This window comes from Candidatus Parakkermansia intestinigallinarum (assembly GCF_944389695.1).
Lineage (GTDB): Bacteria > Verrucomicrobiota > Verrucomicrobiia > Verrucomicrobiales > Akkermansiaceae > Akkermansia > Akkermansia intestinigallinarum.
Genome location: NZ_CALXNG010000012.1, coordinates 1 through 57,671, shown reverse-complemented (window position 1 = coordinate 57,671; position 57,671 = coordinate 1). Strand labels below are relative to the sequence as shown.

The window sequence follows — 57,671 nt, the reverse complement described above, 5'->3', positions numbered from 1 at the left end:
ATACGCCGCGCTCATCGCGGCGGTGCTGGCTTACAGCGCCGCTCAAAACGGCGATAAGGTGGGGCTGCTGCGCTTCGGCCACCAACCCCACTTCTACCTGCCCCCGGCCAAGGGCATGAAGCAGTGCCTGCGCATTGTGCGCGAGATTGTCTCGGCTCCGGCGCAGGGAAGTGACGACACGGTGGAGGCGGTGGCCGATGAGATTCTCGGCACGCAGCGCAAGAGTGCGATGGTGTTTCTCATCAGCGATTTTTTCGCTCAGCCCGACAAGCGAGCCATCGGCAAACTCAGCTTCCGCCACGAGCTGATTCCCGTGCGCGTGAATGATCCCGCCGAGCTGGAGATGCCCGAAGCGGGGCGCGTCTTTTTGCGCGATCCCGAGACGGGGGAGATTCTCGCAGCCAACCTCAATGCTGCTCTGCGAGCCAAGCATGCCGCCGCCGTGGAAGAGCATCGGCGCAGCTGGAGCCGCGTGTTTGCCCAGTTGGGCATCGACAGCCTCGATTTGCTCACGACGCAGGATTTCATCCCGGCGCTGCGCCGCCTCTTCGCCCAACGCAGTCGCCTCTTTGCCCGCTGATTGCTGATGACCATGCCCGCCTCCGCTACCGACATTCTGGACGCCATCCCCGAGCTGCAGGCCGACCTGCCGCCGGAGACCTTTGAGGTAAGCCACTTCTGGCTTCAGGTCGGCCTCGGTTCCGCCCTTGCCGTCGCTCTGGCTGCTCTCGCTCTTTTCTTTTGGCAGCGACGGCGAAGTCGGCAAACGCAAGCGGCGCCGACGCCGGAGGAGCTTGCCCTGCGCGCTCTCGATGCACTGGGGCAGAAGCGGCTTTCTCTGCGCGACTTCAGCATCGAGCTCTCGATGCTGTTGCGCGAGTATCTAACCGGAGAGACGCAGGACCCGGCTCTCTTTGAGACGCACGAGGAGTTCAGCCTGCGCTTCAACGCCTTGGAGAGCATCCCCGCCGCCTGCCGCCGCGACCTTTTCTCCCTGCTGGAGGAGCTTGCGGCCGTCAAGTACGCCCCCGGTCAGGCTGAAGACAACGAACAATGCGTACAAATGCTCGCTCGTGCGCGAGAAATCATCGTCCGCATCGCGGCGGCGCAGCACGCCGCCTCAACGGCCGCCGCGCCCCAACACCACTCATGACTGCATCTTCTCACCTTCTGTTCGCCGTCATCACGCCGCCTGACGCCGTGCGGGAGTTCTCCTTCGCGCACCCGGAGCTTCTCTTTCTGCTGCTCCTCGTCCCGCTGCTGCTTCTGCTGCGCCGCCGCAGCGGCAGCGCCACCTGCGTCATCCACCCCAGCATCCGCTTTGCGGCGGGTGAACTCAGCCGCCCCGCCACTCTGGCCGGGCGCCTCGGCCCGATTCTGATGTCTCTTGCGGCGGCCTGCCTCATTGTGGCTCTGGCACAACCTCGCTGGCTCAACCATTTTGAAGAAAAGACCGTCAAGTGCATCGACATCATGGTCGCCTGCGACCTCTCGGGCTCGATGGGGGAGGAAGACATGCTCATCACGGCTCAGGACTCCTACGGGCGTCGCATCCGCCGAACGGTCGATCGCCTCACGGCCGCCAAGTTCGTCATCAACAACTTCATTGACGGCCGACCCCATGACCGCATCGGCCTCGTCGCCTTTGCCGGCAAGGCCAAGTCCTGCAGCCCCCTGACACTCGACCACACGCTCGTGCGCTACATTCTCGAGCATTTTTACCTCGGCGACAGATTCCGCCCGGGCTACATCCGCGAGCAGGGCACGGCCATCGGCACGGCCATTGTCTCTGCGGCTCTGAGGCTCCGAGATCCGGAAGACGTCGGAGAAAAAGGCGACCAAGGGCTGCCCGAGAATGAGCGCGCCAAATCCAAGGTCATCATTCTGGTGACGGACGGCGTGAGCAACATGGGCAGCATCTCTCCGCAGGATGCCGCCCGCGAGGCCGCGAAGCTCGGCATCAAGATTTTCCCCATCGGCATCGGTCAGGATCGCAGGCTCTCTCAGTACACGGCCAACATCAACAGCATCGACGAAGAATCGCTCAAGGAGATTGCCGCCATCACCGGCGGGCAGTATTACCGCGCCAGCAGCGGCAATGAGCTGATGAAGGCTTTTTCCGATATCGATCGGCTCGAGAAGTCGGATATCAAACAGCGAGCCGTCACCACGGTTCGCGAGCTCTTTTACTGGCCGCTGGCTCTGGGCTGTCTGCTTCTGGCTCTGAGTATCCTTCTGCGCAGCCTGCGCCCCGCACCCGCTCCCTGACTTTTTTCTCTCCGCGACTGACCCCCGCCACCTTCGGATATGTCTTTTCTCTACCCCTACGTGCTGCTTGCTCTTGCGCTGCCGCTGATTCTGGCGGCGGTGATTGTCACGGCTCACCTGCGCCGAGGCAACGGATGGCGCCGCTTGGTGTCCGAGGCCCATGAACAGGAACTGGTGCGGCGCCGCGCCCCGTGGCGCGTCCTGCTGCCCTCCGTTCTGGCTCTCTCCGCTCTGGTCTGCGGCATCATCGCGACGGCGCGCCCGATCAACGGCTACACGGCAGGCCGCAGCAGCACGGGCGGTCGCAACCTGCTCATCGCCCTCGACATTTCTCGCTCGATGGAGACGCCCGACGTCAAACCCTCTCGCCTCGAAGCCGCCCGCGCCGCCGCATACGAGCTGGTCGACGCGCTGCCGCAGGACAAAATCGGCCTCATCCTCTTCTCCGGCGAGGCCGACCTCATCATTCCGCTGACCTACGACCACACGGCTCTGCGCGACACGCTCGCCCAAGTCAACCGCGAGTGGGCGGGCTACGGCGGCACGAACTTCGGCAATGTGATCAAGTGCGCCCTGAGTGTGTTCAAACGCAGCGCTCCCACAAGCTCCAACGCGCTGATCATCTTCAGCGACGGCGAAGACACCGTCGGCAGCTCTCTCGCCATGGCTCGCGAGGCCAAGCAGAACAACTTGCTCATCATCACCGTGGGCGTCGGCACCGAGGCCGGCGGCGCGATTCCCGATGCACGCAACAGCAACGGACTCTACACCGACGGACGCGGCCGACACGTCATCAGCCGACTCGATTCTCAAGCGCTCCGCCAATTCTCGGATGCAACGGAGGGCAGCTTCCTGAAGCTGGAAAACGGATCCGACCTCGCCGGCTTCATCCGCGAGGCGATCGCCGACATTGACCGACACGAAGAGCAAACCGACGACAGCAAGGTGCCCCGCGAGCTTTTCGGTTATTTTGCCGCGCTTTCGCTGCTGCTGCTTGTGGCCGCCATCATTCTGGGGACGGAGTGGAAGCGCGCCCGGCCCATGCAGAGCCTCAGCAGCTTGGCGATTCTGCTCGGCGCAACGCTCATGGCAGCAGCCCCGGCGCAAGCGGCGCCGAGCGCCGATGCCGTCGACGCCTTTCATCGGGGGCTGAGCCTGATCGGCGACAAGCCGGACGAAGCGGCCGAAGCCTTCTCCGAAGCCCTGCTCGATGAGGATACGGACATGCAGGCAGCCGCGCTCTACCAGCTCGCACAGATCGACGCCCGAGCCGTTCTGAAGTCGCTGCGCAGCCTCTACGGTGCGGAAGAAGACTCCGCGCAGGCGGCTAACGCCGACAAGCCCGACACCAAGACGCCGACGGCCGACGAGCTCCGCGCCGTCGTCAGCGATCTCGACAAGGCCATGAACGGCTACAGACAGGCAGACAAGCTCCATCCTCAGCGTCAGGAGGCTCGGAAGAACCTCGAAAAGCTTGAAAAACTCCGACGCGTCCTCGAAGAAGAAATCGAAAAACTCGAGCAGCAGGAGCAACAGCAACAGCAACAGCAACAGCAACAGCAACAGCAACAGCAGCAGCAGGATCAGCAGGATCAGCAGAATCAGCAGAATCAGCAGAATCAGCAGAATCAACAGGATCAACAGGATCAACAGGATCAACAGGATCAACAGAATCAGCAGAATCAACAGGATCAGCAGAATCAACAGGATCAACAGGATCAACAGGATCAGCAGGATCAGCAGGATCAGCAGAATCAACAGGATCAGCAGAATCAACAGAATCAACAGAATCAACAGAATCAGCAGAATCAGCAGAATCAGCAGAATCAACAGAATCAGCAGAACCAACAGAATCAGCAGAACCAACAGAATCAGCAGGATCAGCAGAATGACCAACAAAGCTCTGATCGCTCCGATAAGGATCAAAAGTCCCGAGCCGAAGAGCAGGCGGAGAAAGAGCAGAAGGCTCGCGAACGCGAACAGCAGCAGCAAAAGCAGCAACAAAAGCCATCTACTGAGCCCAAGGACGAACAAGCCGAGCCGCAGCAACGTGAGGGAGCAGCGGATCAGGCCGACGAGAAGCGCAAGGAGCGCCGACGCGCCTCGGGCGTGCTCGAAATGCACGCCGATGAAGAGTCCGGCTCGCCGATTCCGCACAGCAACGATTTCAATGCCGCTCCCGACAAAGACTATTGAGTTTTTTGACCCCTGTTCACCACCCCCTCCCCTTTTCCCGTCATGAAAGCCGTCATCACCTTCCTCACGACCCTCCTCGTGCTGCTTGCCCCTCGGGCAGCTGCCGATCTTCAAGCGAAATGGTCCACCGAAGCGGCGCTGCCCGGCGAAGGCGTCTACCTTCTCCTGATCAGCGAGTCACCGACGCCCGACGCCTTTCGGCTGAAACAAAGATTGTCCTTGCCGAACGCTCGCGTCGACAACAGCTTCAACGAGCAGAGATCGAGCATCGACATCAGCAACCGCCGCTGCATCAACGTCCGCGGCATCCGCGTCATTCCCGACAAACCCGGCACCGTTGAGCCGCAGGAAGTCGAGGTGCAGTTCGACAGCGGGCGCAGTGAGAAAGTCCGCATTCCGGCGTTGACGGTTCTGTCGACGGCCGACATTCAGTGGATGAGCCGGAAGCTTCCCGGCGGAGGTCTGCCGCTCGGCGGCGGCCGGGTTCTCAAGGAGGTGCGCTACGGTTGCCTCTGGTATGTGCCGGAGAAGGAGTATTACGCCAATCAGCCGGTTGAAGCGCGGCTCAAGCTGCTTTTGCCCTTACAACCGGTTGACTTTGTTGCGCCGGCCGTTCCCCAGATGCAGTCCGTCGACGTCCGCGTGGCCTCTTTCGGCCCGGCATCGCTCAACAGCCGGCCATCAGTCGCGTATGCGGACGGGCAGGACTGGTGGAGCATGGACTACAAGGGTGAGTTCATCCCCACCGGCAAGGGCTCTCAGGTGGTTCAGGGTGAGACGATCATCTGCCACCGCCGAGGCATTGCGGAGATGACGATTCCGCTCGCTTCGCTGAAACTCAGCGTTCTGCCGCTTCCCCCCGGCGCTCCGGCGGACTTCAACGACATTGTCGGCCAGTTCTCCGTCAAGAGCAAGAGCGACGCGACTTATCTGGCCATGCACGAGCCGGTTGAAGTCGAAATCACCGTTACGGGCGACAGCGGGCTGTCATACCTGCCCTGCCCCAAGCCCGACGACGCTTCGGCCTGGAAGCTCATGACGCCCAAGCCGACGCGCCGGGAAATCCGCAACGCCGCAGGCGAGCTCACCGGCGTCACCTTCTCGGTTCTCATGCGCCCGACGGCCGAAGTCAGGGGCATCCCTTCCTTTGGCTTCAGCTACTTCGATCCCCAACTCCAAGAGTACCGCAACGCTGCCAGCGCTCCCATTCCGCTGCCGTGGAAGCAGACGGAAAACGCCGGCAGCGCGTCCGCCGGGCAGCAGGCTGCCGCACCGCCCGCCAAAGAGGCAACCGTCGTTGAGATGACGGATATTTACGGATACATGCCCGAGGGAACTTTCTCTTTCATGGCCATGCCGCGTTGGGTCTGGCTACTGTTGTATCTGCCGGGACTGGGAATTTTTGCGGGCTTGGGCCTCAACGCGCTGTATCGTTTTGTTTCAGCTCGCGCGGCAAAGGGCGCGGGCGAGCGCGACTTGCGCGAGTTGGCAGCCAAGGATAATGACCTCGACTTTCTGCGCAGTGCCGGCAGTCTGATTGAAAGCCGCATTCCGTCGGCAAGAATAACCCCCGAGTTGCAGGATATTCTGGCTCGCCGCGATGAGCTGGCCTTCCGACCGGATTCGGGGCAAACGCGCATTAGCCCCGATGAGCGCAACCGCATCCTGCGCCTTCTCCGCAAAGCCATCAGCGCAACGGCGACTCTCGCCTTGGCCATAGGTCTCGCACTGAGCACGCCCTCCTCGGCCGAGGAGTCCGCCCAGGCGCCGTCGGCGGCACAGGCTCCGGCACAGGCTCCGGCACAAGCTCAGGCAAACCCGGCCGCGCCTGCGGCTCCGGCTGTCGGCAAGGAGATAGCGGCGGCGGAAATCACGATGCAGGAGGCGCAGAAAGCCTACGAAGGCGGGCAATTCAGCCGAGCCAAAGACATCCTGCAGCAGATTCTAGACGGCAAATCCGCGCAGAGCGAGCAGGCGGATCCCGCCCTGCTCTACTACAACATCGGCAACTGCGAGTACCGGCTCAAGCGCCCCGGCTATGCGGCGCTGGCCTACGCGCGAGCGCTGCACCTCGACCCGGGCTTCGTCGAGGCGGAGAAAAATCTCGCCTTCGTGCAGCGCCTGCAAGGTGTTCCGATTCGGCCGCGCAGCACGGGTGATGAGGTCTTCACCTTCCTCAATCGCTCGCAGCTTTACGCGGCGACCATCATCGTCACGGCGGCCTTCCTCTTCTGCGCTGCTCTGCTGGCGGTGCCCGGCAGGCGCCCCCGCCCGTGGCGCAACTTCCTCACGGGGCTCTTTTTGGTGCTCTCCGTGCTCTGCGTGATCAATCAGGTCTACTACGCGACGCGCAAGACCCCGGACTACGTTGCCGATCCGCCGGACAACCTCGTCTACCTCGTCCGCGACAGTCGCCTGAGCAACTCCGCCACGGAATCGACCGCCGACAGCCAGACGCTCCCGGCCTCCACCCCGCTGCAACGGCTTGCCGTGCGCGGTGACTGGAGCTACGTGGAAGATGCCGCCGGCAACCGTGGCTGGATTCACAGCAGAGACGCCGAGCCGCTCAACCCGGAGGGCTCGGAGGCGCGCATGCCTCTGTCGCTGCGCTTCTGATGCGCACAGGTCATTGTTTTCCCGGCGCTGACGCCTCCCCTGCTTCTCGCGTTCTCTCCGTTTTGTCCCAAGCTCTCGCCGCATTTGCCGACCATGAATGAAACAGCGCCGGTCACCTCACCCGAAGCAGTCTGCGACCCGACCCAGGACGAACAGGCAAGCAGCAGTCGGCGTCCGCGACTGCTGAGCCTGCTGAGCCGCACGCTGCACCTGCTCAACCTGCTGTTGCTTGTTCCGGCGCTGCTGTGGCTGCTCGGGCTGGCCGTCTGGCAAACGCTGAGCCTCTGCGTCACACTGCCGCTTCTGGCCATCGTTTGGCTGCAACGCAGCCGCTATCGCCTCGGCCGCCTTCTCTGGCTGCCGGTGGCGGGCGGAGCGGTCTACTTCATGCTCCTGCCGCCGCCGCATCCCGCAGCTTGGCAAAAGCCTTGGGGACGCGAGCCCGGGCTGAGTCTCGAAGGCTCGGAGCTGGTGGTGGAGAACTTGCGCGATTTCCGCTACCGCAGCACGGAGGACTACGATGTACGCTACCGCCGCGCGGTGTATGATCTGAGCAAACTCACCGGGGTGGACTTTGCGCCCTGCCATTGGGACGGGCACGAGTTTTTCTGCCACACGATGCTGGTGTTCAATTTCAGCGACGGGCAGCACCTCGTTGTTTCACCCGAAACGCGGCTGCCGGAGGGCGAAGAGCAAAACGGATTGGCGGGGCTCTACAAGCGCTACGGCATTCTCTACGTTTTCGGCAGCGAAGATGACATCTTCGCCCTGCGCAGCAACTACCGCCATGAGGATCTCTATCTCTTCCCGATGAACGTGACGCCCGAGCAGGCTCAGGCGCTGCTGCGGCACATCGTCGCCATCGCCCGACAGAGCAGTGAGCGGCACGAAGCCTACAACACCCTCACCGACAACTGCTCGACGGCCATCGTCAAAATCTTTAGCCCGATGCGCAAGCTCATCCCGCTGCAATACCGCCTCCTGCCGATCAACAACGGGCGCATTGCCGAGCTGCTCTACCGCTTCGGTGGCCTCAAGGCTCGCGAGGGAGAGAGCTGGCAGCAGCTGCGCGAGCGCTGCCGCGTCGGTTACGACATCACCCCGGCGCCGGGGCAAAGCTACTCACAGGCGCTGAGGCTCCGCACCGGGCACCCGGACGCCGAGACCGCGGCCCGGCCCTGAGCCGCGCCGCCCCCGGCTGACGGCGGAGGGCGGCACCTGCACCCGTTCCGCAGCCTCCTGCGCACGTCCCGCAGTGGCCTGCTGCCCGGCCTACAGCCTTCTGCTCCACGTCCCGCAGCCTCCTGCATTTCGTCCCGCAGCCTCCTGCTGCACGTCCCGCAGCGGCCTCGCCCCGTCCGCGGCGGCTCCGCCTGCGCGGCGCCGCGAGCGAAAACTGTTGCCTTTTGTCGCTTTTGCTGTATACTCCCCCGCGCATGCTGACCATCAAGAACCTGACCAAGGCCCACGCCGGGCGCACCCTCTTCTACGAGACCGAGCTCGTCGTCAACTGGGGCGAACGCATCGCCCTCGTCGGCCCGAACGGCGCGGGCAAATCCACCCTCTTCCGCATGATTCGGGGCGAAGACAGCCCCGATGAGGGACAAATCGTGATGGATGACTACGCCGTTGTCGGCTACCTGCCGCAAGAGGCGGGGGACCCGAGCGACCGCACGGTTCTCGAAATCGCCATGAGCGTAACGCCCGACATGGGTGAAGCCATCCGCACCCTGCGGGAATGCGAAGCCAAGGGCGACAACAGCAGCGACAGCTACGCCCACGCAACCGATACCTTCATCTCGCACAACGGCTACCAACTCGAACCCAAGGCAAAGAAGATCCTCAAGGGGCTCGCCTTCCGCGACGAAGATTTCAACCGACCGGCGCGCGAGATGAGCGGCGGCTGGGTCATGCGCGCGCATCTCGCCCAGCTGCTGGTGGCCGAGCCCGATCTGCTGATGCTCGACGAGCCGACCAACCACCTCGATCTCATGAGCCTGCTGTGGCTGCGGCGCTACCTGCTCAATTACCCCGGAGCCATCTTCATGATTTCGCACGACCGCGATTTCATGGACGAGCTGGTGGAGACGGTCTACGATATCGAAAACGCGGAGTTGGTGCGCTACTCGGGCAACTACACGCGCTTCCTCGAACTCAAGGAGCAGCGCTACGAGCTCCAACTCGCGGCTTGGCGCAACCAGCAGCGCGAAATCGCGCACTTCGAGGCCTTCATCGAGCGCTTCCGCTCCGTCGCTTCCAAGGCGGCTCAGGTGCAGAGCCGCATCAAGCAGCTGGAGAAGATGCGCCGCATCGAAAAGCCGCGTCAGGCCCGCAAGATATTCAAGTTCATCTTCCCGCAGCCGCCGCGCAGCATGCAGCGCGTGCTCGAGCTGGAGAAGGTGGGGCAGAGCTACGGCGAGCGGCGCATCTACAAAAACCTCGATCTGCTCATCGAACGCGGCGATCGCATCGTGCTCGTCGGCCCGAACGGCGCGGGCAAATCCACCCTGCTGAAGGTTCTGGCGGGCGTCGTTCCCATCGACGCAGGCAAGCGCATCGTCGGCACCACCACGCGCATCGGCTACTTCTCACAGATGCGCTCGGAGAACCTCACGCCCAACTTCACGGTGCTGGAGGAAATCATGAAGGCGGATCCCGAACTGCGCGAGGAGGAAGCGCGCGCGGTGCTCGGCTCCTTCATGTTCCGCCGTCAGGATGTCGACAAGCGCGTCGAGGTGCTCTCAGGCGGCGAAAAGTCGCGCCTCAGCCTCGTGAAATTCCTCGTCAACCCGCCCAATCTGCTGCTGATGGACGAGCCGACGACGCACCTCGACCTGATGAGCGTCGAGGCGCTCTGCCAGGCGCTCAAGAACTACCAAGGGACGCTCGTGTTCATCTCGCACGACGTGCACTTCATCCGCTCGCTGGCCGAAAAGACCCTGCACATCAACCACGGCACCGTCACGCCCTACGCCGGAGGCTACGACTACTACCTCGAGAAGTCGGGCATCCTCAATGACCAGACGGCGATGGACGTCTGAGTCCGCCTCCGCCGCGCTCAGGCCTCGGCCGGAGGCAGCAGCTCGCTGAGCCCGGCGCGCGTCAGGATGTCGCGCAGCTGCTCGATGGGGCGCTGCGGCCAGAGCTTGTTGGCGACGGGGCTTGCCGGGCTGGGGTGCAGCAGGGTGCCGAGCGTGAAGTCGCGCTCGGGCAATGACGCTGCCGCCGTTTCAAGCTGTTTGAGGGCGTAGGCGCCGATGCCGATGAGGCAGCGGGGCTGCAGGATCTCGATGAGGCGCACGAGGTGGCGTTGGCAGGCGGCGTCGATCTGCTCGACCTGTTCGCGGGGCAGCTGCGCCGGCGTGATGTTGGAGCCCGTCTCGCTCATCCAGATCAGCGGGCAGTAGTTCGCCACGTAGGCGTGGGCAAAAAAGTTTTCGGCGCTGCCGTAGAGCTTGGCAAAAAGCCCCCAGAGGCGGCGTCCGCTCACCTCGGAGCGCGGGCAGGCAAAGCCGAGAATCGGGCGTTTCGGGTGCATGGCGGCGGGTTGCCCGATGAGCGCCATGAGCCCCATCCACTGCGTCACCGCGGCGATTTCGCCGAAGGGGACGCCCGTTTGCGCCATGCCGAAGGGGCCGGGGTTCATCCCGAGGTAGAGCACCTCCTTCCGCCCCCCGCCGCCGAAGGCGCGGATGTATGCCTCGTGCCCCGCGCGCGCGTACTCCAGCGGGTTGTAGGTGAAGGCGACGGGGGGGCCGAAGCTCAGTTTCTCCATCTCTCGGCTCAGCTCGCGGGCCGCCGCCGTCAGCTCGTCTGTCTGCATGAGGCGATTGTAACACAGAGAGCCTCCGTTGACAACAATATCAGCTTGAAAAGCGCTCGAGCTTCGAGTAGAATCAGCCCGTGAAAGTCATCGCGATAGCAAACCAAAAGGGCGGCGTCGGCAAGACCACCACGGCCGTCAACCTCTCTGCGGCTCTGGCGGCCAAGGGCAAACGCGTTCTGCTCATCGACATGGACTCACAGGCCAACGCCAGCTCGGCGCTGGGCTTTGAAGTCAGCAGTGACCGCAGCCTCTACCCGGCTCTCATCGGCGAATGCCTGCTGGAAGATCTCATCATACCCGCCAAACGCCGCAACCTCTCGCTGGTTCCGGCCCACATGGATCTCTCGGGCGTCGAGGTCGAGCTGGCCTCGGAAGGCAACCACCTCACCTGCATGCGCGACGCCATGACGGGGCTGCGCGAGCGCACGGATTTCGACTACGTTTTTCTCGACACGCCGCCCTCGCTGGGCGTGCTGATGACGGCCTCGCTCTGCGCCTGCGACGAGGTTCTCACGCCCATGCAGTGCGAGTTCCTCAGCCTCGACGGGCTCTCGAAAATCCTCTACATCATCGAGCAGATTCGCGAGAGCGGCGCCAACCCGGGCATCATCCACGAGGGTGTTCTCATGACGATGTTCAACAACACAAACCTCGCCAATCAGGTCGTCGCCCAAGTGCGGGATAACCTGCCCGACCAACTCTACCGCACCATCATTCCGCGCTCCGTCCGCGTCGCGGAGGCTCCCAGTTTCGGCAAAACCATCATGGAGCACGATCGCTACGGCTCCGCCGCTCTGGCCTACCGAAACGCCGCTCAGGAATTTCTGACCCGCCACACCAACTGACCGCGCCGCACCCGGCGACGGCCGCTTGAGGCGAGCCACGCGAGGCCATGCTCGACTGGATTTACCCCGTCACCTGCGAGCTCTGCGGCGAGCGCAGCAAGCTACCCATCTGCGACGCCTGCCTCAACAGCCTGCCCGCCGTTCCCAAACCCATCTGTCTCTACTGCGGCGCGCCCGTTGTCGGCGGACAGGACGACGCTTGGCACTGCCGCCAGTGTCAGGCACGCCCGCGCAGCTTCCACTTTGCCCGCTCGGCACTCGTGAATGACGCCACCGTGATGAAGCTCGTGCACGACTTCAAATACCACGGCGCGGCCTACCTCGCCCGCGCCTTCGCCGAGCTTCTCAGCAGACTTTGGGAGGAGACGCCGGAACTTGAGGCGCACAAGGACTGGGTGCTCGTGCCGATTCCCGCCAGCGGAGAACACCTCAGGCAGCGAGGCTACAACCAAGCCGAGCTACTGGCCACCTGCTTGGCCAAGCTCCGCGGGCTGAACGTCCTCTACCCCATCAAACACGTACCGACGGGCGTCAGCAGCCAGACGCGACTCGCCTCAAACGCGCGGCAGCGCAATGCCCTGCGCTCCTATCAGGCCGCCCGCAAGCGCGCATTGCCGCCGCACCTGCTGCTCATCGACGACGTCTACACCACGGGCTCGACGATTCGCGCCTGCGCCAAGGTGTTGCGCCGCATCGGCGGGGCCAAGGTCATCGGCGCGCTGACCTTGCTGCGCATCGTTCGAACGAGCGGCTCACTCCTCTGAGCCCCCGGCGCGGCGGGGAGGCGGGCACCCGACCACCGCCGCTGCCGCGGGGCGTGTCGCGGCCTGCAGCGCCCTTCTCACGGCGCATCGCCGGGGCGGTGGCGGCCTCGGGGATGGAAACGGCGGTGCAGTTGCTCCAGTCTCTTCTGCTCGACGTGGGTGTAGATCTGCGTCGTTGCGAGATCGGCATGGCCCAGCATGTCCTGAATCACGCGCAAATCAGCCCCGTTCTCGAGCAAATGCGTTGCAAATGAATGCCGCATGATATGCGGGAACACGTGCTCGGAAAGCCCGGCATCGCGCGCGCGCTGACAAATCACCTGCCGCACGCGCTCGCGCGTCAGCGGCCTGCCGAGTCGCGAGAGAAAGACGGCATCCGACCTCACCCCCTCGCGCACCAGCAGCGGACGCCCCGCCTCCATGTAGCGGACCAGCGCCTTGGCGGCCACCCCGCCCAGAGGCACGTAGCGCGTCTTAGAACCCTTGCCCAGCACGCGCAGAAAGCCCGACTCGCGATCAATCCGGTCGGTGCTCAGCTGCACCAGCTCACTGACGCGAAGACCGCTGCCGTAGAGCATCTCCAGCATCGCGCGGTCGCGTGCGCCGTAGGGCAGATCCATCGGGTCGACACTCTCAAGCAGGCGCTGCACGGCCGCGGCCGAAAGCGTCTCGGGCACCTGCTGCGTCACCCTTCCCCCGTGCAAGAGAGCAGCGGGATCCGTCGGCAGCACACCCCGCGCCGCCAGAAAGCGAAAAAAAAGCCGCAAATGCACCGTCGCCACCCGGCAGGATGAATCCGCCAGCCCCTCACCGCGCAGAGCCGCCAGATACTCGCCGAGCATCGCGAGATCCACCGACGCCAGCCCCGCCCCGCGAGCCTCGAGCCAGCGGCCGAAGCGCTCGAGACTCTGCCGAAGGGAGCGGCGATAATTGGTGCTCTGCCGCCTCTCTGCCGCCACGGCAAGCAGGAAGCGTTCAATCTGCCCGGCAATGGCGAGGGGCGGCATGCGGCGTCAATTCTGCGAACTGCCCGAAGGCTCCGGAAGCGGCTCAAAGTCGACATCGCCACCCTCGGCGGCGGACGGTTGTCCCGCGGCCTCGCGGCGGCGCTGCTCATAGGCAGCCGCGCGATCCGAGCCGTTGCTGCGAAGAATCACCGCACGCCCCGTCGAACTGACCGTCACGCGATCCGTGGGCTGCACGGCCGAGGCATTGGACTCGGGATTCGGCAGCTGAGCCTCTCCGCCGGGCGTCAACGGCAGGCCCGTCGCGGGATCCGTCAGGCTGTTGGACACGAGCGTCACCGGATCCTCCAGATCGCTCTCGCGCACAAAGCCGCGCTCGCCTTCCTGCGTCTCGACAAAATAATACGTTCCCTCACAGGCAATCACCTTCACACTGGGCGTCCTGACAAGCTTACCGTCGGTCGACTCATCGCGGTCGGGGTTGCGCTCCAGCAAAAACACCTTGCCCTCGCGCACGGGAGCCTCCGCATCGGCCGGGTACTTGCCCTCCTTGAGGATCTCCGCGCGCATCGCGGCGCGAGCGGCCGACGTGCCGGGAGGATCAAGAGGGGAGTCGGGCTTCAGGTACTCGGGGACATAGGTACCGCGGTCGGTCAGACCGCACGAAACGAGCATCAGCGGAAGAGAAAGCAGAAAGGCGGAGCGCAACATCATCATGTCGGCATTCTAGCATGCTCATCTTCAAATTCAAGAAGAAAGACGCCGTCCGCAGACGAAACCCGAACGAGCACCGCGCCGCCCCCCTGCTCCACGGCTTGCAAAAGCCTGAACCCGCTGCTTGCAAGAGCCAGTCCCCGCCATCGGCAAAAGCGCGCTCCACCGCCGGCAAGAGCCTGCCCCGCCCTTTCTCGCGCTCACTGCCCGGGCAGGACTCGGCACCTCAGCCCATCAGCGCCTCGCGGTTCACGAAGAAAACGGCGCCGAGCACGCAGCAAAAGGCCCAGAGATAATCCCACTTCCACTGCTCGCCGACAAAGAAAATCATGAACGGCACAAACACCGACAGAGAAACCGCCTCCTGAATAATTTTGAGCTGCGCCAGACTCAGCCCCTCAAGGCGCCCCACATTGTTGGCCGGCACCATGAAACAGTACTCGAAAAAAGCCACGCCCCAGCAAATCAGAATCAGCTTCCACCAAGGCAGCGCCACCGATTCGCCCGGCTTTTTGAGAAAGCCGTACCAAGCAAAGGTCATAAAGGTGTTGCTGCAAACGAGCAGAAAGACAGTCAGGCAGATGCGGAACATAACGAAAAAGACGGCGGCGCATCATACTCCCGCCCGCCCCCTCCGTCAATCCCAAAAGGGAGAATCACCCGCAAAAACACATAAGCCTGCGCCGAGCCGCGCCGAGCCGCGCCGCGTGCACGGGCAAACAGACTACCCCGAGCCCCTCAGCCGTCCTCGGCCGAGGGGCTCGGGAGCCAACGGCCGATTCCCGGCCGAGGCGCCTTTCCGGACGTCGCGAGCTCACGGCTCAGCGCCGGAGCCCTGCCCGCCTGCCGACGGAGCTGCGCTCTCAGCGTCCGCGGCCTCGGGCGCAGGCTTCGGCTGCCGCGGCTTCACCGCACCGACGTAAAAGCGGCTGCGTCCCGAGGCATCGGGCTTGTGCACCAGCGCAAGCGATTGCAGCGCATCAATACCCAGCAAGCCGGGATCAGCCTCCGGCGGCAACAACTGCGGAGTGATTTCCGCCGAAAACAGCGTCTTGCCCAGCTGCAACCGCCCCTCGTGCCCGACGCCGACCTCTATCATGCGGCGGCCCGAGATATCGGCCACGGGCGTGCGGTGAGACGCGGCGAGACCGGGCTCCCATTGCTCGGGCAGCATCGTCGTCACCGAACTTCCCGTATCAAGCAGCAGCGCAAGCTCGCGCTTGCCGCTCTTCACCTTCACCATGAGACGTCCCCCCTCATCGAGCTCGCCTTCAAGCGGCACAAAGCCCTCCATCTCCCTGAAGCTGCCCCAGGAATAGCGGTTGTTGGCGAAATCCATCACAAAGGGCAGGTAGCGCATCGCATCCATGCCGAGAATCCCGTCGATGGGCACACTTTGCATGCTGTTGACGCCGTCGAGACTCATCACCAGAAAGGCCATCCCGCGCAACTGCGCTCCGCCCGCCTGCAACTCACCCAGCGTCAGGCCGGGGATCTCGGCGGCATTGCCCTGAATCTGCATCTCGGAAGTATCGACATACTCCACCTTGAGCACCTCGTCGGCAAAGCGCTTGTCGAGCACCGTGTGCGTCGCTCCCGTATCCATCAGCAAACGCGCGGGCACGCCGTTGACCAAGCAGGTCACCAGCACCTGCCCGCAGTTTGCATCCCGATACATCGCACCGATCTTCGCCTTCCCTCCGGCGGGCTGCACCGCCGAAGACGCAGGAAGAGAAGACGAGCCCGGAGCATCGGCCGCGCAGGCAGCCAAAGCAACCGCTCCCGTAACCATCAGCAACCCGGCAACAAGACTCCCGGGCAAGAGAACATTCTTCATGACTCCATTCTAGCATCCGGCGGCGCGTCGTCAATGATATTTCAAGACACAAAAAAATTAACTTTACCTCAGTTTCTTCTTGCTCCCTCACAACACTCACGATATAATACGCGCGTATGAGGAAAGCCCTTTTGTTAACTATGGCAACAGCGCTTCCGCTGTATGCCTACGACGCCCCCCCGGCCATTCCCTCCGGCGACGTCACGTACGACGCGGTGAGTTACGACTCCGACGCCTACCTGTATGACGACAGTTCATACGCAGCAGACTTCGGCAACGCCGAAGCGACGGCACCGGCTCCCCTGCAGACGGCAAACACGTACTCGAAGAACGGCCACGTGACGCTCAACCTCTACAGCTCCCAGTATCAGGTTCGCGGCATGGGTGTCACCGACTTCATGAGCAAGTACGGTTGGTCCTCCATCGATGCCTCCTACACCTTCCCGAACCGCAACCTCTTCAACCTCGGGATCGAGCAGCGCATCTACGGCAGCGTCGGCTTCATCTGGGATCACAGCTGCCCGCTGGGTCGCACCCCCGTCGTGCACCTCGGCTACGGCATCGCCAAGGAGCTCTTGCCCAACCTGAAGCTGGAGCTCGCCTACAACTTCCGCCACGGCGGTCTTGAAGGTTACATGGCGCGCTTCTACGACGGCAGCGCCCACCGCATCACGCAGGATCTCACCCTCGGCTTGAGCTACGACGACCACCAGCGCGGCTTCTTCGGCCACGCCCTGGCCGGACTCAGCTTCCAAGGGCTCAACGGCAGCTTCTACGACCTCGAGCTCGGCTACCGCTTCACCGATCTCTACAGCGGCAACTCCCTCGGTCTCGACCTCGAAGTCTCGGCCGGCATGGCAGCCTCGCTGAGCTACTGGGGCTCGGGAGTCGAGGGCATCGACGCCTATCGCGTGCGCGCGGCTCTGCTGCCCTACACGCACAGCGGCTCCTTCGGTCGCGACGGCGCCTTCGGCGTCAGCCCTTGGATTCAGCTCTCCTGGTCGGGCAGCAACGCCGGCAAGATCGACCGCGTCACCGGCACCGGCCCGGTTGATCACATGCAGATCTGCGTCGGCATCGACTGCACCTACAGCTTCTAAAGCCGAGAAAAGGCTTGCCACGGGGGATTCTTTCGTGTAGAATCCCCCCGTTGCGCCGGTTTAGCTCAGTGGTAGAGCTCCCGATTTGTAATCGGATGGTCGTCAGTTCGAATCTGACAACCGGCTCTTGAACTCCGAGACCGCCGTTCCTGAGAGGGACGGCGGTCTCGCCGTATCCGGGGCCGAAGGAGCGCCACGCACCGCGGCATCGGGTGCAAGCACGAAGAGGCAACCGCGGACTTCAGCAGCGGCACGGGGGAGCAGCAACAGACCCGGCCGCTCGCCCCCGCCACAGCGAAGAGCCGCGGAGCACGCCCGCGCCAGCCGCACGGCGCCGCCCATCGCCCGCTCAAGGGAGCGAGAGGCCGAATGCGGGCCCCTCAGCCCACTCGATTGAGCTGCGTGATCGTCGCCTTGGGCTCACCGGCCTCGGCATTCGACGTCGCCCAGACCAACTCGTGCAGCCCTGCCTCGAGGCGATAAATCACCAGATCATTGACGCGAAGCCCCGTCTTGCCCTCCATATGCTCAAAGGCCGTGTGAGGGCTGAAGCGCAGCACGCCCTCGTAATCATCGACGGTGCGGAGAAAGGCGTAATAGCCGGGCTGCGGCGCCTCGACGAGAAAGCGCGATACGTAACACGAAACGCCCGCCAAGCTCTCCTTCTCCCAGCTCAGCGGCGCCTCCTTCGGGCAGCGCACCCCCGCACGGCGGTCGCGCTTCACGGGCAGCAGCGGCAGACGGCGGCGGCGCATCGTTTTCAGCCCGTCGCGCGTCACCTGATAGGTCACGATCAGCACCGTCGCACAGCCCCAGAAGAGCCAGATGCGCAGCCCGTTCATCGCCGTCTCGGGAGCATCCCAGATGAGGCAGCCCGTCAAAAAGGACGCGAAAAGCGCAGTGAGCAGACCGCCGATGCGCCAGCCCAGCACCATGCCCGGGAAGAGCAGGAAGAGGACGGTAAAGGGAATGAACTGTTTGAGGTTCAGCGGCGTGCTCTTCAGGAAATCGCGGCGCAGGCCGGCTTCCACCAATCGGCTCAGCTCGGCCTGAGACGTTTGCGTATCAATCTTCACGCCGCCTAAGGTAACACAGAGTCCCCCCGCATTCAAGGACAAAGAGCAACCTGCGCCTCAGGCTCGGCGCCCGAGACAGCTTCCCCTCCCCGCCTTGAAGACGGAGAGGGGAAACGGGGGAGGGGGCGGCGGAGGCCTCATGACTCTCCACCGGTTCAGAAGAAGCTCTCAGGCTCTCGGCAGTTAGCCTTGCTCCTGAACGGCGCCGTGCTCAGCCAACATTCGAACGATGGCCTCTCCGGCCTTGCGATCCGTCACTTCCTCTATCGTCACTTCCATCATTGACCTTCCTTGCGGATCTTTCGCCTTGGCGTCGGCACCATTCGCCAACAGAATGCGCACCATTTCCGGCCGCTCACAGACAATGGCACGATACAAAACCGAACGGCCGTCCTCATCCACAGCGTTCACATTGGCTCCGGCCTTGATCAGAATCTCGGCGGCTTTCGGATTCCCGCCGGAAACGGCTTCCATCAACGGAGTCCTGCCGCGAAGCACCGCATTGACATCAGCTCCGGCATCCACCAACACTTGAAGAGATTCGGCCATTCCGGCATTACTCAGCAAAAAGATGGGGGTGACTTCTTTACCTTCTAACACAGGGATGTTCGGATTCGCACCGGCAAGGATCAACTGCTTGAAAAGCTCCTTGTCGAAACTCTCCGGATTCTGGGCTTTTGAGAAGCATTCGCGAAGTTTCTGATCGTAATCAGCCTTCGTGATACCCTTCGCTTCGAGAGCCGCAGCGGCCTCTTGGGCAGGCCTATCCTTCTCATCTCCGCACGACACCAGAAGGCATGAGGAGATCAAGCCGGCAAACAATAATTTATGCATATTTTTCATGATTGGATAAGCAACGTACTGATTCGTATGAGCGCGATCTGGAACCGATACGACCGAGCCCCACGGGGACAGTGTAACACATCAGGGGAATTAGGCAAGCTTGAAAGCCCAGCCGAAGAAAAAACGAGGCGGCGAAAGAAGTCCGAAACCGGGCGCTCCGGCTTGGCGCCGAGGCAAGGCGGAGCGCTCAAAGGACAGCGGCGCTGCCTGATCGTCACCGCGCGAGGAGGCTGGGTTCAGGCCTCCTTTTCACCTCCGGGGAAGAGTGGGGTCTTGCGGCAAAAAGAGGTTGCCAATTGCTGCGCTCCGACATAAAATAAGGCCATGCAGGATACCTCTCTCTTCCGCGCCTGGGCTGAGATTGACACGGACGCCATGCGCCACAATCTCGCGGTCATCCGCCGCGTTCTGCCCGAGCACCGACAGATGGCCATCGTCAAGGCTGAGGCCTACGGACACGGGCTGGAGGGGGTTGTCCGCGCTCTCAACGATGAGCCCATCGAGTTTTTCGGCGTCGCGACGATCGGCGAAGCGGCGCGCGTTCGCGCTGCCGGCTGCCAGGTCTGCCCCTTTATTCTCGGCCCCTGCTTCCCGGCTGAACGTGAGGCAATTGTGCAGAACGGATGGCGAGCGGCGCTGTCAAGTCTGGAGGAAGCCCAGCATTTCAATACACTCGGGAAGCTCTACGACAAGAAAGTGCACCTGCACATCAGCGTGGATACGGGGATGGGGCGAGCCGGCCTGCTGCCGACGGATTTGCCGGGGCTGGGGGAGGCGCTCAACAATCTCGAGCATCTGCACATCGAGGGTGTTTTCTCGCATCTTTCGGCGGCATCCAAGGATATTTCGTTCACGCATCGACAGATTCGCTGTTATGAACGTGCGGTCAAGGAGCTCGGTGAGCATCTCGATTTGCCGTACCGCCATCTCTGCAGCAGTGCTGCGGTGTTCAATTATTCGGCGCCGAGCACGAACATGGTGCGCCTCGGCCGCATTCTCTACGGCTACTCGCCCATGCCCTCGCCCTACAACCGCGAACTACGCAATACGCTGACGCTCTACAGCCGCGTAACGCTGGTGCGCACGTTGCCGGACAATCACGGCGTCTCTTACGACCACACCTATATCACCAGCGGTCCCACGCGCGTTGCCACCATCGGCATCGGATTTGCGGACGGTTATTTGCATTATCTTTCCAACACGGGAGCTCGTGTCTACCTCAACGGGTCATACTGCCCCGTGCTCGGCCGCATCACGATGGATCAAATTATGGTTGATGTCTCTCACCTCAGCGCGGTGGAGCCCGGCGACGTGGCGGAAATCATGGGGCCGAACGTGCCTTGGGAAGAGCTCACGGCGCGCGCCAACACGATCCCGAGCAATGTGATTACGAGTATCACGGGGCGCGTTCCCCGTATTTATCGCCCCTGAGTATTTCAGCCGAGGGCACAGCCGCGTATCAGACGAAACACGTTCGGAGGGAGCGCCTCCGAAGCGGAAGCGCGTGACGCCTGCAGACGTGCGGCATCCGTGCACTCTGAGTCAGCTATCGAGACAAACGAAAATAGAGGCGAAGGGGGCATACCCTTCGCCTCTGAAGATATTCGCAAGAGGGGAAACTCGCCATGCCTTGCGACGCTGTCAAGCCCCCCCTCCTCGCTTCTCCGGGGATTGAGATCCGTTCAGCGGAGCAGATCTATCGCACTCTGGCGATTAAAGCCGCGGCTTCCGGTAGCGATGTCCACTGCCGAGCCCCTGCCGAGCTCCTGCCGATTACCTGCCGCCCCCTTGCCGATTTTGGCAATCTTTCTCAAATGCGTGCTAATTCTTTCTCATGGTCTTGCGGCGTTACGGTTGAGATCCGCTCCCTTGGAAAGCAGGAGTTGAATCACCTCGATGCGCTGCTTATCAGCCGCCTTCATGAGAGCCGTCTCGCCCAGGCGGTTCTGAGCATTGATGGCGGCACCGCGAGCGAGCAAAGCCTCCGCAATCGAAGCATACCCCTCATCCGCAGCCTCCATCAGAGCCGTGTCACCGTCGCGATCCGCCAGATTGACGTTGGCTCCGGCGTTGAGCAGCATCATCACAATGCGCTCATGCCCCTCGGCCGCAGCTTCGATGAGCGCGGTCTTGCCGTCGTAATCCTGAAGGTTGACATCAGCCCCGGCCTTGATCAACGCTTCCACCACGTTGGCACGCCCCTCCTCAGCGGCCACCATCAGCGGCGTCTCGCCGTCCTCGCCGCGCTCATTCACCTGAGCACCTGAGGCAATCAGCGAGCTGACGCGATCTGCCCACCCGCGTTCGGCAGCGCGCATCAGCGGCGTTTCGTCATCATCAGCCAGCAGCGGCAGGCAAGCTACGGCAGCACAGGCGGCAAGCGCCGCAGGAGCGGCGAGGCGGCGGCAGCCTCGTCCCAATTTGTTGAGGTAGATCGTCTTCATATCTGGAATGAGTTTAAAGTTACCCTTTCAACTTACACCCGCTGTCGCAGACTGTCAACAAGCATTTATGCCATATTCGAAAAATAATCCAACTAATTTAGCAGGAAATACACCGAACAGACGCTCCTTTCCATCGTCCCTTCGTACCATCATTCCTCAGCCTCTTCGATCCGACGCACCGCGCGCCGCATTTACGCGAGCCGCTTTTATGCAAGGCTCAGCACACGGGTCAGCAGACAAACGAGCACACGAGAGATTTACCGTTGACTTTGCTCCTCAGGGGTGGTAGGCTTCCGGCATGTCACAAGCAGACCTGATTGAGCAGATCCACCGGCTCCGCAGGGAGCGCAATGCCATCATTCTGGCCCACAGCTACCAGCGGGGAGAAATTCAAGACATCGCCGATTTCGTGGGTGATTCGCTCGCCTTGGCTCGGCAGGCTCAAGCGGCGGACTGCGACGTCATCGTTTTCTGCGGCGTGCATTTCATGGCCGAGACGGCCTGCATTCTCAACCCGAGCCGCACCGTTCTGCTGCCCGATCTCGATGCAGCCTGCTCGCTGGAGGCCTCCTGCCCGGCTGCGGAGCTCGAGGCCTTCCTGCAGGAGCACAAGAGCGAAAACTATTACGTGGTCGCCTACGTCAACTGCTCCATCGGCGTCAAGGCTCTGGCCGACGTGATCGTGACAAGCGGCAACGCTCAGCGCATCATTGAGACGGCTCCGACGGATCGCCCGATTCTCTTCGTGCCCGATCGCAACCTCGGCGCTTGGACGTCGGCCAAGACAGGGCGGGCGATGACGCTGTGGAACGGCGCCTGCCACGTGCACGAGCAGTTCTCGCGCGACCGCATTCTGGATCTGCGCGAGCAGTATCCCGACGCGGAAGTCGTCTGCCACCCCGAGTGTCAGGAGCCGATTCGCCTGCTGGCCGACCACGTCTGCTCGACGGAAAAGATGATCGGCTACTGCTCGCAGTCGGCTGCCCCGCGCTTCATCATCGTGACCGAGAACGGCATCCTGCACCGCCTGCGCAAGCTTGTGCCCGGCAAGGAGTTCATCCCGGCGGGGACGGAGAAGTGCTCCTGCGCCGAGTGCGAATACATGAAGCTCAATACGCTTGAGAAGGTTCGCAACTGCCTGCGGGACATGAGCCCCGAGGTGCGCGTGCCCGAGGAGCTGCGCCTGCGCGCGGAAAAGCCGCTGCTGCGCATGCTCGAGCTTTCGAAGTGACGCTGATCACGGGCGCCGCACCGCGCAAGGCGTCGCCATAGCTTCAGGAAAGTCCGATGCAAATTGCTCCGCACATTCTCGCCCACGGCAACTGGATCTCGATGGAGGATTTCATGGAGCTGGCGCTCTATGACGAGGATTACGGCTATTACAGCACGCACATCCGCGACATCGGCTACCGCGGCGACTTCAGCACCAGCGCCACCATCAGCGATTTGCCGGCAAGACGGCTGGTGCGCGCCTGGAAGCAGAGCTGCCGCGACCACGGCCGCCGCCTGCCCTTCATTGAAATCGGCGGCGGCAACGGCGATCTGGCCATGGCCATCTCGCGCAGCCTCGGCTTCATCGGGCGCCTGCGCTCGCGCTACCTCATGGTGGATCGCTCGCCGAAGCTGCTGAAGATTCAGGCGATGGTCGGCGGGGGCTTTGTGCGGGTGTACCCGACGATTGAGGCGGCGCTCAAGCATGCGGGCGGTCATGCTTTCATTTTCTGCAACGAACTTCCGGACGCCTTTCCGGCGCGGCAGTTCGTGTTTCAGGGCGGCGAGTGGCTGGAGCTGGGGCTTGCCGTCATCGACGGGCGCCTCGTGCGCCAAGCATGGAAGCGCCCCCTGCCCGCCTCGACGGCTTTTGAGCGCTGGGCGCGCGAGGGTCAGGTGATTGAGGTGCACGAGAGCTACCACAAGTGGTTCACGGCCTGGCAGCCGCTCTGGAAGAGCGGGAGCTTCATCACCATTGACTACGGCGAAGAGGTCGAGACGCTCTACGACCGCCGCCCGGCCGGCACGCTGCGGGGCTACAAGGCTCACACGCTGCTGGATGTCGACAGCCTGCCGGCGGCGGCCGGGCACTGCGACATCACGGCTGATGTCAATTTCAGCGACCTGCGGCAGCTCGCCGACCGCTGCGTCGGCGACGTGACGGAGTACATGAACCAGCGCGATTTCCTCAAGGATGACGCAGACATGAGCAACCCCGGCGATCGCCACCTCATCGAGACGCCGGGAGCGGGCGACCACTTCAACGTGCTCATTCAACACCGCTTCACCGGCTGAGGCTCGGACAGATGGCGACCATGACAGGCGAACACTTCACCCTCAACGGTCGGCGCATCGACGCAGAGGGAGTTCTCAGCGGCCGGATTGCACCGCGCAGCGACAGTGAGCGCGCCGCGCTCGACTTTCTGCGTGCGTGGTACGGCCCGGCGGACGGCATTGAGCTGCACAGCTCGGGCTCGACGGGTGCGCCCAAGCGCTTCGTGGCCTCGCGCGACGCCATGCGAGCCGGGGCTCGCCTCAGCAACCGCCTCTTCGGGCTCGGCCCGTCCTGCACGGCTCTGCTGCCGCTGCCGCTCGACTATATCGCGGGCAAAATGATGATGGTTCGCGCCCTCGTCGGCGGCTTTCACCTGCGCGTCGTCGAGCCCGATTCGCACATCATTGCCCGGCTCGATGCGGCACTGGGGCCGGGCGAGCGCTGTGATTTTGCGCCGCTGGTTCCGCTGCAAATCAACCGCGCCCTCGAGGAGCCGCAGGGGCTCGCTCCGCTGGCGCGCATCGGCTGCGTGCTGGTGGGCGGCGGCTTCATCGACCCGAGCGTCGAAGAGCGGCTGCAGGAAGCTCCCTGCCGCGTCTGCGCCTCGTACGGCATGACGGAGACGCTCTCGCACGTCGCGCTGCGGGACATCAACGGGCCGGAGCGCAGCTCTTGGTACAGCCCCCTGCCGGGCGTCGGCGTCTGCCGCAGCGGTGAGGGCTGCCTCGTGCTTCGCGTGCCGCATCTGGGCATCGAGAGGCTGGAGACGAACGATCTGGCCGAGCTGCGAGCCGACGGGCGCTTCCGCCTTCTCGGCCGCCGCGACGCCGTCATCAACAGCGGCGGCATCAAGATTCAGCCCGAGGCTCTGGAGAAGCAGCTGAGCGCCGCCACGGGGCTGAGCCTGCTCATCGTGGGCACGCCGCATCCTCTGCTCGGCGAATGCGTCACCCTGCTGCTGGAAGCGGAGCCCGACGGCGAGCAGGAAGCATTGCTCGAGCGAGCCTGCGCCGCCCTCGACCCCCATCTGCGCCCCCGCCGCCGCCTCTGCCTCACCGCCTTCCCGCGCACCTCGAGCGGCAAAATCGCCCGCGCCCAAGCGCAGGCCATCGCCTGCACCCGGCTCCGTGATGATGAGCACTGAGGCCGGGCTCCGCCTCACAACTGAGCTTCACGACCTATCTCGCCCCCGACGAGGGGCGCGAAGCGGCTGACGCCGCGCCCCCTCGCAGACGCTAACCGTGAGTTGCCGCCCCGCATCCTTCGTCAGGAGCTGCAAGCACCTGATCATGAAGCGCAATGCCCCTGCGAAGCTGACCGATTCCCCTAGTCCTCCGCGGTGTTCAACTTCGTTTTTTGAGTGAAAAAGCGTTCACGCACTTGACATCCGATGAAAAATGGGTACAATCACTCAAACAATTCATCTTTTTCTAAAATGGCAAACAATGAAACCCGCGCCCTGAGCCGCTTGGCAGGCGTCTTCAAAGCCTTGGGACACCCAACGCGCTTGTGGATTGCCAAGCGATTGGAAAGCGGCGCCTGTTGCGTAGGGGACATTGCTGCCGCTACGGCCGAGGGCGCCTCGACGATTAGTCAACACCTCACGATTCTGAAACAGGCCGGAGTCGTTGAATCCGACAAACAAGGCAAAAATGTCTTCTACAGTCTGCGTTACCCCTGCCTGCCTTGGCTTATTCGCTGCATGGAGGCAAGAGACGGGCATCTCAGCGAGGACCCGGATGAGGCTAGGGAGCTTCTGAGCGAGCAGCTCCATCACCTGCTCCGCCTGCTCTAAAGTCTCAGATTGCCGCGCCTTCCCGCTTTTCAACCATGCGATCCTGAAGATCTGACACTCAACACCACAACAGAATTCTCCTCTATATTTCGCCATTCGTTAAAATAAACAATCAATAAATCATTATGTTATTCGAACAAATCCGCAGTGCTACATCCATCGTTACCTTCGGCGGTATCCGCTTTCTGGTAGATCCGTGGTTTGCCCCCAAGGGAAGCGTCCCCCCGATTCCGGGTTCACCGAACCCCGACCTGAGCTGTCCGCTTTGCGATCTTCCCAAACCCATCGAAGAACTTTTGCTCGTCGACGCGGTTATTGCGACGCACCTGCATTTTGACCATTTTGATGAAAGCGCCATGCGATGCATCCCGCCCGACATGCCCATCTTTGCTCAGGATGTTTACGATGCCGACACTCTCACAAAGCGCGGATTCCGCCATGTCATGGTGCTGACGTATGCCGGTATCAAATGGAAGGGCGTAACCTTGCACAAGACCCCTTGCCAACATGGACAGGCAGCCAACATGTGGGCTATGTACGAGCGGGCTCAGATGCGCGGAGAAGCTTGCGGCGTTGTCATGCAATCACCGACGGAATCTCAAGTGCTCTACATGGTCGGTGACAGCATCTGGTACCCGGGCGTGCAGGCAAGCATCGACACATACAAACCGGGAGTTATCATCGTCAATGCCGCAGGAGCGTGCATAACCGATTTCGGGCTTATCATTATGGGATTAGAGGACGTGCAAAGCGTGCTGGACTACGCCCCTCAAGCCACCGTCGTCGCTTCACACATGGACAACGTCGGTCACGCCACGGTCTGGAGACGCGACCTGAGAAAGCTTCGGGACGAAAAAGGATACGGTCAGCGGCTTCTCATTCCGGAAGACGGCACTGTATGTCAGTTTTAAGCCTCGGCTGCTCGTTGTCGCAGAGCCGCTTGGGCCTGTCTCTGCAGGAGCGGGTCCAAGCGCGGGCCATCGCCTGCGAGGCTCTCGCGACGAAGGGCTGAGAGCCCGGCCTCTCGGACGGTGTCGCCGCAGCGGCGCTCGCATATACAAGTTATTGCATTTCAAGAGCTCGTGTTTTGTTTCGGCCTTCGAGGATTTGGGGCTTGACAAAGTTGTCGGCGAGTGGTAAACCGCTGCGGCCGCAGGTGCCAAAACCCTGCGGCCGGATCTGCCATGAACGGCTTTTTCCTTACGCTGCGGCGCTGGCTGCCGCTTTTCGGTCTGACGGTTGCTACCTTCGTGTTCAATACGACGGAGTTTATCCCCATCGGGTTGCTCAGTGATATCGGGCGCTCCTTCGGTATCGGCGAGGCGCAGACCGGTCTGCTTATTTCGGTTTACGCTTGGATGGTGGCGCTGCTGTCGCTGCCTTTGATGATGCTCGCGGCTCGGGTGCCTTACCGCCGTTTGCTGCTCGGTACGGTGGCGTTCTTTGTGCTCTGCCACGTGGCCTCGGGTTTTGCGAGTAGTTTCGGGATGCTGATGGCTTCGCGCATCGGGGTCGCCTGCACGCATGCGATTTTCTGGTCCATTGTCTCTCCGATTGCGGTGAGGATTGCGCCGCGGGGCAAGGATGCGGTTGCGCTGGGTATGATTCTGGGCGGCTCGTCGATTGCGATGATTGTCGGGCTGCCGCTCGGGCGAGCGATTGGTCTGCATCTGGGATGGCGTGCGTCCTTTTTCGGCATTGCCGGCTGTGCCGCCGCGCTTTTTCTGCTGCTGCTCTGCTGTTTTCCGAATGTCGCGCCGCAGAAGCAGCAGAGTTTCCGCTTCGGCGAGCTGCTGCGCCGCAAGTCGCTGATGGTGCTCAATATCTTCACGCTGCTGCTCGTGACGGCGCACTACACGGCCTACAGCTACATCGAGCCTTTTCTCGCGCAGGCGGCGCACATCAGCGACCACGCCATTACGGTGAGTCTCATGGTCTTCGGACTGGCCGGCATCATCAGCAGCGTGCTTTTCTCTCTGGCTTTTCGCCGATATGCCGGTCTCTTCGCTCTGCTGCCCGTCGCGGGTATCACCTGCCTGCTCCTCGGGCTGCCTCTCTTTGCCGCAAGCTTCCTGAGTATTGCCCTGCTCTGCGTGCTCTGGGGGATGTGCATCACGACTTTCAATCTGGTGGCGCAGACGACGGTTCTTCACTATGCTCCGAAGGATACGACTCTGGCCATGGCCATGTACTCGGGTATCTATAATGTCGGCATCGGCCTCGGGTCCGTCATCGGCGGGCGCGTGGAGTCTCAGATGTCGGTCGGCTGCATCGGCTACGTCGGCGGCGGCATCGCTCTGCTGGCTCTCGCTTTCTACGCCCTGAGTTTGCGCCCCTACACCCGCGAGCTCTGCGCTCGGAGATCCTGAGCCCGCGGACGGGAGTCCTCGACGGGAGTTTGAGGACGGGAGTTCGCAGCGCGTGTCCGCAGGCGGGAGTTCGCAACGCATGCCCGCAGGCGGGAGTTTGAGGACGGAGTTCGCAACACGAGTCCGCAGACGGGAGCCCGCGGACGGAGTTTGCAGCGCGAAGCGGCGGACGGCGAGGCGGCGTGCCGCCGCACACCCGACTCGCCTCGCCATGGCCGTGCAGCTCCGCGGGGGATGCACGGCGGAGCTGTTCTGTGCGGGCTCCGCGGGGGATGCACGGCGGAGCTGTTCTGCGCGGGCTGCCCTGTGCAGGGCTGCTCTGCGGCTCCGAGGCTCTCGGGCTCAGCCGCGACCCGTTCCCGAAAAAAGCCCCCGGCCTCGCGCGGCGAGGTCGGGGGCTTTGGGGATTGACGGAGCTACAGGAGCTGCAAGCGGGCTCAGCAGCCGCAGGCGGGCTCGTCTGCCTCCTGCGCCTTGAGCAGGGTATCGCAGGCGCAGCAGAAGTTGCGGTCGCCGTAGGCGTTGTCGACGCGAGAGCAGGACGGCCAGAACTTGTGCAGGCGCTGCCCGGCAGCCGGGTAGGCAGCCTGTGAGCGCGTGTAGGCGTGCGTCCACTCATCCGCCGTCACTTGCAGCGCCGTGTGCGGGGCGTTGACCATGACGTTGTCGTCGGCGGGCACCTTGCCTTCGGCGACGGCCGTCATTTCGGCGTGGATGCTGATCATGGCGTCGATGAAGCGATCGAGCTCGGCCTTGCTCTCCGATTCCGTCGGTTCGACCATGAGGGTGTCGTGCACGGGGAAGCTCATGGTCGGCGCATGGAAGCCGTAGTCCATGAGGCGCTTGGCGATGTCGTCGACCGTCAGGCCGCTCTTGCGGAGCATCTCGCGCGTGTCGAGGATGCACTCGTGAGCCACCAGACCGTTGGCGCCCGTGTAGAGCGTCGGGAAGTAGGGAGCCAAGCGGCGCGAGACGTAGTTGGCGTTGAGGATGGAGACCTGAGAGGCCTCCGCAAGGCCCTCGCTGCCCATCATGGTCAGGTACATCCACGAGATGGGGCAGATGCCGGCCGAGCCGTACTCCGTCGAAGAGACGGCACCCTGCGTTTGCGCGGCCCCCTGCACGCCGTGTCCGGGCAGGTAGGGCGTGAGGTGCTTGGCGCAGCAGATGGGGCCGACGCCGGGGCCGCCGCCGCCGTGGGGCATGGCGAAGGTCTTGTGCAGGTTGAGGTGGCAGACGTCGGCGCCGATGAAGCCGGGGTTGGTGAGGGCGCACTGGGCGTTCATGTTGGCGCCGTCCATGTAGACTTGGCCGCCGTTTTCATGCACGATGCGGCAGAGCTCGGCGATGCCGGGCTCGTAGACGCCGTGGGTGGAGGGGTAGGTGACCATGATGGCGGCGAGGTCGTCGCGGTTGGCCTCGGCCTGGGTGCGCAGGTCGTCCATGTCGATGTTGCCCTGCTCGTCGCACTTGACGCCGACGACCTTGAAGCCGGCCATGGCGGCCGAGGCGGGGTTCGTGCCGTGCGCCGAGGCGGGGATGAGGCAGACGTTGCGGTGCGCCTGTCCCTGCGCCACCTGATAGCGGCGAATCGTCAGCAGACCGGCGTACTCACCGGCAGCGCCGGAGTTGGGCTGCAGGGAAACGCCGTCGAAGCCCGTGACGACGGCGAGCATTTTCTTGAGCTCTTCGAGCATGCGGCGCATGCCTTCGCACTGGTCGGCGGGGGCGTAGGGATGCAGGCAGGTGACCTGCTTCCAGGTGATGGGCATCATGATGGAGGCGCAGTTGGCCTTCATGGTGCAGGAGCCCAGCGGAATCATGGCTTCGTTGAGGGCGAGGTCTTTCGATTCGAGACGGTGGATGTAGCGCATCATCTCGGTCTCGGAGTGGAAGACGTGGAAGCAACGGGGCGTGCAGAAGGGCGTCTCGCGGCGCGGCATGCACTTGCCGCCGCAGCACTTGTGCTCGATGCAGGGGACGCCGAAGGCGGCGCAGAGGGCTTCGAGGTCGGCCTGTGTCGTGGTCTCGTCGAAGGAGACGGAGACGGTGTCGGCGTCGATGCGGCGGATGTTGTAGCCGGCCTTGAGGGCGGCGGCCGTCAGTTCGTCGGCGCGGCCGGGGGTGCGGACGGCGACGGTGTCGAAGAAGCGGCGGGTCGCTATCTCGTAGCCGCCTTCGCGCAGGGAGGCGGCGAAGTCCTTGGCCTGATGGTGGGCATGGCGGGCGATGGAGGCGATGGCCTCGGGCCCGTGGTACATGGCGTAGAAGGTGGCGAGCAGAGCGGTGAGCACCTGCGCGGTGCAGATGTTCGACGTGGCTTTCTCGCGGCGGATGTGCTGCTCGCGGGTCTGGAGAGCGAGGCGGTAGGCGGGTTTGCCTTCGCGATCAACCGAGAGGCCGATGTAGCGGCCGGGCAGCTTGCGCTTGAGCGCATCGGTGCAGGCCATGAAGGCCGCCGAGGGGCCGCCGTAGCCCATCGGGATGCCGAAGCGCTGGGTGGAGCCGAGGCAGACGTCGGCGCCGAAGGTGCCGGGCTCGCGCAGGAAGGTGAGCGCCAGCAGGTCGGCGGCTACGCAGCAGAGGGCCTTGACGGCGTGGCAGCGCTCGAAGAATTCGGCGTAGTCCTGCACTTCGCCGAGGTTGTCGGGGTACTGCACGAGCACGCCGGCAAGCGTGGGGACGGTGGCGGGGTCAAAGCTCTTCCAGTCGCCGATGATGAGTTTGACGCCGGTGGTCTCGCAGCGGGTGCGGATGACGTCGATGGTCTGCGGGAAGCAGCTGTCGGCCACAAAGAAGGTGTCGGATTTGGCTTTGGCGCTGATGCAGAGGTGCACGGCCTCGGCGGCTGCGGTGCCCTCGTCGAGCATCGAGGCGTTCGAGACGGGCAGGCCCGTGAGCTCGCAGATCATCGTCTGGAAGTTCATGAGCATCTCGAGGCGCCCTTGGGCGATCTCGGGCTGGTAGGGGGTGTAGGCGGTGTACCAGCCGGGGTTCTCGAAGACGTTGCGCTGGATGACCGGGGGCATGAAGGTGCCGTAGTAGCCTTGGCCGATGAGGCTGTGGGCGGGCTTGTTGGCCGCGAGCACGGCGTCGAGTTTGGCGAGGGCATCCTGCTCGCTGAGGGCGGCGGGCAGGTCGAGGGGCTGAGGCAGGCGGATGTCGGCCGGCACGATGGCGGCTGTCATTTCATCGAGGCTCTTAAAGCCGATGGTTTCGAGCATCCGGCTGATGTCCTCGTCGGAGGGGCCGATGTGGCGGGGGACAAAGGAGGTGAGTTTCTTATCCATGAATCGAGCAAATGGTGTTGAGCAAAAGTAAAAGAAGCGGCCGCGTGCCTTTCGGTCGCGCGGCCGCTGTGAGTGATTCAGCCCTTGCAGAACTCTTCGTAGGCGGCAGCATCCATCAGACCGTCGAGCTCTGTCGGGTCGCTGAGGCGAACCTTGAAGATCCAACCGGCGCCATTGGCATCGGCATTGACGGTGTTGGGCTCGGCGTCGAGCGCCTCGTTCACCTCGACGATTTCACCCGAAACGGGGGTGTAGACGTCAGAGGCGGCCTTGGTGGATTCGACGGCAGCGACGTTGTCACCGGCGGCGCAGGTATCACCCACGGCGGGAAGGTCAACGTAGACGACTTCACCCAGTTCGGCCTGGGCGTGATCGGTGATGCCGACGGTCACCACGCCGTCGACGGCGGGGCTGACCCATTCGTGCTCCGAGGAGTACTTGTACTCAGCAGGAATAGTGCTCATATCAGTAGTGTGTGGTGGGATTTTCCCGACGGAATCGGGAGGAGGGTTGTTGCTCCGACGGCGGCGGATGCTCGGCCCCGCCGCCTCTCGGAGCGGGGGTTACTTCTTGAGGAAGGGTTTCTTGACGATTTGGGCGGGAACGGCTTTGCCGCGCACGATGATGTTGACGTCGGTGCCGACTTTGCCGAGGGCCGCCGGCACGTAGGCCATGGCAATGCCCTTGCCGAGCGTCGGCGAAAGGATGCCGCTGCACACCGTGCCGAGGGGGGTGCCGTCGGGCAGCTGCACCTCGTAGCCGTGGCGGGGCGGTGCGCCCTTGCCTTTGTACTCGATGGCGACGAGGGCGGTGGGGCGTCCCTCGGCCTTCTGGCGGCGGAGGACGTCGACGCCGATGAAGTCTTTGCTCAGGTCGCAGCACCAGGAGAGGCCGGCCTCAAGCGGGGTCTTTTCCGGCGAGAGGTCGGAGCCGTTGAGCGAGTAGCACATTTCGAGGCGCAGGCTGTCGCGAGCGCCGAGGCCGCAGGGCTTCGCTCCCGCGGCGAGCAGTTTCTCAAACCACTTGACGCCCTGCTCGGCGGGGCAGAAGAACTCAAAGCCGTTTTCACCGGTGTAGCCGGTGCGGCAGACGATCAGGGCGTCGCCGTCGCACTCGAAGCAGAGGATGCCGTTGCGAACGGGCAGCGTCACCCCCGGGCAGAGGCGCGCAAAGACGTCTTCGCAGGTGGGGCCCTGCACGGCGAGGCCGACGAAGGCGTCGCTCTTGTTCTCCAGCACGATGCCTTCGGGTTTGCGGGCAGCCAGCCATGCGTAGTCTTCGTCAATCATCGAGGCGTTGACGACGATGAAGTAGTCGTCTTCGGCGAGGCGATAGATGATCAGGTCGTCGATGACGCCGCCCTTCTCGTTGAGCATCATGGAGTACTGACCCATGCCGTCGACGAGCTTTCCGAGGTTGTTGGTGAACATACCGTTGAGCCACTCGGTGCTGCCGGCGCCGTTGACGAGAAATTGACCCATGTGGGAGATGTCGAAGACGCCGCAGGCCGTGCGAACGGTGTTGTGTTCATCGATGATGCCGCTGTACTGGACCGGCATGTTCCATCCCGCAAAGGGAACCATCTTGGCTCCCAGTTCCACGTGCTTGGCGCAGAGGGGAGTGCTCTTCATCGTGTCCGCATTCATGCAGCGGCAGTTTAATTCATAGCGCCTCGGAAGTCAAGCTTATAACCATCATACGCGGCGGAAATTAACGGCGCGGCGGCTAGGGCAAAAAACGCCCCCGCTCCGGCAGAGCCGGGCGGGGGCGTGAATCAAAGGCGTGGGGTTGCCGCAAGAGGCGGCTCTATGCAGCAGTTTCCGTGTCTTACGCCTGCGGAGCCGGAGCTTCGCCGGCGGCCTCGGCTGCCGCAGCCGCTGCGGCAGCGGCCTTCTCAGCTTCGAGCTTGAGGCGAAGTTTTTCGGGCAGCTTGACTTGGATGTGGATGTCGCGCAGCTGGTTGGGCTCGGCGGGGGCGGGCGAATCGCTCATGAGATCGGCGCCGCGGTTGTTCTTCGGGAAGGCGATGACTTCGCGGATGGATTCGCAACCGCCGATGAGCATGACGACGCGATCGAGGCCGAGGGCCAGACCGCCGTGGGGCGGGGCGCCGAAGGAGAAGGCGCTGAGGATGTGCCCGAACTGCTCTTGGATGGTCGCTTCATCGAGGCCGAGGGCACGGAAGGTCGCATCCTGCAAATCGCGCTCGTGGATACGGATGGAGCCGCCGCCCAGCTCGTTGCCGTTGAAGATGACGTCGTAGGCTTCGGCGCAGAGATCGGTGCTGATCTCGCCGCGAAGGACTTTGTCGACGTCCTCGGGGACGGGGCGCGTGAAGGGGTGGTGGATGGCGCAGAAGCGCTGCTCCTCGGCGTCCCAGCCGAAGAGCGGGAAGCGCGTGACCCAGAAGAGGTCGACGTCCGTGTTGCCCTTGAGCAGCTCCATGTAGCCGGCGCATTCGAGGCGCACGCGGCCGAGGATGGTGCAGCTCTCTTCCCACGGGCCGGCCGCAAAGAAGATGCAGTCGCCGCTCTCGATGTTGAGGCGTTCGCGCAGGGCGTCGATTTCCGCATCGGTCAGGCGCTTGGTGATCGGGCTCTTCCAGCCGTCGCGGTCGTTGACGTCGCGCACTTTGATGTAGGCGAGGCCCTTGGCGCCGGCTTCGACGGCCGTCTTGGTGAGCGAGTCGACCTGACCGACGGAGGGCGAGAAGTTTTTGGCGTTGATGGCCTTGACCACGCCGCCGTTGGCGACGGCGCCGGAGAAGACGCGGAAGTCGCTCTTGGCGAAGATGTCCGAGCAGTCGGTGAGCTTCATCTCGAAGCGGCGCTCGGGTTTGTCCGAGCCGTACTGGTCCATGGCATCATGCCAAGTCATGCGCGGGAAGGGCGTGACGATGTCGCGGCCGACGGACTCCTTGAAGACGCGCTTGAGCATCTGTTCGACCCAGTTGTAGATGTCCTCGGGCGTGATGAAGGAGGCCTCGATGTCGATCTGCGTGAACTCGGGCTGGCGATCGGCGCGCAGGTCTTCGTCGCGGAAGCAGCGAGCCACTTGGAAGTATTTCTCCATGCCGGCCACCATGAGCAACTGTTTGTACTGCTGCGGCGCCTGCGGAAGGGCGTAGAAGCAGCCGGGGCTCAGGCGGCTGGGGACGAGGAAGTCGCGGGCGCCTTCGGGCGTGCTCTTGGAGAGGATGGGAGTCTCGATCTCCAAGAAGCCCTGCTCGTCGAGGTAGTCGCGCATGGTCTTGGTGATGCGGTGGCGCAGAATGATGTTGCGCTGCATGTTGGCGCGGCGCAGGTCGAGGAAGCGGTACTTGAGGCGGATATCCTCGTTGGAAACGGTGCGATCGAGCTGGAAGGGAAGAACGGCCGCGCGGTTGAGCACCTTCATGCTCTCTGCTTCGACCTCAATTTCACCCGTGGGAAGGTCGGGGTTGGTGGCGTCGACCTCGTCTGTCTTGAGTCGCCCGACGACCTTGCCGGTGACGCTGATGACGGATTCGACGCGCAGGGCTTCGGCCTGCTTGGCGAGATCGGCATTATTCTCAGGGTGGAAGACGACCTGAGTTTTGCCTTCGCGGTCGCGAAGGTCGATGAAGATCACGCCGCCGTGGTCGCGAACGGTGTCCACCCAGCCGGAGAGGGTGACCGTCCGGCCGACATCGCTCAGGCGAAGCGCATTGCAGTTGTGTGTACGATAAGTGCTCATGTTGAATCTGTTGGGGGCTTTATACGAGGCCTGCCGCACGGCAGGGCGCCACAGCGGGCGCAATGATACTCCTGACAGGCTGAATGTCAAGTCTGTTTTTGTTTCACTTTGCGGCGCTTTCGGCGCCGGGGCGGCTTTCGGCATCGGCGTCGCCGGGCTCATCGTCTTCGGCCTCCTCGTCGGGGTCTTCGGGCAGGAACATGTCGAGCAGGCTTTCGAGGTCGGTGTTGTAGGTCTCGCGCGTGGCGAGGACTTTGAGCTGCAGTTCGGGATATTCGCTGCCGATGACGATGGCGTAGGTGGCGCCGATTTTGTCGGCATGTTTGAGCTGGGCGCCCATCTTGGAGGCCGAGAGGGGGATGTCGACGCGCACGCCGGCGTCGCGCAGGGCGGAGGCGAGGGCGAGCATCTCGGGGCGCTTGTCCGGGTCGGCCAGCACGCAGTAAATATCGCAGTTCTGCGGGCGGGTGGCGGCGTCGCGCAGGTCGCGCGCGGTCGGGCAGGCCTCGATGAGGTGGGCGATGACGGCGTCGCCCATGGCGAAGCCGGTGGCGGGCATGTCCACGGAGCCGTTGGAGAGGGTTGAGACGAGGCCGTTGTAGCGGCCGCCGCCGGCGACGGCGCGCAGGGTGTGCCCTTTGTCAAAGATTTCAAAGACGAGCCCCGTGTAGTAGGCGAGGCCGCGCACGACGGAGAGGTCGAGCTCGACGTAGTCCTCCAAGCCGCGGGCACGGAGTTCGTCGACGACGGCCTCGTAGCGCGGGGAGCAGCCGGCGGGCGGGTTGCCGATGAAGGCGACGAGTTCGTCGCGCGTCAGGCCGAAGGCGTCGAGCTTCTGCTGGCAGACTTCGGGGCGGTCGCGCTCGAATTTGTCCACGATGGCGAGGAAGTCGCCGGTCTTCTCTTCGGGCACGCCGTGCTCGGCGGCGTAGCGCAGCCAAACTTCGCGGTCGCTGACGCGCACGACGAAGTCGTCGGCGGTGAAGCCGAATTCGCGCATGCAGTCGATGGCCAGTGCGATCAGCTCGGCATCGGCGCCCGGGCCGTCTTCTCCGAGGATGTCGGCGTTGAACTGCACGAACTCGCGCAGGCGACCCTTCTGCGGCTTCTCGTAGCGGAAGCAGGAGCCGATTTCAAACCATTTGAGGGGTTTGGCGTACTCGCGCTGCACGCCGGCGGCAATGCGGCCGAGCGAGGCCGTGAGTTCGGGGCGCACGGTGATGTCGCGGTCGCCTTGGTCGCGGAAGCGGAAGAGTTGGGTGGGCAGTTCGCCGCCCGATTTCTTGAGGTAGAGCTCGGTCGGTTCGATGGTGGGGCCTTCCCACTCTACGAAGCCGTAGCGGTGTGCGACCTGTCGCCAGGTGTTGAAAAGATAGTTGCGGAGGGCGCATTCCTGCGGGGCGAAGTCGCGGAATCCGGGCAAGGGTTGGAAGCGTGCGTCTGCCATGGTGTTTTGTTTTCGCGCGCTATTATACTCTTCAAACGGCATTTGGCAAGTGCGGATGTGTCACATGCGGCACGCGAGTTTTTCGTTCGCATGTGCGCGAGATGCTCGGCCCGCGGATGAGGGCGGCCTACTGAGGCGGCCGATGCCCCGGGGCGAAGTCCGATACTCCATGCCGAACGATACTCTGCGTCGGGTGACGGCGGAGCGGGGGAGGACGCACCGCCGAGGGCTCCCGCGACGGAGCGCGTCCGCACATCGGCTCTCGCATTGACCGAGGGCGCGGGCTGTGTTACACTGGAGTCATGGCACGCGCGGATTACCACACGCACACACCCCTCTGCAGACATGCCGAGGGGAGCCCCGAGGAATACGTGAAGCAGGCTCTGGCTCTGGGTCTGGCCGACTACGGCATCTCCGACCACATGCCGATGCCCCACGACGAGCCCGTCCCTTTTGACAGCTGGCGCATGAAAACGGCTCAGTTGCCGCTCTACCGCGAGTGGATTGACCGCGCGCGCACAGCAGCCGCCGGCCGCGATTTGCGCGTGCTCGCCGCGCTGGAATGCGACTGGCTGCCGGGCATTGAGCCCGTCATTCGCGAGTTGCGCGCGCAGGGCGGCTGGGATTACCTGATCGGCTCGGTGCATTATCTCGGCTCGCGAGGGTCGGTGGATGATTCGCTCTATGCCCGCGAGCCACTCTCGGACTCGGTGGAGGAGGACTGGGCGCTGTACCGCGAGGCGGTGCTGAGCATGGTGCAAAGCGGTCTCTTCGATGTGGTCGGTCACATGGATTTGGTCAAGATCTGGGGTCGGCGCACGCAGGAGCTGCTGACGCTTTTCTGGGAGCCGGTTCTCGACGCCATCGAGGAGCGTGGCTTGGTGGTCGAGCTCAACACGGCGGGACGCTACAAGCCCTGCGGCACCTTTTACCCCGATGAGGATGTGCTGCGCGAGCTGCTGCGGCGGCAGATTCCCGTGGTGATTGATTCGGATGCACACGCGCCGTCGCATCTGTCGCGCGACTGGGAGGCGGCGCTGCGCCTGCTGCGCGATCTGGCGCCGCGGGGCTTGTGCGAATGCCGCTGTGCCGCGCCCGTCTCGGGCACTGAACTTCACGCCTTTCTTTCCCGCTGACTATGGATCTTTTTGAATACGCCCGCCAAGCGGCTCCCGCCGAAGAAGGCCGCGAGATGACGCACGAGGCTTACGTTGAGCTCTGCGAGCGCATCCGCCGCAACAATGAGCTCTATTACGCTCAGGCTCAGCCCGAGATTTCGGATGCCGAATACGATGCCCTCTACCGCAAGCTGGAGCACGCCGAAGATGCCCACCCCGAGTGGGTAACGCCCGATTCGCCGACGCAGCGCGTGGGCAACGACCTCACGGAGGGTTTTGCGAAGGTCAGCCATCCGCTGCCGATGCAGAGCATTGATGATATTTTTGAACACAAACCCGAGCAGGGCGAGAGCGATGCGGAGCTGACGGCGTTTTACCGCGGGCTTTGCGAGGCGATGCACGAGGCGGCTCCGCTCGCGGTGGTCGAGCCTAAAATCGATGGCTGCGCGGTGACGCTGATGTACCGCCGCGGGCGGCTTCGCTATGCGGCGACGCGCGGCGATGGCCGCACGGGTGATGATATTACGGCGAACGTGAAGACGATTGCCGCCATTCCGACCCGCCTACCCGAGGGTGCTCCCGAGGTGCTGGAGGTGCGCGGCGAGATTTTCATGCGCTCGGCAGATTTTGAGGAGCTCAATCGCCTCCGCGATGAGGAGGGTCTGCCCGCTTTCGCCAACCCGCGCAATGCGACGGCCGGCACCATCAAGCTGTTGGATGCGCGCGAGGTGGCGCGCCGCCCGCTGAGTTTTCTGGCGCACGGGCTCGGGCTCTACGAGGGCGAACCTCTGCGCACGGCGGATGACTTTGAGGCTCTGCTCCGGCGCATGGGTATTCCCGTCAACACGCCGATGATTCGCGTGCACTCGCTCGACGAACTCAGGGCAGCCGTGCGAGCCATCAATGAGCTGCGGCCGCAGCTCGGCTTCGCGACGGACGGTGCGGTCATCAAGCTGTATGATTTCGCCGCGCGCGAGGCGCTGGGCTCGACGGCCAAGGCGCCGCGATGGGCGGCGGCTTTCAAGTATCTGCCGGAGCAGAAGCCGACGCGGCTGCGCGCGATTACGGTGCAGGTGGGGCGCACGGGGGTGCTGACGCCGGTTGCGGAGCTGGAGCCGGTGCGGCTCTCGGGCACGATGGTGTCGCGGGCGACTCTGCACAATCAGGATGAGATTGAGCGCAAGGATATTCGCATCGGTGATACGCTGCTGATGGAGAAGTCCGGCGAGATTATCCCGGCGGTGGTGAAGGTGCTGACGGAGTTTCGCCCGGAGGGGGCCCTGCCCTACAGTCTGTATGAGGCCGTGGGCGGTGTCTGCCCGAGCTGCGGGGCTCCGATTTCTCAGGTGGAGGGTCAGGTGGCGTGGCGCTGCACGAGTTTCGATTGCCCGGCTCAGGCGGTGATGCGCACGACGTATTTCTGCCGCCGTGAGAATCTGGATGTGGAGGCCGTGGGCGAGACGGTGGCGGAGGCGCTGGTGCGGCGGGGGCTGGTCAGCAGCCCGATTGATTTGTTTGAGCTCGGCGAGGAGGATTTGGCGTCGCTCAATCTCGGCACGGACGAGGAGCCGAGGCGCTTCGGCGTGAAGAATGCGCGGCGCGTGCTCGCGGCGCTCGAGCGTGCTCGGCAGCTGCCGCTCTCGCGCTGGCTGGGGGCGCTGGGCATTCCGGGCGTGGGGTCGGTCACGGCGCAGGTGATCAGCCGCAGCCACCGCGATCTGGCTCAGCTGGCCGATTCTCCGCTGCTGGAGCGCCTGCTGAAGATTCAGGAGATGATTCGCGAGTTGCAGCAAATCAACCCGAACTCATCCAAAAACGCTCTCCACAGCCGCGAGGCTCGCGACGCTGCGGCCTCGCCCGAGGAGAGGCTGCGCATGGAGGCGGAGAACCGCGAGCACAAGGCGTCCATGATGCAGCGCGCGCAGCAGCTGGAGGAGGCCATCATGACGGAGGCAGGCGAGCTGGATGCGGCGCAGGGTTTCCGCGTGAGCAAGGGCTCGCAGTCGGGTTTTCAGCTGGCGCTGGAGAATCCGATCGGGCACGTGGCAACGCTTTACACGGCGAGCTTTTTCCGCTCGGAGGCCGGGCGCCGCCTGCTCGATAAGATGGGGGCTCTCGGCATCTGCCCGGTCTCGGATTCCTACGGTGCGGGAAAGGCGGCCGGGCCCTTGGAGGGCATGTCGGTGGCCATCACCGGCACGCTGAGTCGGCCTCGGGCGGTTTTTGCAAAGATGATCGCCGATGCGGGCGGCAAGGCGGCGTCCGCCATCACCAAAAACACGAATTATCTGCTGACGGGAGAGGGCGGCGGCTCCAAGCGGGAGAAGGCCGCCAAGCTGGGGGTGCCGACGCTGACGGAGGCGGAGTTTCTGCGTCTGCTGGAAGCCGAGCCGTCGCCTGCCGAAGAGTCCGCCGCCGAACAGCAGACCAACACGGAGAAGCCCGAGGAGCCATGAACGGACGCGCCCTGATTTACGGCACGATTGCCATCGACACTTTGTTGACGCCGACGGGGAGCGCGCATGCGGTGCTCGGCGGCTCGGGTCCCTATGCGGCTCTGGCGGCTCGCTTGGTGACGGATCGCTGCGATCTCATCGGCGTGGTGGGCGATGATTACCCTCCGGCTTTTCGCGAGCAGATGGAGGCCTGCGGGGTGAGCTACCGCTATGTGGAGCAGATCGCCGGCCGCACCTTTGCGTGGACGGGGCAGTACGAGCGGGATATGAACCATCGCCGCAGTCTCTCAACGCTGGAGGGGGTGCAGGAGGTCTGGCAGTTGCAGCTGCCGCCGGAGCTGCGCTCGCCCTCGGTGGCGGTGGCCTGCAATGTGACGCCGCGCCTGCAAACGCGGATGATGGAGCAATGCGAGCGCAGCGCTTTCTCCATGGCGGATTTCATGGAGTCGTGGATTTTGCGGGAGCGAGACTACGTGAACGGTCTGCTGGCGCGGGTGGATCTCGCGCTGATGAACGACAGTGAGGTCTGCTGCTTTGCCGGCACGGGCGACGTGCTCAAGGCCGGGCAATGCCTGCTGGAGGCGGGGCCGCGCTACGCCATCGTCAAGCACGGCAGTGCGGGCTCAACGCTGCTGTATCGCGGGGCCTCCGGCGAGCCGGAATTCTTCCGCCTGCCGGCTTGGCCACTGCTGCATGCGGAAGACCCCACCGGCGCGGGGGACGCTTACATGGGGGCTCTCGCGGGCTCTCTGACGCTCTGCGCTTGCCCCGAAAACCCGAGACCGGAGGATCTGAAGCGCGGCATGGCCGTCGCGACGGTGGTGGCTGCCGCTGTTTGCGAGCGCTTCGGCGCGGAGTCTCTGATGGCTCTCACGCCCGAGATTATGCAGGAGCGTCTGCGACGCTTTCGCGCCATGACTCAGTGGTTGCTCTGAGCGGATGCGCTCTCTCGCTTTCCCTCCCCGCCCGCACGCCGCGCGGCGGGAGTGGGGCGCGTGTTGCGGAGGCGGCGCAGGTGCAGAGTTTGCCGCAGTTGCAGGAGCTCCTCAGCGCAGTTCCCAGCGCCGCTCCGCGCCTTCCGATGAACGCGTCATCGCGAGGCCGCGCCGTCAGGGAAGCAGCCCTCCGGCGGATGCGCAAGCGGGCAAGCGGGCAACGGGGCAAGCGGGCAACAGGGCAACAGGGCAACAGGGCAACAGGGCACCTCGGCAAAGAGGAGCCTCCAAAAAGCAGAGAGGAGTAGAGAGGAGAGAAGAGCGGAGCGGAGAGGAGAGGCAAGAGCAGCCGCGCGGGTCACTCCGCCTCGTCGGCATCGGAACGAAGGGGCACGCGCCCCGCACCGGGCGTGCGCGGAGCATCCGGTGCATGATCCGCAGCGGAGCCGAAGGTAGGCAGGGAGGGGACCTGCGGAGCGCCCGGCGCGTTGGTCTGCGACAGGGCATAGCTCTCGGGAAGCGGGGGAACGCGCAGCGGCACGCCCTCACCCGCCGACGGTCGCGACGGCACAAGCGGGGCGGCAAAGGCATCCGGCCGGGGTTGAGATTCGGAAATCCGGAAGACCGCCCCCGAATCGGGCAGGGCGGAAATCGTCGGCGCCGACGGCACGACGGGAGCGCCCTCATCCTCATCGTCAGACCCAAAGGAAATTCGACTCAGGTCGCCCGCACCCGCACTCAGCGGCACCGTGCGGGCGGTAACGGCTCCGGCATCGAGGGATACGGAGACCATCTGATCCGAGGCCTGCCGCTCTCCGCCCGGCAACGGAGCATCGGGTCGCACGGTGTTGCCGCTCATCGCCAGCATCAGCCGCTCGCGGCGCTCCCCGGCGCGTCGAAAAACGTTATCTCTGTGTTTGGAGAGGGCCAGTGATGAAATGAGGAAGATCACGCAGAGCGCCAGCATGACGCAGGCACTCCACAGCATATCGGCTCCCAGCCCCAGAGGAATGGCAATCGCCGTCAGAAAGGCCATCATGCAGCTGAAAAAGACATAGCGCGGCATGCGATACTCAACACCGTAAAAAACGATGCAGGCGGCATAACCGAACATGACGGCCACCCCGGCCACGGGTATATTGCGCTCCAGCAGCAGCAGCGCCAGCGGCAGCGAGCAGACGGTCGCGCCGTAATACAGCAGGAAGGAGTATGTGAAGATGCTGTGATGACGTCTCCGCGAACGCATGCAGTGCACCAGCAGCTGAAAGCCCATCGGTATCATCCAGACGAGCATCATGCAGACCCACTGCAGCGCATCGGTGTCACCCTGAAGGCTGGCGGGGCGAAGATACTGCGGGTAGAGCAACATGCCCTGGTAGGCAAACATGTACAGGAAGGAGCTGATGGAGCCGAGCACCGAGAAGGTGGCGTAGCCTCGGCGCAGGGTGACGTCGCACCAGTTGCCCACGGCCGCCCACATCATCAGCACACTCAAAATCCCCGTCCAGAGCATCGCCCAATCGCTGCTCTGGTTGCTGTTTCTGACGTGCATCCACAGAAGCGCCATCTCGACTAGGCAAGAGACGGCCAACACCGTCACCGTCGAGCGCGCCGGCAACAACACCGGAACGAGAATCGCGCCGCCCAGAAAAACAAGCCCCAGCAGCCAAGGCGGCAGGCCCGGCAAAAGCTCGGAGAGCCCCAGAACAATCAGCAGCCAGCTGAAACTCAGAAACAAGCCCAGCACCTCGCGCGACGACCAGCCGAAACGCGCCGAGACGGCATAGCCCAGCCAAATGAGCACCATGAGCCCGCCCAGACTGAGCACGCGCAACAAGCTGCCGAGCACATCCCAATAATACATCAGGATGAGGCCGAAACCCGCCACGCCCATGAGCAGCGCCATGCCGCCCAGCACCCACACGAGCACCGTGGCCGAATCATCCGCACGCAAGCCCTGCCTCGCGAGACGCTCCCTCTCGACGCTCTCAGGGGTCAGCAACTGGGTATCATGCCAGCCCATGGATATCAGCCCTCATGCTGAGCGGCGAGGCAAGCCCGGTCGTTCAGCGGCGGCGCCTCGACGCCATGCGGCGAGAAGATTTCTTTCGGGACTTGGACGCCTTGGCCACGGCTCGGCTCGGAACCGCCTTGGGCACGGGCGTGCGAGCCATCTCCAAAGCCGCCAGATAGGCCTTTCGCTGATCGGCCCGTGAGAAGTTTGCAGCCTGTTGATCTCGGAAGGCCGCTCGGTAATAGGGGTCCACCTGACTCAGTCGGGTAACCGCATCGGGAGGGATGCGATACGATCCCCCCCTGGCAGGACGCATCACGCCCTGCTGACAGCTGCAGAGACAAAGCCCCGCAAGCGCGAGAATACTCATTCCGAAGGTCGCATTCATGATTCGATCAGTATGCTACGGCGTCAAAAGCCTGGGTTGGCAGACTCAGAATCGAACGAATCGTCTGGCCGATCGTGCCGCATGAATTGAGAGAAAGGCAGCAGGCCGACGCGAGCACGAGTAGCGCGATGCGCCTTGTGCTCCGGGCTCCTGCGGCGGCTTTCTGTTCGGGTGAAGACGGGCGATCCATGGAGTTTCTGAACACTGCGAGCGTATTTTATCAATTCTTTTTTCTGAACTCAACAAAAAAATGTTCAAAACCCGAATTTTGAGCGTCTGAACGATTCTGCGGAGTCTGCGAGCCGCATTTTGCGCGGCTCGCCCTGCTTCCGGCTACTCTCGGCAGCGGGGCTCGGCGAGCGAAAGGCTCAGCGGCCTCGGCGGTCGCGACGGTCTCTCCGAGGGCGATCTCCATCCCTGTCATTGCGCCCGCGGTTGCGCTTGACTTCGATGGGCTCGGCCTCCCAGATGCGGCTGTCCGGGTCGTAGGGCGGATCGACTTTGGCGATGAAGCCCCCTTCTTCGCAGGGGAACTTGATTTTGGCGTAGGCCTCTTCCATGTTCGGTTCGACGAAGGCGGTGCGGAAGAGCTGGAAGATCGGAACGCCGTCGGCGTCGAGCTTGCGCGGAGCGCCCTCTTCGTCGATCAACAGACAAAAGCCGAAGGCGCCGCCGCCGATTTCCGAGACAAGAACCTGCATCTCATACCACTCGCCTTCCTTGACCTCAAAATACTCGCCGGCGCGGAAACCGCCGAACATCATGTTCCAGCTGCCGCAGCTGCGGTACTCGTAAAACTCGTGCGCGGCGATGTAGTCCTCTTCAACATTCGCGTTCCACGCACCCGTCTCAAGCGAATGGAAGCCGCACTGCAAGACATTTTTGCCGTTGAAACGCACCCCCATCACCGAGTCACCGATGCCGACAAAGCGAAAACGCCCGGTTTTCGGAGCCTTGACACGCGCCGAATAGACAGCCACCCAGCGGCTCGGCTCCAGCCCCATGCTGCCGTCCGGATCGTAGGCGTTGGACGCCTCCTTATCCAAGCTCAGAGGCATGTAAAAACAGGCGGCATAGAGATTGACCGACGACTCGTAATAATTGCGGAAGAGATTCGTATCCCAGTTCCCGTTGTAGAAGCGGCTCATCAGCTCCATGACGCCCAAATTGGCTATCGGATCCTTGAGCTCGGAATCCGCCTTGAGACGAGTCTTTTTGAGATCCCAGAAGCGGCCGCAGAACGAACTTCCCCCGCTCTCGCGATCACCCATGCCCGCGCTGCCGCCGGAAAGCCCGTCTCCGATGCCCGAGCCGATGCCGTTGCCGATGCCTCCGAGCCCGAAGTCACCGTCCAGTCCGTCTTCCGTCCCGAGAAGCGACCCGCTAATGGCATCCGTGTTGACGGATGCCGCCGCCATCAGCGAGGTGTTGTCCAGAGCCACCATCACCGAAGTGGCGGAAACGGGCGGAGCTCCGCCCGAGAGATCCTTCTGCATGGGCACGTAGTCGTCGGGTCTGTCGGGCGGCGGCGGGTTGTACGTCACGAAGGACGACGGCGCTTCTCGGCTGATCAACACGGAGATTTGGTACAGAATGACGGCGCTGAGCACGAGAGTCAGCAGCACGACCGCTACCGAAACAAAACGGCTGCGACGGCGCTCAGACTCTATCGTCCGAATCGTCGCATCCGACATCTTGGCACTTCTGGGCATGGCGTCAGAAAAAAACGGCTCGCGGTGTTATCAGAAGAGATCGACGATGTAGAAATGCTCAAAGACCGGGACTTCCCGTCCGTCAGCGCCCGGACGCGTGGCTCGCGTGCTGACGCTGACGGCGTAGATGTTCGGCTCTCCCGGAACAAACTCCGGCAAGACCGGCTCAAAATCCACGCCGCGATCCGTACCGTTGACGGAGCGAACCTCAACGGGCACGGCATCCTCCGGCATCTTGTCCGGATCGAGCGGAGCCGTCGGGCGCTCGGCGAGCTTCCAGACGCGAACCTTTGCCGTATGCAGAGAAACGCCCAAATGCCCGTCGGTGTAGAGGCTCCAAATGCGGCCTTGCAGATATTGGGCGGGGAAGAAGCCCTCGCCCGGCATGGTCCAAGCTTTGCGAACGGGGGCCGGCCCGGCCTCGACGCAGGCGGCAACGCAGTGCTCCGCAGACGTGACGGGCCCGCGAGCCACGCCGATAGCCTTCAATCCCGGCACCATGTAACCGCCGCGAAAAGCGCACTGCTCGGACTTCGGCACGGCGACATCGGAAAACGAGGCGTTGAAAGCCTCCACCGTCTCATCCCCGGGGGAGCAGAGAATGATGTTGCATTGATGCTTCATCTGCAGCGAGCCGTCGGCCCTGCCCTGCGCAGAGGCATCGGCGATGAAAGCCTCCGCCCGCTGCGTCAGCGCGTCATCGGGTTTCACGTCCGCGCTCAGCCCGCAGAGGTAGCGGTAGGCGTTGACAAGATTGCAGCAGCCGACGACTTCCGCGCCGACACCCTGCCCGGCTGCGGCCCCGTCCAGAATGCGATCGAGGCTCTCTTTGATATCGCGACGGCTGCGCGGGTAATACTCCTTGCAGAGATCAGCGGCCTCCTCCGCAGGCACGGCACCGATGCGACCGCCGACTTTGCCGGCTTCCGCACGGCCGGGCGCAGCGGGCCGACTGCCGCGGGGCGCAGCACCGGCATCCCGGCTGCGGCTCTTGCTGCGGCTCGTGTCGCTCTTCCTTGCACCGCCGGAAGCGGCGTCATCGCCCGAACCGTTGCGATACAGAAGAGGACCCGACCCGTCGTCGGGCGATGCGCCCTTAGCGTAATCGCTGGCAAGGGGGTCTTCAATCGAGCCGCCGCCCGACGGCTCAGCGTCGTCACTGCGTTTCGCCTTGCGTTTCGCCTTGCGTTTCTTCTTGCCGGCCTTTTTCTTCGCCGATGACTTCTTCCCTGCCGCGCTCTTCACGGAGCTGCCCGTCGACGTCTCAACCCGGCTCTCCAGCGCGTAGGCATCCGTCGAACCGAACAGAAAAGCAGCAAGAGGCGCAGCCAGCAAAAACGACCATTTCATTACAAAGCAGCATACCTGTACGTTCAGGCCGTGTCAAGGGAGAAATACGGGCGGGAGCTTTTTGCCGCCATTCCTCTCGCCTTTTGCCCTTGCAGCGTATAAAATGGGGGCATGAGCGACACCGAGCCCCTTGCAGACAACCGCTTGCCACCTCAGGATGAACGGCATCCGCTCATCGAAGCTCTGCGGCGACACGCGCGCAGACGCCCCGAGCAGGCAGCCTGCTGCGCCGAGATGACGGCCTTTATCCTCAGCTCGCGGGACTGCTTCCGCCGCACGCATGCGCTCGGGCATCTGACGGGATCCGCTTGGCTGCTGTCACCGGAGGGCGATGCCGCGCTGCTGACGCTGCACCGCAAGCTCAAGCGCTGGCTTCAGCCGGGCGGACACGCCGACGGCGATGCCGACCTGCTGCGCGTGGCTCTCCGCGAGGCAGAGGAAGAAAGCGGCATCGTCGGCATTCAACCCCTGAGTACCGACATTTTCGACGTCGACATCCACCTGATACCGGCGCGCCCGGGCGAACCCGAGCACCGCCACTACGACGTGCGCTACCTGCTTCGGGCTCCGCACCGACGTTTTGTGTGCTCCGCTGAGTCTGAGGCCCTCGCTTGGCTCCCGATCGCCCGGCTCGCCTCCCCCCAAGCGGACGTCGACCCCTCCGTCGCCCGCATGGCTCGGCTGACGCAGAGCCTGCACGGCTGACGCCCCGCCGCGCAGAGCCGCGCCGCCGCGCAGAGCCGCGTCGCCGCGCAGCCGACGCATCAAACAGTTTGACGCATTCCGTGCTTGACGAATGAGGCCGTATGCGCGAATATAGTCACGTGAAAATTTCAACGACCGCCTGCCTCTTGGCCATCGGTGCAACGGTGGCGCTCACCGCCGCCTGCAAGCGAGACAGCGGAGCCGACGAGCAGCTCCGGGTCCTCAATGACAAGCTCAGAGCCGAAAATGCACGCATGGAGGAGGAGATCAGCAAGACGGATGAAAGCATGCCCGATCTCAGCGAGGAGATTGAATCGCGACGCCGAGAAATCGTCCGGCTCAATGAGTCCCTGCTCCGGCAGCTGGAGGACGTCAAAGCCGCCGAAATGAAGCTCGAAGAATTCCGCAACCGCCTCACGGAATTTCGCCATCGCTTCCGCCTCATGCAGGATGAAGTAGCCGGCCCGACCTCTCTGCAGGCGGCCGATCCTCAAACGGAGCCCGACAGTCAAACCCAGGAACCCCTTGCTCAGCCATGAGTCCCGAACCCGATAAACAGCCGACGGCAACACCCCGACCGACCGTCGATCAACCCGCTGCCCCCAAGGCCGCAACGCCGACCGAGCCCAAGGCGGCAGCAGGCACCGCAGCCCCTGCCCCTGCCTCTGCCTCTTCATCGGCTGCACCCGCTCCGGCAGCGACGGCCGAGCCGACCGCTCCGGCAGCCCCTGCCCCGCAGACCGCTGCCGCACAGCCCCCTGCCGCAGCGCCCAAATCGTCGAGCTTCGCAGCGGTGGTGATCGACACGCTGCTCGTGCTGGTGCTGCTCGGCGCCATGGGGGGCGGCGGTTGGTTTGTGTATCAAGAGATGCAGCAATATCGCATTCCCAGCCCCATCGAGCAGGAGCTGGCGGAAAACAAGCGCCTCAAGGCCAGGCATGACGAACTCCAGCCCCTCTCCTACTTGGCCGAAACCCGCCTGCAACAGCGGCAGGCCATCGAGCAGCGCGACAAAGAGATACAGGAACTGCGCAGCCGCTTGGCCGAAGGCGAACAACACCTCAAGGATCTGCACAACAAAACCTTGGGCGTGCAGCACGAAATTCGTCAGGCCGATAAAAGCGCCCGCGAGGTCGCGCGCGGTCTGATGCCCGGCTTGTCCATCGGCGACGTCACCACCCAGTCGGGCAAGCGCTTCCCGAACGCCGTCATCTACCGCGTCGAAGGCTCGGGCAAATCCGCCAAGCTCGTCTTGCGTTCGACCGGCGAATTGAGTCAGGCGACCTTCCCCGTGAGGTCTCTGGTGCAGGACACGCTGCCCGACATCGTCCTCTACGCCTTCGGCTTCAAGGATCTCGTCAGCACCGACGACTTCATCAAAGCCGAGGGTGAAGCCGAGCAACAGCAACCCGCCGCTGACCAAAAGAAAAAAAAGCGCACGCAGGCAGCTCGCCCCGCACGCCGCGGTCGCATCATCGTAGACGGCAAGGAATATGTGCCCGACAGCGGCTCGCCCGTGGTGGACACCGCCGCCAACCGCAATGACGGCACGGCTCCCCTTCCCGCCGCACCCGCCGCCATCGACGACGGATGGGATGCCCCCACGGGGGACATCCCGCTCTGAGCCTCGGCGCTTCCTCGCTGAGCCGCACAGCGCTTTTAGCGACTCGCACAGCGCTTTTAGCGACTTTTTCCCCATCCCCCCCGACAACGGCAGAGCCGCCCTCCCGCGCAAGAGAGGGCGGCTCTGCCGTTGACCGCCCAAGCGAGACAAGCCGCGCGCGCAGCCGCACCGAGACCACTCAGTCCCCGCCGGAAGCTCGGCGACGCGATCCCCGGCCCATCAGCAATTTGAGCAGCACCAGCAGCAGCACAAGACCGCCCAGCGCCAGCACAGCGTAGCTTCTCACCAGCTCCGCGAAGCGGGAGCGCTCGGCCGCCGCCGCCTCCTCCGCCTCGGTATCGGACAAGCGCGACACCGACGCCCCGCGCGAAGCCGCACCGGCCTCAGGCACAGGCGACGCCGCCAAGCGCTCGCCCCCGCACTGCAGCGCCGCATCAAACATCTCGCGCAGCTGAGACTCGCGAATCTGCTCACCCAACAAACAGCCCGCCTCCGTGAAAAGAGCCGGAGCCTTGTGCCGACGCCCGGCCTCCACCCCGAAGCGGTGGCAGAGCACATCGTTGCGCAGATAGCCCTCGCGCGACTCAATGGAGTAATCCACAAGCTCAAGACCGGGGTAAAACTCCCGCAGCTGCTCCAGCAGGCGCGACGCTCGCTCGCAGTCCCCGCAGTGCTCCTTGTGGAAAAACTCCACACGCAGCGGACGGCTCCGATCAATCGGATGATACCCGGCACCCTCCGCAGCACCGTCTGACGCCGCCTCCCCTTCCGGCGCAGCGTCAGCCGCAGGCGTAACCGCCGCCGAGCCCTGCGCCACGCCCTGCGCCGAGCCGGAAGACGAGCCCTGCGACACGGCGCCCGGCACACCCGGCGGCGTCCCCGAAGCAACACCCGCCGCACCCGCCGCACCCGGCGCCGCAGCAGCGCCGGAAGCAGACCCATCCGCCTCACTCGGCAGCAAACTGAAACGCGGCCGGAGCGTCGTCTGCTTGAACGTACGATTCTCCGCCTTCCCGATGAGATCCGTCACCGCATTGTTCACGCCCCAGCTCTCACCCGCCAGAGCGCGCAACAGCAGCAACGTCGGAGCCAAACGCTCGTCAATGCTGTTCACATTCCCCTTCAACACGAAAACCTCCGGCACACTCGCGCGGTACCGAGCCCAGCGGCGCCAGACCCCGTTGAGCGTCTCAGCAATCAACTCGCGCTCCGCATCATCCGCCGGGCGCTCCAGCCAACCCTGCAACAAAAGGTTGAAACGCTCCGCATCACAGCTGCCCGTGCGGTAAAGCATCGAAGCGCAGGCCAGCGTCGCCACAAAGGGATCCGCATCCTGCTGCAAAGCCTCAACGCGCTGCAAAAGCCCCTCAGGACACTCCATTGCACGCTGCAGCAAATCATTATTCAGCGCCGGAGCACTGAACACCGCCACCGCCCGCTCCCCCGCTCCGCCCGCCGGCAGCCGGAACACCCAATGATTGACAGGCAAAAGAGAACTCGCCGTCAACGCACGCATCGCCAAACTGCCGTCAGCGTGCCCCTCAAGCCAGCCTGACACCTCCTCGGGCCTCTGAGGCGGCGCCGCAAAACAGCTCAGCAACCCGCGCATCTCCGGCGCAGCCTCCTGCACCACCCGGCGGGCAGCCGCCAGCACATCCTCATTCTTGCAGCAAACCAAAGCCAGCAACGCCGCCTCTGCCCGGCGACGCGGCGCCGACGACTCATCGAGCGCCCGCAACAGCACCGCCTCACACCACGCCGGAATCCGCCCGCCGAGACTGTTGGCAAGCTTCTTGACAATACCATCGTACCAAATCACATCAGGCAGCGGCTCCCGCGCCAGCGCCTCCACCCCGGCCCGACTGCTCGCAATCGCATCAAAAATACGCGAACACCCGCGACCGCCGGAATGCTCCGCAAGCTTCAGCAAAGCACTCGGCGACAAATACGCCAGCTGCTCCGGGCGCGCCGTCACAACCGCATCCAGCGTCTCCGCATCAAGCCCGAGCGCCACCCTCTCAAACACCTCCCCGGCCAGCAAATCATCGCAGCAAACCAGCGCGAGATAACTCAGCGCAGCAAGCTGAGCATCCTGCTGCTGCAGCGCATGCGCCTCCAGCCAATCACACAGCGCGGAAGACGCCACCCCATCGCTGAAACCCGCACTCCCCCCCCTCTCTCGAGCCTCCCAGAACGAACGCAGCAAACCCGCACGCTCATCGCGCGTCGTCGTCGGCGCATCGAGCCAAGCAACAAGACGGTCGCACCAAGCCTCCGACCGCGTCGCCAAATCAACACCAAACCAGAGAATAAGACGCCGTTGCACCGCCGGATCCTCCGACTCCAGCAAAACATCGCGCAACGCACCAATCGAACTCCCCTCCGGCGCCCGAGAAAAAATACGCCGATACTCACCATCCAAACGCGCCAACAAATCCACCTGCTCGGCACTGAAGCCCCGCACCACAGCCTTCATCCCCTCCGGCACCTCAAAAGGCGGCAGCGGCGCCGCAAACAAACAAGCCACCAGCGGCGCACACTCCGGCCGACCCTGAGCCAGCCGCAGCATCGCCTCCGAGCGAGACCCCTCCATCAGCGAATGCTCAACAATCACCCGAAACGCATTCTGGCGCACCGTCTCACTCTCATCCGCCAGAGCCGCAAACAAAATATCGCGCATCTCGGGACTCTCCGCCTCCGGCGCACGCTTATTGTACGTACTGAGCAAATTAATCAGAGCGGCACGCACACGCCACTCAGGGCGCTCCCACAGGCGGCGCACCTGCTCCACACTCAACGCATCACGCTCATCACAAAAACGGAAAAGCTCCCCCTCACCCAAAAGCTCCTTGCGCTGCTCCTCATAAGCCGGCCCCAAATCGCGCAGCGCCTCGAGCGCAGAAACCACCACATCCTCATCCTCAAGCATCGCGCAATGATTCAGAAAATGCACCACCGCCACCACCGGCAGCGCATCGGGCGCATGAGCCGCTGCAATCTGCAAAATATTGCGCTCCGACTCCCGCATCAACTGCGGCATCAAATAAGCATAGCCCCGCGACATCCCCAGCTGCAGCATAATATCCACCGCCGTCTCACGAATCAACGAATCAGAACTCTCCGCAAAACAAGACACCACCGGCAGCGTCACATTGCCCGTTGCCCGCAAACACTCAAGCCCCTCAATCACATCAGCCCGCACATGCGAAACCAAAAGAGACGCCACGCGCGGCGCATCCTCCGGCATCCAAATCCCCAGCTGAACCCGGAACTGAGCCAAGCGCAAATTATCATACTCGCGCTCCGGCATCTGCGGATGGCGGCGAATCTCACGCTCAATCGCCTGCACAAAAGGATCACAGAAACGCTCGAAACGCAAACAAACAAGCCGCAGCGTATCCGCATCCGCATCGCGCAGCATCGCCATCGCATCGCGCAACTGCTGCTCATCGGGATGAGACAGCGGCACACCCAACATCCTCTCAGCCGCCGCCCACTCATCCAACTCGCGGCGCACCGACTCCGGCACCTGCGACGGCTCAAGCCAAGGATCAAGCCCGAAATCGCGCCCCGTCATATTCTCCAGCAAATCCAGAGCAGCCGACCGCACACGCACATCATCACTCCGCAAAAAGCCCAGCAACACCGCCCTCTCACATAAAACAGGCTGGCGCTCCCACTCCGCAATCCGCCCCAGCGGATCAAGCTCATCAGCCTGCAAAGACAAAGCCAACAAAGAGAGAACACCCAGAGAACCCAGCGCAGCATTCATCCCTCCCATTACACACGAAACCCACCCGCAAAGCAAGGCTAAAATAAGACTGCACACAGCGAGAACCCCGCCCGGCCGCACCAACCTCACCAACCACGCCAACCTCACCAACCACGCCAACCACGCCAACCGCACCGACACGCCAACCGCACCGACACGCCAACGCATCAGCCCACCGCCATCGCCCGAACACACCGCCGCCTCCGGCCATCACCCCTCAGCAAGCCGCCCCCTGCTCCCCCTCATCAGCCACCAAAGCCCTCAGCGCCGCATGCTCAGGCGCACGCAACTCAGGATCCGCCTCAAGAATCGCCCGAGCATCGCGATTAGCCCGCGCAATCAAACGCATATCCGTCAACCACTCCGCAAACCGCACCGCCCCCAACCCACTCTGCGCCGTCCCCAGCACATCACCCGGACCACGCAAACGGAAATCCGCCTCCGCAATCTCAAAACCATTCAGCGTCCGGCAGAGCACCTCAAGCTTCTCGCGCCCGGGCTCCCCCGGCTTCGCACGCGACAGCAAAATACAATAACCCTTGTGCGAACCGCGCCCAATGCGCCCCCGCAACTGATGCAACTGCGACAGCCCGAAACTATCCGCATCATTAATCAGCATCAGCGTCGCATTCGGCACATCAACCCCCACCTCAACCACCGTCGTCGCCACCAAAATCTGCACCTCCCCCTCGCGGAACGCCCCCATCACCGCCTCCTTCTCATCAGCAGACAAACGCCCGTGCAACAACCCCACCGACGCCTCCGGAAACACCCCCTGCCAGCGCTCCAACTCCGCCGTCGCCGAACTCTGCGACCGCCCGCTCCCCTCCTCAATCAGCGGCGACACAATATACACCTGCCGCCCCGCCGCCAACTCCGAACGCATAAAAGCCACAATACGCTTCATGCGATCCGGGTGGCGCAACGCCGTCACCACCTCCCCTCGATCAGCCGGCAACTCATCAATCACCGACACATCCAAATCCCCGTAAAGCGTCAACGTCAGCGTACGCGGAATCGGCGTCGCCGTCATCACCAACACATCCGGATTCTCCCCGCAACTAATAAACCTCTCACGCTGCTCCACCCCGAACTTATGCTGCTCATCAATCACCGCCAACCCGAGACCCCTCGGCCGGCTCCTCTTGTAAAGCAACGCATGCGTCCCCACAACCAAACGCGGCTGCGAATCCGCCTCATTCGGATCATCAAACACAAGCCCCGAATCATCACAGCGATCCCCCGTACGCAAAGACAAACGCACATCCGACCCCTCCAGCAAACGGCAAAAATTCCTGTAATGCTGCTCCGCCAAAATCTGCGTCGGTGCCAGCAAAGCCGCAGACTTCCCCGCCTCAACCGCCAGCAACATCGCGCACAAAGCCACCAGCGTCTTACCACTCCCCACATCACCCTGCAGCAAACGATTCATCGGCACCGGGCGCTCCATATCCGCCCGAATCTCCGCCAGACAGCGCAACTGCGCCCCCGTCATACGAAACGGCAAACGCCCCTGCAACTCCTGCACATACCCATCCCCCACCGCCGTCACCTGCCCCGGCTTACCGCGCAAACGCAAGCGGCGCCAAGCCACCCGAAACTGACTCGCGAAACACTCCTGAAGAGCAAAACGCAAACGCGCCTTGCGCGCATCCTCAAGCTCAGCCGGAAAATGCAAATCCCGCAGCGCCGACACAAAACGATAAGACGGCGCCACATCAAACCCCGGCGGCGGCTCATCCGGCGGCAACTCAGCCAGCAAACCATAAACCAGCGAACGAAAAGCCCGAACCGACACCCCCTGCACCCCCCGATAAATCGGCACAATACGCCCCGTATGCACCCCGGCAAACACAGCCTCTTCCCCGCCGCAACCCGCACCCTCAACACCCCCCGCCGCAGACTCCCCCCCTGCATCATCCCCCAAAGCCAGCGCCGCCAAACGACGCCCCGTATCCTCATCCTCCAGAACCTCAAAATCCGGATTCACCATCGACAAACGCCCCGCATAACACCTCACCCGCCCATACACACTCAAATTCATCCCCACCGCCAGCAACTTCGCCACATACGGCATATTGAACCAGCGCAGCAAAAGACGCGCCCCGTGCGGATCACCCACCCCCCCTGCCGAAACCTCAAAATAACGCTTGTACGAAAATCGCCACCCCGCCGCATAAACATGCACCCGCAAACACGCCGTCTCCCCATCCACCAGCGCCGCAATCGCCCCCCCGCTGCGGCGATCCTCATAACGCCGCGGCACCCGCAGCAGCACATCCCCCACACAGCGCATCCCCGCAGCCGTCAGAGCCTGAAGCTCACGCCCCGACACCCCCGGCGCAGAAGCCAGCTCATCACCCAAATGCAGCATGCAACAACCCTACACCCCTCCCCCGGCACTCAACGGAACGACCGGCCCTGATTCAGGCAGCGGTAATAATAATCAACACGCGAATGGAACCAAGCCCACTTCAACCCCGGGCGACCATTCGTCAACAACGGAGCCGGGCAATTCTTCCCCGTCCAGTGATAATGAGGCACCACCTTGCGGAGACGAATCTTATAGCGCGTCATCAGCATCGCCGTCAACTGCGCCGTCTTCTCCCAAACACTAAAATGATTCTGCCCCTTATTCTCCGTCTCGCACATCTCAATACCGATCGAATGATTATTACCCGCCGCATTACCCGCATGCCAAGCCGTCTCATTCAGCGGCAAATTCTGCACCGCCATAAACTGATCGACCGTAAAATGCCAACTGCGATTCGTAAACGCCCCATTGCACAAAGCCTTCGAATGCTGCATCCCCGTCGACGTCGGCGAATGATTCGCCGTACTGTGAATCGTAATAAAAGTCGGATTCATACGCTTCGCCTTGCGGCGCTGCAGCGCATTCGACGGAACAATACGCGTATAAATCCTAACACACTTAGCCATCTGCACCATCGTACGCGGCACAATCGGCCTCGGATCAGGCTTAAACTTAACCACCCGCGGCGTACGCAAATACGTATTAGAAGACTGCTGCTGGCAGCCCAATAACCCCGCAACCATCACCGGCACCAAAACAGCGAAAAAAGAAACACCGCGACCCATGCGGCTATTCTGCCACTCCCGCGCCCCCTTGGCAAGCCCGAAAATCCCCTCACCCCCACCAAGCGCGTCATTCCCCACCAAGCGCATCATCCACCACCAACCACACACCACACACCACACACCACACACCACCCCTCCGCCACAACACCGCCATTCTCGCCCCGACACAAGCCCCGCCCCCACAAAAAACCCCTCCGTCGGCCGAAACCAAGCGGAGGGGAAAAGCAACAACACCGTGCGCGCGGCAGGAGAAACACCGTCTCCCCCGCCGCAGCAACAGCGCCAAACCTCAGGGCATCGGGAACGACTTATTAAAAGCCGAAACCTCAGCACGCAACTCATCATAAGCACCGGGAGTCTCGCACACCTTCTGAGCCGCCAGAATCGCGAGACAGCGACCGATGAAATCCGCCACACGGCGCACATCATCCTCCTTCATCCCGCGCGTCGTCACCGCAGGCGTACCGATACGGATACCCGACGGCGTCGCCGTCGTCCCCTTATCATAAGGAATCGCATTCTTATTCACCGTAATACCCACCTTATCCAGAGCCACCTGCGCCTCAGCCCCATTAAGCCCCTTACTGCTCAAATCAACCAAGAAACAGTGATTATCCGTACCGCCGGCCACAATACGGAAACCCAACTCCTGAAGACGCCGGCACATCGCCTTCGCATTCTTCACAATCTGCTTCGCATACTCCTTAAACTCCGGCTTCAGCGCCTCACCGAGACAAGCAGCCTTAGCAGCAATCACATGCATCAGCGGCCCACCCTGAAGACCGGGGAACGTCGCCGCATTCAACTTCTTACCCCACTGCTCCTTGCACATCACAAGACCACCGCGCGGCCCGCGCAAACTCTTGTGAGTCGTCGTCGAAACAAAATCCGCATAAGGAACCGGCGAAGGATGCACCCCCGCCGCCACCAAACCGGCAATATGAGCCATATCCACAAACATAATAGCCCCAACCTCATCACAAATCTGACGAATACGGGCAAAATCAATCGTACGCGAATAAGCCGAAGCACCCGCGAGAATCAGCGCAGGCTTCAACTCCTTAGCCCGAGCCTCCAGCGCATCATAATCAATACACTCCGTCTTCTCATCCACCCCGTAATGCTCCACCTTGTAAAGCTTACCCGAGAAATTCGCGAAGAAACCGTGAGACAAATGCCCACCGTGAGAAAGATCCATCGACAAAATCGTATCACCCGGCTTCAAGCAAGCGAAATAAACCGACATATTCGCCTGCGAACCCGAATGACTCTGCACATTTGCGCAATCGCATCCGAACAAAGCCTTAGCGCGATCAATCGCCAACTGCTCCACCTTATCCACCACCTCGCAACCACCGTACCAACGCTTACCGGGATAACCCTCAGCATACTTATTCGTCAGCACACTCCCCTGAGCCTCCATCACCGCCGGCGACGCGAAATTCTCAGAAGCAATCAACTCAATATTATTATTCTGGCGTTGGCGCTCCTCCTCAATATACCCTGCCAACTCCGGGTCCGACACTGCGAGCGGAGAACCCGAAGCCTTCAGCAAACGGGGAATATGGCGACCGCCCTCAAACTCAGCAGCCAGCCAAGCATGGAAAAGATTATCGAGATCCTCCGGCTGAACGAAAGCCGAAGCCAGGCACATCACATTTGAATCATTATGCAAACGCGACAACTCCGCCACCTGAGGCGAGCGCGTCAACGTCGCACGAATCCCCCTAAAGCGATTTGCTGCGATACTCATCCCGAGCCCCGTGAAACAAACCAACACACCGCGATCAGCGCGGCCGTCAATAATCCGTTTGCAAACAGCGGCAGCGTAGTCAGAGTAGTCACAAGCCTCCTTCGTAGCGGGGCCGACATCCTCCACCTCATAGCCCCAGCTGCGCAGCAGCTCGACCGCAGCTTCCTTCAGATCGAAACCCTTGTGATCTGAACCAATGACAATGCGAAGATTCGTATTCATGAGAGGTTAAATAGCCTGACGCCGCAACTCTAGCACAGAAATGGGCATTCTGCAAGCATTATCAGTCGGCAGGCACACCTGTCCCAAAGTTTGAGCAGGGGGGAAAAGGGATGCAGTAATCATGCGGGTTGTCGGGCAAGGAGAGGGC

The 57,671-nt window shown here is 63.1% G+C and carries 44 protein-coding genes and 1 tRNA gene (1 of these 45 running past the window's edge); 24 read left to right on the top strand and 21 right to left on the bottom strand.

Annotated features, from left to right (window positions below):
* From AC6UAL_RS05030 to abc-f, 7 genes are all read left to right on the top strand, one after another.
* Nucleotides 1–580, top strand: the 3' portion of a protein-coding gene (locus tag AC6UAL_RS05030; protein WP_500682275.1) for a DUF58 domain-containing protein. It extends 308 nt beyond the left edge of the window; only the last 580 of its 888 coding nucleotides appear in the window; the start codon falls outside the window, past its left edge; it ends in the stop codon at nucleotides 578–580.
* 12 nt (nucleotides 581–592) lie between these two features.
* Nucleotides 593–1,153 carry a hypothetical protein gene (locus tag AC6UAL_RS05025; RefSeq protein WP_500682274.1) on the top strand — a complete coding sequence of 187 codons (561 nt, stop codon included), beginning with the start codon at nucleotides 593–595 and terminating at the stop codon, nucleotides 1,151–1,153.
* On the top strand, nucleotides 1,150–2,268 hold the full coding sequence (locus AC6UAL_RS05020) for a VWA domain-containing protein (RefSeq protein WP_500682273.1): 1,119 nt from the start codon (nucleotides 1,150–1,152) through the stop codon (nucleotides 2,266–2,268). The genes AC6UAL_RS05025 and AC6UAL_RS05020 overlap by 4 nt, the downstream gene beginning before the upstream one ends.
* A 39-nt stretch (nucleotides 2,269–2,307) precedes the next feature.
* Nucleotides 2,308–4,464, top strand: a complete 2,157-nt coding sequence (locus AC6UAL_RS05015; protein WP_500682272.1) for a vWA domain-containing protein — start codon at nucleotides 2,308–2,310, stop codon at nucleotides 4,462–4,464.
* Nucleotides 4,465–4,506: 42 nt separating this feature from the next.
* The gene (locus tag AC6UAL_RS05010; protein ID WP_500682271.1) at nucleotides 4,507–7,080 is read left to right on the top strand and encodes an SH3 domain-containing protein; all 2,574 of its coding nucleotides are present in this window, start codon (nucleotides 4,507–4,509) and stop codon (nucleotides 7,078–7,080) included.
* 93 nt (nucleotides 7,081–7,173) lie between these two features.
* The gene (locus AC6UAL_RS05005; RefSeq protein WP_500682270.1) at nucleotides 7,174–8,262 is read left to right on the top strand and encodes a lipoprotein N-acyltransferase Lnb domain-containing protein; all 1,089 of its coding nucleotides are present in this window, start codon (nucleotides 7,174–7,176) and stop codon (nucleotides 8,260–8,262) included.
* Nucleotides 8,263–8,516: 254 nt separating this feature from the next.
* A complete protein-coding gene (gene abc-f / locus AC6UAL_RS05000; protein ID WP_500682269.1) occupies nucleotides 8,517–10,121 on the top strand; it encodes a ribosomal protection-like ABC-F family protein in 1,605 nt (534 codons plus the stop codon).
* Between the two features lie 17 nt (nucleotides 10,122–10,138).
* Here the strand turns inward: abc-f and AC6UAL_RS04995 are convergent, their stop codons facing one another.
* A complete protein-coding gene (locus tag AC6UAL_RS04995) occupies nucleotides 10,139–10,903 on the bottom strand; it encodes a uracil-DNA glycosylase family protein (protein ID WP_500682268.1) in 765 nt (254 codons plus the stop codon).
* Between the two features lie 80 nt (nucleotides 10,904–10,983).
* Between AC6UAL_RS04995 and AC6UAL_RS04990 the strand changes: the two genes are divergently transcribed.
* Nucleotides 10,984–11,751 (top strand): ParA family protein, encoded by a 768-nt coding sequence (locus AC6UAL_RS04990; protein ID WP_500682267.1) that lies wholly within the window; start codon nucleotides 10,984–10,986, stop codon nucleotides 11,749–11,751.
* 47 nt (nucleotides 11,752–11,798) lie between these two features.
* Entirely contained in the window at nucleotides 11,799–12,515 is a 717-nt protein-coding gene (locus AC6UAL_RS04985) for a double zinc ribbon domain-containing protein (protein WP_500682266.1), read from the top strand.
* Nucleotides 12,516–12,592: 77 nt separating this feature from the next.
* On the opposite strand, the gene AC6UAL_RS04980 is transcribed toward AC6UAL_RS04985, so the two are convergent.
* The 4 genes from AC6UAL_RS04980 to AC6UAL_RS04965 all read right to left on the bottom strand — a co-directional run bounded on the left by AC6UAL_RS04980 (nucleotide 12,593) and on the right by AC6UAL_RS04965 (nucleotide 16,031).
* The gene (locus AC6UAL_RS04980; protein WP_500682265.1) at nucleotides 12,593–13,522 is read right to left on the bottom strand and encodes a tyrosine recombinase; all 930 of its coding nucleotides are present in this window, start codon (nucleotides 13,520–13,522) and stop codon (nucleotides 12,593–12,595) included.
* 6 nt (nucleotides 13,523–13,528) lie between these two features.
* On the bottom strand, nucleotides 13,529–14,197 hold the full coding sequence (locus AC6UAL_RS04975) for a hypothetical protein (RefSeq protein ID WP_500682264.1): 669 nt from the start codon (nucleotides 14,195–14,197) through the stop codon (nucleotides 13,529–13,531).
* A gap of 223 nt (nucleotides 14,198–14,420) precedes the next feature.
* The gene (locus tag AC6UAL_RS04970; RefSeq protein ID WP_500682263.1) at nucleotides 14,421–14,786 is read right to left on the bottom strand and encodes a DMT family protein; all 366 of its coding nucleotides are present in this window, start codon (nucleotides 14,784–14,786) and stop codon (nucleotides 14,421–14,423) included.
* A gap of 222 nt (nucleotides 14,787–15,008) precedes the next feature.
* A complete protein-coding gene (locus AC6UAL_RS04965; protein WP_500682262.1) occupies nucleotides 15,009–16,031 on the bottom strand; it encodes a retropepsin-like aspartic protease in 1,023 nt (340 codons plus the stop codon).
* A 116-nt stretch (nucleotides 16,032–16,147) separates the two neighbouring features.
* On the opposite strand from AC6UAL_RS04965, the gene AC6UAL_RS04960 reads away from it, so the two are divergent.
* A complete protein-coding gene (locus AC6UAL_RS04960; protein ID WP_500682261.1) occupies nucleotides 16,148–17,131 on the top strand; it encodes a hypothetical protein in 984 nt (327 codons plus the stop codon).
* Nucleotides 17,132–17,185: 54 nt separating this feature from the next.
* A tRNA-Thr gene (locus tag AC6UAL_RS04955) sits at nucleotides 17,186–17,257 on the top strand.
* Nucleotides 17,258–17,511: 254 nt separating this feature from the next.
* On the opposite strand, the gene AC6UAL_RS04950 is transcribed toward AC6UAL_RS04955, so the two are convergent.
* Nucleotides 17,512–18,207: a hypothetical protein gene (locus AC6UAL_RS04950; protein WP_500682260.1), complete on the bottom strand. Its 696-nt coding sequence runs from the start codon at nucleotides 18,205–18,207 to the stop codon at nucleotides 17,512–17,514.
* A gap of 183 nt (nucleotides 18,208–18,390) precedes the next feature.
* Complete coding sequence (locus AC6UAL_RS04945) at nucleotides 18,391–19,050, bottom strand: ankyrin repeat domain-containing protein (protein ID WP_500682259.1); 660 nt, start codon at nucleotides 19,048–19,050, stop codon at nucleotides 18,391–18,393.
* A 324-nt stretch (nucleotides 19,051–19,374) separates the two neighbouring features.
* Here AC6UAL_RS04945 and alr point away from each other — a divergent pair, with 324 nt between their 5' ends.
* The gene (gene alr / locus AC6UAL_RS04940) at nucleotides 19,375–20,481 is read left to right on the top strand and encodes an alanine racemase (RefSeq protein ID WP_500682258.1); all 1,107 of its coding nucleotides are present in this window, start codon (nucleotides 19,375–19,377) and stop codon (nucleotides 20,479–20,481) included.
* Nucleotides 20,482–20,882: 401 nt separating this feature from the next.
* Here the strand turns inward: alr and AC6UAL_RS04935 are convergent, their stop codons facing one another.
* A complete protein-coding gene (locus tag AC6UAL_RS04935; RefSeq protein ID WP_500682257.1) occupies nucleotides 20,883–21,494 on the bottom strand; it encodes an ankyrin repeat domain-containing protein in 612 nt (203 codons plus the stop codon).
* 298 nt (nucleotides 21,495–21,792) lie between these two features.
* Between AC6UAL_RS04935 and nadA the strand changes: the two genes are divergently transcribed.
* From nadA to AC6UAL_RS04905, 6 genes are all read left to right on the top strand, one after another.
* Nucleotides 21,793–22,725, top strand: a complete 933-nt coding sequence (nadA, locus tag AC6UAL_RS04930) for a quinolinate synthase NadA (RefSeq protein WP_500682256.1) — start codon at nucleotides 21,793–21,795, stop codon at nucleotides 22,723–22,725.
* A 56-nt stretch (nucleotides 22,726–22,781) separates the two neighbouring features.
* Complete coding sequence (locus AC6UAL_RS04925) at nucleotides 22,782–23,780, top strand: SAM-dependent methyltransferase (RefSeq protein WP_500682255.1); 999 nt, start codon at nucleotides 22,782–22,784, stop codon at nucleotides 23,778–23,780.
* An 11-nt stretch (nucleotides 23,781–23,791) separates the two neighbouring features.
* On the top strand, nucleotides 23,792–24,904 hold the full coding sequence (locus tag AC6UAL_RS04920) for an AMP-binding protein (RefSeq protein ID WP_500682254.1): 1,113 nt from the start codon (nucleotides 23,792–23,794) through the stop codon (nucleotides 24,902–24,904).
* 291 nt (nucleotides 24,905–25,195) lie between these two features.
* On the top strand, nucleotides 25,196–25,555 hold the full coding sequence (locus AC6UAL_RS04915; RefSeq protein WP_500682253.1) for an ArsR/SmtB family transcription factor: 360 nt from the start codon (nucleotides 25,196–25,198) through the stop codon (nucleotides 25,553–25,555).
* Between the two features lie 125 nt (nucleotides 25,556–25,680).
* Nucleotides 25,681–26,466 (top strand): MBL fold metallo-hydrolase, encoded by a 786-nt coding sequence (locus AC6UAL_RS04910; protein ID WP_500682252.1) that lies wholly within the window; start codon nucleotides 25,681–25,683, stop codon nucleotides 26,464–26,466.
* 273 nt (nucleotides 26,467–26,739) lie between these two features.
* Nucleotides 26,740–27,924 carry a sugar transporter gene (locus tag AC6UAL_RS04905; RefSeq protein ID WP_500682251.1) on the top strand — a complete coding sequence of 395 codons (1,185 nt, stop codon included), beginning with the start codon at nucleotides 26,740–26,742 and terminating at the stop codon, nucleotides 27,922–27,924.
* A 437-nt stretch (nucleotides 27,925–28,361) separates the two neighbouring features.
* Here the strand turns inward: AC6UAL_RS04905 and gcvP are convergent, their stop codons facing one another.
* From gcvP to hisS, 5 genes are all read right to left on the bottom strand, one after another.
* Nucleotides 28,362–31,214, bottom strand: a complete 2,853-nt coding sequence (gene gcvP, locus AC6UAL_RS04900; RefSeq protein ID WP_500682250.1) for an aminomethyl-transferring glycine dehydrogenase — start codon at nucleotides 31,212–31,214, stop codon at nucleotides 28,362–28,364.
* Nucleotides 31,215–31,291: 77 nt separating this feature from the next.
* Nucleotides 31,292–31,678, bottom strand: a complete 387-nt coding sequence (gcvH, locus tag AC6UAL_RS04895; protein WP_500682249.1) for a glycine cleavage system protein GcvH — start codon at nucleotides 31,676–31,678, stop codon at nucleotides 31,292–31,294.
* 99 nt (nucleotides 31,679–31,777) lie between these two features.
* On the bottom strand, nucleotides 31,778–32,860 hold the full coding sequence (gene gcvT, locus AC6UAL_RS04890; protein WP_500682248.1) for a glycine cleavage system aminomethyltransferase GcvT: 1,083 nt from the start codon (nucleotides 32,858–32,860) through the stop codon (nucleotides 31,778–31,780).
* 181 nt (nucleotides 32,861–33,041) lie between these two features.
* The gene (gene aspS / locus AC6UAL_RS04885) at nucleotides 33,042–34,928 is read right to left on the bottom strand and encodes an aspartate--tRNA ligase (protein ID WP_500682247.1); all 1,887 of its coding nucleotides are present in this window, start codon (nucleotides 34,926–34,928) and stop codon (nucleotides 33,042–33,044) included.
* A 103-nt stretch (nucleotides 34,929–35,031) separates the two neighbouring features.
* Nucleotides 35,032–36,375 (bottom strand): histidine--tRNA ligase, encoded by a 1,344-nt coding sequence (gene hisS, locus AC6UAL_RS04880; protein ID WP_500682246.1) that lies wholly within the window; start codon nucleotides 36,373–36,375, stop codon nucleotides 35,032–35,034.
* Between the two features lie 302 nt (nucleotides 36,376–36,677).
* Here hisS and AC6UAL_RS04875 point away from each other — a divergent pair, with 302 nt between their 5' ends.
* From AC6UAL_RS04875 to AC6UAL_RS04865, 3 genes are read left to right on the top strand one after another with little or no spacing between them, the layout of a single operon-like run.
* A complete protein-coding gene (locus AC6UAL_RS04875) occupies nucleotides 36,678–37,511 on the top strand; it encodes a histidinol-phosphatase (protein WP_500682245.1) in 834 nt (277 codons plus the stop codon).
* A gap of 2 nt (nucleotides 37,512–37,513) precedes the next feature.
* On the top strand, nucleotides 37,514–39,949 hold the full coding sequence (gene ligA / locus AC6UAL_RS04870) for an NAD-dependent DNA ligase LigA (RefSeq protein ID WP_500682244.1): 2,436 nt from the start codon (nucleotides 37,514–37,516) through the stop codon (nucleotides 39,947–39,949).
* Nucleotides 39,946–40,884: a PfkB family carbohydrate kinase gene (locus AC6UAL_RS04865; protein ID WP_500682243.1), complete on the top strand. Its 939-nt coding sequence runs from the start codon at nucleotides 39,946–39,948 to the stop codon at nucleotides 40,882–40,884. Before ligA ends, AC6UAL_RS04865 begins: the two co-directional genes overlap by 4 nt.
* 358 nt (nucleotides 40,885–41,242) lie before the next feature.
* Here AC6UAL_RS04865 and AC6UAL_RS04860 read toward each other — a convergent pair whose 3' ends face one another.
* The 4 genes from AC6UAL_RS04860 to AC6UAL_RS04845 form a co-directional block, all read right to left on the bottom strand.
* Entirely contained in the window at nucleotides 41,243–42,907 is a 1,665-nt protein-coding gene (locus AC6UAL_RS04860; RefSeq protein WP_500682242.1) for a hypothetical protein, read from the bottom strand.
* Nucleotides 42,908–42,950: 43 nt separating this feature from the next.
* Nucleotides 42,951–43,286 (bottom strand): hypothetical protein, encoded by a 336-nt coding sequence (locus tag AC6UAL_RS04855; RefSeq protein WP_500682241.1) that lies wholly within the window; start codon nucleotides 43,284–43,286, stop codon nucleotides 42,951–42,953.
* A 368-nt stretch (nucleotides 43,287–43,654) separates the two neighbouring features.
* On the bottom strand, nucleotides 43,655–44,998 hold the full coding sequence (locus AC6UAL_RS04850) for a hypothetical protein (RefSeq protein ID WP_500682240.1): 1,344 nt from the start codon (nucleotides 44,996–44,998) through the stop codon (nucleotides 43,655–43,657).
* 30 nt (nucleotides 44,999–45,028) lie between these two features.
* Complete coding sequence (locus tag AC6UAL_RS04845; RefSeq protein WP_500682239.1) at nucleotides 45,029–46,348, bottom strand: hypothetical protein; 1,320 nt, start codon at nucleotides 46,346–46,348, stop codon at nucleotides 45,029–45,031.
* A 111-nt stretch (nucleotides 46,349–46,459) separates the two neighbouring features.
* On the opposite strand from AC6UAL_RS04845, the gene AC6UAL_RS04840 reads away from it, so the two are divergent.
* The 3 genes from AC6UAL_RS04840 (at nucleotide 46,460) to AC6UAL_RS04830 (ending at nucleotide 48,677) form a co-directional block, all read left to right on the top strand.
* Nucleotides 46,460–47,053, top strand: a complete 594-nt coding sequence (locus AC6UAL_RS04840) for an NUDIX hydrolase (RefSeq protein ID WP_500682238.1) — start codon at nucleotides 46,460–46,462, stop codon at nucleotides 47,051–47,053.
* A gap of 119 nt (nucleotides 47,054–47,172) precedes the next feature.
* Nucleotides 47,173–47,592: a hypothetical protein gene (locus AC6UAL_RS04835; protein ID WP_500682237.1), complete on the top strand. Its 420-nt coding sequence runs from the start codon at nucleotides 47,173–47,175 to the stop codon at nucleotides 47,590–47,592.
* The gene (locus tag AC6UAL_RS04830; RefSeq protein ID WP_500682236.1) at nucleotides 47,589–48,677 is read left to right on the top strand and encodes an FtsB/FtsL family cell division protein; all 1,089 of its coding nucleotides are present in this window, start codon (nucleotides 47,589–47,591) and stop codon (nucleotides 48,675–48,677) included. Before AC6UAL_RS04835 ends, AC6UAL_RS04830 begins: the two co-directional genes overlap by 4 nt.
* A gap of 178 nt (nucleotides 48,678–48,855) precedes the next feature.
* Here AC6UAL_RS04830 and AC6UAL_RS04825 read toward each other — a convergent pair whose 3' ends face one another.
* From AC6UAL_RS04825 to rpiB, 4 genes are all read right to left on the bottom strand, one after another.
* Complete coding sequence (locus AC6UAL_RS04825; RefSeq protein WP_500682235.1) at nucleotides 48,856–52,449, bottom strand: hypothetical protein; 3,594 nt, start codon at nucleotides 52,447–52,449, stop codon at nucleotides 48,856–48,858.
* 217 nt (nucleotides 52,450–52,666) lie between these two features.
* Entirely contained in the window at nucleotides 52,667–54,823 is a 2,157-nt protein-coding gene (gene recG, locus AC6UAL_RS04820) for an ATP-dependent DNA helicase RecG (RefSeq protein WP_500682234.1), read from the bottom strand.
* A 29-nt stretch (nucleotides 54,824–54,852) separates the two neighbouring features.
* On the bottom strand, nucleotides 54,853–55,389 hold the full coding sequence (locus AC6UAL_RS04815) for a peptidoglycan recognition protein family protein (protein ID WP_500682233.1): 537 nt from the start codon (nucleotides 55,387–55,389) through the stop codon (nucleotides 54,853–54,855).
* Nucleotides 55,390–55,837: 448 nt separating this feature from the next.
* Nucleotides 55,838–57,523 carry a ribose 5-phosphate isomerase B gene (gene rpiB / locus AC6UAL_RS04810; protein ID WP_500682232.1) on the bottom strand — a complete coding sequence of 562 codons (1,686 nt, stop codon included), beginning with the start codon at nucleotides 57,521–57,523 and terminating at the stop codon, nucleotides 55,838–55,840.
* Between the last annotated feature and the right edge of the window lie 148 nt (nucleotides 57,524–57,671).

Coding starts and splice junctions, on each gene's coding strand:
- AC6UAL_RS04920 (WP_500682254.1), top strand. CDS start 23,792: ATGGCGACCATGACAGGCGAACACTTCACCCTCAACGGTCGGCGCATC.
- AC6UAL_RS04985 (WP_500682266.1), top strand. CDS start 11,799: ATGCTCGACTGGATTTACCCCGTCACCTGCGAGCTCTGCGGCGAGCGC.
- AC6UAL_RS04915 (WP_500682253.1), top strand. CDS start 25,196: ATGGCAAACAATGAAACCCGCGCCCTGAGCCGCTTGGCAGGCGTCTTC.
- AC6UAL_RS04910 (WP_500682252.1), top strand. CDS start 25,681: ATGTTATTCGAACAAATCCGCAGTGCTACATCCATCGTTACCTTCGGC.
- AC6UAL_RS04945 (WP_500682259.1), bottom strand. CDS start 19,050: ATGAAAAATATGCATAAATTATTGTTTGCCGGCTTGATCTCCTCATGC.
- AC6UAL_RS04975 (WP_500682264.1), bottom strand. CDS start 14,197: ATGATGATGTTGCGCTCCGCCTTTCTGCTTTCTCTTCCGCTGATGCTC.
- AC6UAL_RS05005 (WP_500682270.1), top strand. CDS start 7,174: ATGAATGAAACAGCGCCGGTCACCTCACCCGAAGCAGTCTGCGACCCG.
- hisS (WP_500682246.1), bottom strand. CDS start 36,375: ATGGCAGACGCACGCTTCCAACCCTTGCCCGGATTCCGCGACTTCGCC.
- AC6UAL_RS04825 (WP_500682235.1), bottom strand. CDS start 52,449: ATGAATGCTGCGCTGGGTTCTCTGGGTGTTCTCTCTTTGTTGGCTTTG.
- AC6UAL_RS04840 (WP_500682238.1), top strand. CDS start 46,460: ATGAGCGACACCGAGCCCCTTGCAGACAACCGCTTGCCACCTCAGGAT.
- AC6UAL_RS04925 (WP_500682255.1), top strand. CDS start 22,782: ATGCAAATTGCTCCGCACATTCTCGCCCACGGCAACTGGATCTCGATG.
- AC6UAL_RS04860 (WP_500682242.1), bottom strand. CDS start 42,907: ATGGGCTGGCATGATACCCAGTTGCTGACCCCTGAGAGCGTCGAGAGG.
- ligA (WP_500682244.1), top strand. CDS start 37,514: ATGGATCTTTTTGAATACGCCCGCCAAGCGGCTCCCGCCGAAGAAGGC.
- AC6UAL_RS04935 (WP_500682257.1), bottom strand. CDS start 21,494: ATGAAGACGATCTACCTCAACAAATTGGGACGAGGCTGCCGCCGCCTC.
- AC6UAL_RS04865 (WP_500682243.1), top strand. CDS start 39,946: ATGAACGGACGCGCCCTGATTTACGGCACGATTGCCATCGACACTTTG.
- AC6UAL_RS04830 (WP_500682236.1), top strand. CDS start 47,589: ATGAGTCCCGAACCCGATAAACAGCCGACGGCAACACCCCGACCGACC.
- AC6UAL_RS05015 (WP_500682272.1), top strand. CDS start 2,308: ATGTCTTTTCTCTACCCCTACGTGCTGCTTGCTCTTGCGCTGCCGCTG.
- AC6UAL_RS04905 (WP_500682251.1), top strand. CDS start 26,740: ATGAACGGCTTTTTCCTTACGCTGCGGCGCTGGCTGCCGCTTTTCGGT.
- recG (WP_500682234.1), bottom strand. CDS start 54,823: ATGCTGCATTTGGGTGATGAGCTGGCTTCTGCGCCGGGGGTGTCGGGG.
- AC6UAL_RS05020 (WP_500682273.1), top strand. CDS start 1,150: ATGACTGCATCTTCTCACCTTCTGTTCGCCGTCATCACGCCGCCTGAC.
- nadA (WP_500682256.1), top strand. CDS start 21,793: ATGTCACAAGCAGACCTGATTGAGCAGATCCACCGGCTCCGCAGGGAG.
- AC6UAL_RS04875 (WP_500682245.1), top strand. CDS start 36,678: ATGGCACGCGCGGATTACCACACGCACACACCCCTCTGCAGACATGCC.
- gcvT (WP_500682248.1), bottom strand. CDS start 32,860: ATGAATGCGGACACGATGAAGAGCACTCCCCTCTGCGCCAAGCACGTG.
- gcvH (WP_500682249.1), bottom strand. CDS start 31,678: ATGAGCACTATTCCTGCTGAGTACAAGTACTCCTCGGAGCACGAATGG.
- rpiB (WP_500682232.1), bottom strand. CDS start 57,523: ATGAATACGAATCTTCGCATTGTCATTGGTTCAGATCACAAGGGTTTC.
- alr (WP_500682258.1), top strand. CDS start 19,375: ATGCAGGATACCTCTCTCTTCCGCGCCTGGGCTGAGATTGACACGGAC.
- AC6UAL_RS04815 (WP_500682233.1), bottom strand. CDS start 55,389: ATGGCTAAGTGTGTTAGGATTTATACGCGTATTGTTCCGTCGAATGCG.
- AC6UAL_RS04995 (WP_500682268.1), bottom strand. CDS start 10,903: ATGCAGACAGACGAGCTGACGGCGGCGGCCCGCGAGCTGAGCCGAGAG.
- AC6UAL_RS05025 (WP_500682274.1), top strand. CDS start 593: ATGCCCGCCTCCGCTACCGACATTCTGGACGCCATCCCCGAGCTGCAG.
- AC6UAL_RS04980 (WP_500682265.1), bottom strand. CDS start 13,522: ATGCCGCCCCTCGCCATTGCCGGGCAGATTGAACGCTTCCTGCTTGCC.
- AC6UAL_RS04960 (WP_500682261.1), top strand. CDS start 16,148: ATGAGGAAAGCCCTTTTGTTAACTATGGCAACAGCGCTTCCGCTGTAT.
- AC6UAL_RS05010 (WP_500682271.1), top strand. CDS start 4,507: ATGAAAGCCGTCATCACCTTCCTCACGACCCTCCTCGTGCTGCTTGCC.
- AC6UAL_RS04965 (WP_500682262.1), bottom strand. CDS start 16,031: ATGAAGAATGTTCTCTTGCCCGGGAGTCTTGTTGCCGGGTTGCTGATG.
- AC6UAL_RS04845 (WP_500682239.1), bottom strand. CDS start 46,348: ATGAAATGGTCGTTTTTGCTGGCTGCGCCTCTTGCTGCTTTTCTGTTC.
- AC6UAL_RS04970 (WP_500682263.1), bottom strand. CDS start 14,786: ATGTTCCGCATCTGCCTGACTGTCTTTCTGCTCGTTTGCAGCAACACC.
- gcvP (WP_500682250.1), bottom strand. CDS start 31,214: ATGGATAAGAAACTCACCTCCTTTGTCCCCCGCCACATCGGCCCCTCC.
- abc-f (WP_500682269.1), top strand. CDS start 8,517: ATGCTGACCATCAAGAACCTGACCAAGGCCCACGCCGGGCGCACCCTC.
- AC6UAL_RS04850 (WP_500682240.1), bottom strand. CDS start 44,998: ATGCCCAGAAGTGCCAAGATGTCGGATGCGACGATTCGGACGATAGAG.
- AC6UAL_RS04855 (WP_500682241.1), bottom strand. CDS start 43,286: ATGAATGCGACCTTCGGAATGAGTATTCTCGCGCTTGCGGGGCTTTGT.
- aspS (WP_500682247.1), bottom strand. CDS start 34,928: ATGAGCACTTATCGTACACACAACTGCAATGCGCTTCGCCTGAGCGAT.